Here is a 54,795-nt window from a genome sequence, read left to right on the forward strand (position 1 = left end):
CCGGTGCGTACGGGCGCCTCGCGCTCGAACGAATCGAAGTGGCGCGAATTTCTGTTAACTTAAGGTGCACGAATCGGTCGTGTCAATAGGTGCTCGTCCACGCCGGCAGCCGTTCTACGAGCGTGGATCACGTGTGACGCCCGCCGTGTCCGGGGACGAGCACGTAGTACCGGCAAGCGCGGCCCCGAGGCTCGGTTAAAATCGGCGTACTCGTCAGGGCGCGGCGGCACCGAGTGCGTCGCGGGCCAGGACGCGACCCGCTCAGGAGGTGACCAGTGGCCCCATCCGGCCGACGCGCGTCCGCGCCCACGGCTCGTCGTACGCGGCCGAAGAATCGCAAGGCCCAGATCGCCACAGTCGCCGCCGTCGCCTTCAGCGAGCGCGGCTACCACGGAGTCGGGGTCGACGACATCGCTGCGGAACTGGGCATCTCGGGGCCCGCGCTGTATCGGCACTTCCCCAACAAGTACGCGCTGTTCGTCCACGCGGCGTCCTCGGCCGCCGCGGGGCTGGCGGCCGCGGTCGCGGCCGCGGAAGAGTCGACCCCCGAAGACGATCCCGGTGCGCGACTCGACGCCGTCGTGCGTGGCCTCGTGTCCGCAAGCGTCGAGAACCGGCGTGTGGGGGGCCTGTACCGGTGGGAGCGGCGCTATCTCGTCGGCGACGATCGAGAGGCCCTGCGTGCGGTGTTCGTGTCCATCACCCGCAGTGTGGCGGCCCCGCTGCGGGCGCTGCGGCCCGAACTGTCGAACGCCGACACCACGGTGCTCGCCGCCGCGACGCTCAGCGCGATCGGCTCGGTCACGGCCCACCGCACCGCTCTCGCGCAGCGGCGACTGGCCGCGCTGATCGAGAGCATCGCGCGCGCGGTACTTTTCGCAGAACTCGGCCCGCAGCAGCCGGTTCCTCCCGAGGCTCCCAAGAACGGCCTGGGTGTCACGTCCAAGCGTGAGATGCTCGTCGCCGAAGCCGTGCGCGTGTTCGACCTGCACGGCTATCACGACGCGACGGTCGAGGAGATCGGTGCCGGAGCAGGCATCAACGCATCCAGCGTGTATCGATACTTCCCCAGCAAATCGGACCTGCTGGCGGCCGTGTTCCACCGTGCAGCCGATCGCCTTGCCGCCGCTACGGCCGACACTCTCGCGTCCTCCGACACGCCTGCGGAAGCGCTCGTCGGGCTCGTCGACTCGTACGTCGACCTGTCGTTTCGCAACCCCGAGGTGCTCTCGGTGTATTTCGCGGAGATCGGTAATCTTCCTGCGGCCGAGCAGAAGACGCTGCGTGGTATCCAACGTTTGAACGTCGAGGAGTGGGTCGCGCTGCTCGTGCAGGTCCGACCCGAACTCGATTCCGCGGAAGCGCGCTTCGTGGTGCACGCCGCGCTCGGACTGGTGCTCGACGTGGGCCGACTGGTCCACTTCGAGCCCGGCCAGTCCGAGCGCGTCGCTCAACTGATGCGCGCCGCGCTCGGCGTGGGCGCGCCCCACGACGGCGGCGGCGAGTCGGAGCCGAGATCCGAAGGGCGGTAGGACCCCGGGTACCCCGGGTACGTGCGGTTGTGCGGGTCGCGCGCCGCATTCGACACGCGACGGGGCGGTAGCAACCGCACGGCCGCCGAACGCAGTCGCAGGCCGCGTGTGGCCGCGCGGCGCACCGCCTCGGGTGCGGGCTCGAACCCGAATGCGGTCAGCATCCGGTCGTCGAGCAGGCCCCGCACGCCGATCGAGACGAGCGGTCGGAGCGGTGCGGGGAACCACGAACAGAACAGGTCGGTGGTGTACACGCCGATGCGGTGATTGGACTCGCTGTACCGGAAGTGCTCGCGTTCGTAGTTCAGCTTGAACCGGTGGAACTCCTGGAAGTCCTCCGGGATGTCCTTGATGCCCATCCGCTTTCCGACTCCCGTGTAGAAGTGGAAGGCCGCGGCCCGCTCGTGCGGGGTGAGTCGGCGCCAGCCGTAGGCGTCGATCCAGTCGAGCGGCTCGTACACGAACGTCGACAGCACGTAGAGCATGTCGTCGTTCGAGATCGTGTACTTGCCGTGCATGCGGTTGACGACCCGAAGCGAGTCCTTGCCCCGTGGCGAATCGAAACCGTGCTCGACCATCTCCGCCATGAGCAAGGCGGTGTCGTCGTAGCGCTTCTGTGGTCGGTGCTCGAATTCGCCCGTCTTGTCGAGCAACTCGGAGATCGACGGCACGCAATACGTCTTGAACAGTGCGAACTCGAGCGAGCGCTGGTAATCCCAGGGGAACTCGAAACCTGCCATGATGCGGTGTATCTCGTGACAGTCGGCGACGGGGTCGAGAGACTCGATCCGTTCGCGCCACGCACTCTTGCGCCACACCGACGGTGCCTCCGGCCGGATGCTCGTGACCTGCTTCTCCATGCTCGCTCCCCTCACCGGCCGTGACGCGTGCGCAGCAGCCAGGCTGCGATCTTGACGTCGCGAGCCTTGCGGTCGATGTTCAGCAGGTCGAGTGGTGCCGCGAATCGTTGCCGCGTCACGGATTTCGGCCGTGCGAACTCCCGCAGCCCGTCGGCGCCGTGGATGCGCCCGAAGCCCGAGTCGCCGACGCCGCCGAACGGAAGTGCGGCGACTCCCGCGAAGCCGAGCACCGAGCCGATCGTGACGACGCCGCTGCGGATGCGGTCGGCAGCCTGCATGCCCTTGGCTGCGTCCTTGGTGAACACCGACGCGCCGAGTCCGTAGGGTGTCGAGTTGGTGCGGGTGATCGCTTCGTCGAGATCGCGCACGCGGTCGACGACCAGCAGCGGCCCGAAGGTCTCGTCCTGCACCGCCGTGCTGTCGTCGGGCACGTCGGTGAGAACGATGGGCGCGATCGTCCGCCCGTCGAACGACTCGAGGCCGCCCACGACGGCGGTCGCGCCGCGTGCGAGGGCATCCTCGACCTGGGACCGGACGATGTCGACCTGACGCGGCAGCGTCATCGGGCCGTAGTCGGCGTCGTCGCCCTGCACGGACACGGCCGACACCTGCCTGCGGAGTTCGTCGAGGAAGTGGTCGTACACCGCGTCGACGACGTACACGCGCTCGACGCCCGCGCACGTCTGGCCTGCATTGCCCAGGCCGCCGAACACCGCGAACGTCACGGCCTCTTTGAGATCCGCGTCTTCCGCGACGATGAGCGCGTCCTTGCCGCCGCCCTCGACCACGAGAGGGGTGAGCGTCTCGGCGCAGGCTGCCATGACCTTCTTCGCCGTCGCCGCAGACCCGGTGAACGCCACCTTGTCGACGCCCGCGCGCACGAGCGCGGCGCCGGTTCCGCCGTCGCCCGTCACCACCTGAAGGACCGGTTCCTGCGGCACCAGGGACTGCCACGCGCGCTCGAGCCACAGTGCGACGCCGGGGGTGAGCTCGCTCGGCTTGAACACGACGGTATTGCCCGCCGCGAGTGCGTACGAGATCGAGCCCATCGGCGTGTACACCGGGTAGTTCCACGGGCCGATCACGCCCACGACGCCCATCGGTTCGTAGCCGACGCTCGACACCTGGTTTGCGCTCACGAGCCCGGACGGAACCTTGCGGCGCCGCAGCACCTTTCCTGCGTTCTTCGACGCCCAGTCGAGGTGCTCGACCGCGAGCATGATCTCGAGCAGTGCGTCTTCGCGCGGCTTGCCGGTCTCGGTCGCGATGATCTCGCCCAGTTCGTCGGCGCCCCGCGCGATGGCACGCTTCCACTCCTGCAGCCAGCGCTTGCGGCCGTCGAAGCCGATCTCACGCCACCACACCGACGCGTCGCGTGCGCGGCCGACGGCCGAGCGGACGTCGCCTTCGCCGCGCACGGGGTACTCGGCGAGCTGTCGGCCCGTGCGGGGATCGGTGGTGACGAATGTGGCCGAAGCGGCGTGTGCTTCGCCGCCCGCACCCACGTCGGCGGTCGGGGCGGTGTCCTGTGACATCGAGTTCTCCTCAGTTGCGTGCGCGGCGCGTCGGTGTGCCGGTGTGGTGAGCGATGCGGATCGGGACTCGCATCACATATATTTGATGTGATTAGCTATTGCTCAGATCACACTAGAGCCGCACCGGTCCCGGAACAAGCCCGAACCCGTCCGAGCCCGCCGACGGGCCGCGACTCGGTCCACCTTCCGCCACCGATCCACCCGGCCACGGATTCACTGCTTGCCACGAGGAGGCAACCCATGGGCGTACAGCTCACCGACGAACAGCGCGATTTCGCGAAGGCCGTCGCCGATTTCTGTCAGCGCGAGACCGGCACCCGCGAGCAGCGCGACAAGCTGACCGACGGCGGCCGCGAGAACCACTCGACCGCGCTCTACCGCAAGATGGCCGACCTCGGCTGGGCCGGCATCCTGGTGCCCGAGGAGTACGGCGGCGCGGGTGCGGGCAATGTCGAGATGTGCATCCTCCTCGAGGAGAGCCTGCGTGGCATGGCGCCCATCGGCGGAATCGGGCCCACGCTCATCACCGCGGCCGCCTACCAGAAGTTCGCGAGCGAGGAGATCAAGAAGGAAGTGCTCGCGGACGTCGTCGCGGGCGAGTCTCTGTCGATATCGATGTCCGAGCCCGAAGCAGGCTCCGACGTCGCCAATCTCACGTGCCGTGCCGAGAAGATCGACGGCGGGTGGCTGATCAACGGCCAGAAGACGTGGTGCTCGAACGCGCACTTCGCGAAGCACATCCTGCTGATCGCGCGCACCGACCGCGGCGGCAGCAAGCACGAGGGGCTCACCCAGTTCCACATTCCGGCGGGCACGCCCGGCCTCGAGATCAAGGGCATCGACACGCTCGGCGGACGCGAGGTCAACGACCTCTACTTCACGGACGTCCGCGTGCCGGACAGTGCGGTCGTCGGCGAGGTGGGCAACGGCTGGAACCAGCTCATGAGCGGTCTCAACACCGAACGTCTCATCCTCGCCGCGATGCAGCTCGGTGTCGCGGAACGCTCGTTCGCCGACACGCTGTCGTTCGTCAAGGAACGCAAGCAGTTCGGCCGTCCGATCGGCACCTTCCAGGCGTTGCGTCACCGCCTCGCCGATCACGCGACCGAGATCGAGTGCGTTCGGCAGCTCGTCTACAGCGTCGCGCGCCAGGCCGACGCCGACCCCACCAGGTTGCTGCCGCGCGAAGCGTCGATGGCCAAGCTCAAGGCCACCGAGGTCTCGAAGGCGATGACGATCGACGGCATGCAGATGATGGGCGGCTACGGCTACGCGACCGAGTTCGACGCAGAGCGGCTCATGCGTGGCGCGATCATCTCGACCGTGTACGGCGGCACGAACGAGATCCAGCGCGACATCATCGGCAAGACCTACGGGCTGTGAGACCGGCGGTGGCGCCTTCGGGACACAGGGACGTCGCTATGCTCGTCCGGCAGGCGAGCGTGGGTGCGAGGAGGTTCCGATGACGTCACCGCCCACGTCGCGGTCGGGCCGGGGGAGGCCCGATCGCGACGGACCGCTGCGGCGCAGGCCCCAGCTGTCCGACGACGTCGCCGTGCACGTGCGCAACCGCATCATGTCCGGCGACGTGCGCCCAGGCGAGTTCATCCGGCTCGACGAGACCGCGGCGGCCCTCGGCGTCAGCGTCACCCCGGTACGCGAAGCGCTGCTGACGCTGCGGGGCGAGGGGATGGTCGAACTCGTGCCGCATCGTGGCTACGTCGTCGCGCCCCTCACGCGCGCCGACGTCGCCGACCTGTTCTGGTTGCAGTCGATCATCGCGGAGGAACTCGCGCGGCGTGCCGCCCGCACCGCCGATCTCGCGACCCTTGCCGAACTCCATGCGCACAACGCCGATCTCGCGGCCGCGGTCGCTGCGGGTGACGCAGCGCGCATCGAGACCGCTGAGTTCGCCTTCCATCGGGTCGTCAACAGCGCGGCCGAATCACGCAAGCTCGCGTGGTTCCTGCACGGCGCGGTGCGTTACACGCCGGTGCACTTCTATTCGGGTGATCCGGAGTGGGGAAAGTCGGCCGTCGCGAGCCACGAACGCCTGATCGTGGCGCTCGGCGCGCACGACGAGCCGGCGGCGGGCACCGAGAACAAGGAGCACTTCGAGGACGGCGCGGTGCGATTGCTCGCCCACCTCGAGTCGATCGGTATGTGGTCCTGAGCCGAGCGGTCCGGAAGCCGGCGCGTGATCAGGCCGGTGTACCGGCGGCCCGCCGGTAGCCGCGCACTGCGGGGTACGCGAAGAGCACCAGCGCCGCGAGGGTCCACAGCACCGTCTTCGTGAGCGGCTCGGCGACCGGTCCGCCGAGCGAGAGCCCCTTCATCGCGTCCACCGCGCACGACATCGGCTGATTACCCACGACCGACTGCAGCCAGCCCGGGTAGGCCGATGTCGGCACGAACCCCGAGTTGAAGAACATCAGCAATGTCGCGAACAGCGAAAGAAGCTCGACGAGCGGCGCTTTCGCCGACAGCACGGCGAGAGCGGTCACCATCGTGGCGAAGCCGAGACCCAGCATGAGCGGCACGCACATCATGGCGATACCTGCCACGAGACCCTGGTCGAACCGGAAACCGAGAGCGAAACCGACCGCGACGATCAGTACCGTCGTGATCGCGATCCGCACGAGTTCGGCGGTGAGCCTGCTCAGCAGGCCGGACCATCGGTGCACCGGCAACACCCAGAAGCGGGCGAGCAGTCCGTCGGCCCACTCGCGGCGTAAGGTCAGGCCACTGGCGAGCGAACCGAACATCGCGCCGACGAGCGTGATGAGGGCGGTCGTGCCGTACACCGAGTCGACGCCCGTGGCCTGGGTGATCGAGATGCCCAGTACGGCCCACAGCATCACGAGCATGAACGCCGGATACACGATCGCCTGCAGCATCGTGAACGGATCCCGAGCCCACCGCAGCAGCAGCCGCCCCGTCTGCAGGGCGCTGTGTGCTACCAGCGCTCGCGGTGAGGACTCGTCGAACCGGTGCACGGTGTGCGGGAACGTCATGCGGTCCACGGGCCCGGCCTCGCGTCCGCTCGTCCGGAGATCGCCGGTCATCCACGCCTCACATTCGCCCAGATCGCCAGCGGCACGAACACCACGATCAGCCCCGCGCACCACACGAACGACGGAACGAGCTGACCGAGCGTCGCGGTGCCGTCCGCGAGCGCGCGCATCGAGCCCGCGAACTGCGAGATCGGCTGATTACGGACGAATCCCTGTGCCCAGTCGGGGAACTGGGTGACCGGCACGAAGCCCGACGAGAACATGCCCAGAATCAACTGAGGGAGAGTGAGCGCCTGGCTCGTGACCTCGGGGCTGCGGGTCGCCGTACCGAGTGCGTCCGCTCCGGCCGTGAGGGTGAATCCGACCAGCAATGCGAAGGCGCAGAAGGCGATCGCCTGGCCGACGCCGCCCGAGAACCGGAATCCGATCACGTGGCCGTAGGTCAGGGCCGCCGCGAGCGACACGGTCGAGTGCACGAGGCACCCCGTCAGCCGGGCCGCGAGCGGTACGCCCGCCGCGACGGGCATCGTCTGGAAACGCGCCTTCATGCCGTTCGACGCCTCGGTGGCGGCGCGATGCGCGGCCGAGATCGCGGTGAAGGCCATCGCCTGCAGCACGATGATCGGCATCACGAACTGCGCGTAGTCGATCCCCTGGAAGCGCATCACGAGTCGCAGCGGCAGGTAGAAGCCCACCGTGAAGATCAACGGCGCCAGCACCGCGACGAACAGCTGACCGTGCACCCACATCGTGTGCAGGCTGCGCCGCGACAGGGCGAGCCACTGCCGCGCAACCCCCGTGGTCGTGGCCGTCGCGTGCGGCAGCCTGCGGTGCCGTCCCTCGTACCGGCCGCGGGTCCGCGTGACAGCGGTCATGAGCGCACGCCGTCGACCGGTCCGGCGGCGTCGGCCGTCTCGCGCGGGCGTCCGGTGAGCGCGAGGAAGACGTCGTCGAGCGAGGGGCGCCGCAACGCGATGTCGGCGAGTTCGATGCCCGCGACGTCGATGCGCCGCAGGACCTCGGTGAGGGTGCGGGCGCCGTCGGGGGCCGGGATCGCGACACGATCGCTGCCGGACTCGACCATCCGGGTGTGGGACATTCCCGCGAGCAACTGGCGCACGCGCGGCAGGTCGTCGAGGCGGACGGGCACGACCTCGCAGTAGCTGCCGCCGGTGCGCGCCTTGAGTTCGTCCGCGGTGCCCTCCGCGACGACGGTGCCCTTGTCGATCACGACGATGTTGTCCGACAGCAGGTCCGCTTCTTCGAGGTACTGCGTCGTCAACAGGATCGTGATGTCCTCCTGCTTGAGGGTCGACACGAGCGACCACACCCCCTGCCGGCTGCGGGGGTCGAGGCCCGTGGTCGGCTCGTCGAGGAAGATGACCTCGGGCCGGGTGACGAGCCCGCACGCGATGTCCACACGCCTGCGCATTCCGCCCGAATAGCCGGACACCTTGCGATCGCCTGCGTCGAGCAGATCGAACTGTGCGAGCAACTCGTGCGCACGGGCCTTCGCGTCGCGTTTCGGCAACCCCATGAGGCGCCCGAACAGGACCAGGTTCTCGCGTGCGGTGAGTGATTCGTCGAGTGCCGCGTACTGGCCCGTCATCATGATCGAGCGCCGCACACCCGCTGGATCGGCGACGACGTCGTGGCCCGCCACGACGGCGGTGCCCGCGTCCGGACGCAACAGCGTCGAGAGCACGTTGACCGTCGTGGTCTTGCCCGCGCCGTTGGGGCCGAGGACGCCGAGGACCGAGCCGCGCGGCACCGAGAAACTGACGCCGCGCAGCGCCTTCACGTCGCCGAAGGACTTCTCGATTCCGTCGACGACGAGCGCCATGTCGGGAGCGGGCATGTCCCCGAGTATGGCACGGTGCCGGTTCGGGGTCCGGCGAGTGTCTGGATGCCCCAGACCCGGTGTCACCTGCTCGAATTCGTCGCCGCGTGGCTGTAACGCGGTCGCCTCGTCAGCCGATCGCGACGCTCACGCGGGAGTCACCCACGTCGTGATCCGAGCGCGCACGACTTCCTCGCCTGCCTTGTCGTACACGTGCACCGGCACGACCATGTCGGTGCCCGCGCGCAGGTGCGTGAAGTCGGGAATCGCCTCGAGCTCGGCCACCGCGCGCAGCGACGTGCGGCCCTTCGCCAGGTAGTCGACGCTCATCGACTTCGGTATCCACCGGTGGCTGGACGGCACGGTGGCCTCGCACAGCATGCCCATCGTCACCTCGGCGAGATTGCACGCCGCGATCGCGTGGAACGTGCCGAGGTGGTTGCGCACGCCCCACCAGTGCGGCGCGCGTGCCTCGCATCGCCCGGGCTCCATGCGCGTCACGCGCGGCAGGATCGAGGCGAAGTAGGGCACGCGCACGCACATGCCGATCGAGAACAGGAGCGAGCCGGCACGCCCGGAGGGGAGTCGGCGCCACGCGCGCAGGGTGGGGCTGAGGGTGGGGCCGGGCGAGTCCGGTGCGGAAGCTGCGGTCATGGGGTGCATCTTACTGCGGAGTAAGTTGTCGGTTGTGTCACGCGTGCGCCGAACCGCCTCGTCGCGGACGGCTACCTTCGCTACTCTCGGACAGAGCAGGCGAGCAGGATGCGTCGTGACCCCGAGTTTGAACTCGGTCCCGAGGTGCTGCATACTGTTCAGGTTGCCTTGACCGGGGCGTGGCTGCTGTGCGGCTCCCACTCCGTGTGACCCGGACGAGGTGTACGTCGTGTGGTGTCTCCGGATTGCCCACGGCCAAGCAAGACGGAAACAAGCAAGACGGAAGCAGTTCCGAGTGCCCGGCAACGGGTGCGACCGGTTCGACAATCCCCGCTGCGGTGGCGCATGCCCCGGGTCGGAGAATGAGCGGGAGGGCGACACGCCCGACCGCGTGGACCGGAGAACCATGACACATGAACAGCGGCAGCGGATCGGGTACGTCCCGGTCGCCATGCGTTCGGACAGTCGTGGGGGACTGCACAGACGAGGTAGTTCGGTCTTCGGACCGGGCTACGAAACGCGGCAAGAAAAGGACACTAAGCGTGGCGGGACAGAAGATCCGCATCAGGCTCAAGGCCTACGACCATGAGGCGATCGACGCGTCGGCGCGCAAGATCGTCGAGACGGTGACCCGCACGGGTGCCCGTGTCGTCGGACCTGTGCCGTTGCCCACCGAGAAGAACGTGTACTGCGTCATCCGCTCGCCGCACAAGTACAAGGACTCGCGCGAGCACTTCGAGATGCGTACCCACAAGCGGCTGATCGACATCCTCGACCCCACGCCGAAGACGGTGGACGCGCTCATGCGCATCGACCTTCCGGCGAGTGTCGACGTCAACATTCAGTGAGCTCGGGAAGACGCAGCGGAGATAACACATGACTAACCAGATCAAGGGAATCCTGGGCACCAAGCTCGGCATGACCCAGGTCTTCGACGAGCAGAACCGGGTCGTCCCGGTCACCGTCGTGAAGGCCGGTCCCAATGTCGTCACCCAGATCCGTACCGAGGAGCGCGACGGCTACAACGCCGTCCAGATCGCCTTCGGCGCCATCGATCCCCGCAAGGTGACCAAGCCCGTCTCGGGCCAGTTCGCCAAGGCTGGGGTCACGCCGCGTCGTCACGTCGCCGAGCTTCGCCTCGCCGACGCCGCGGCTGCCGCCGAGTACGAGGTCGGCCAGGAAATCACCGCGGAGGCCTTCGAGGACGGCGCATTCGTCGACGTCACCGGCACCTCCAAGGGCAAGGGTTTCGCGGGCACGATGAAGCGGCACGGCTTCGCCGGCCAGGGCGCGTCGCACGGCGCGCAGGCTGTGCATCGTCGCCCCGGTTCCATCGGCGGCTGCGCCACCCCCGGCCGCGTGTTCAAGGGCATGCGGATGTCGGGCCGGATGGGCAACGACCGTGTCACGACGCAGAACCTCTCGGTCCACAAGGTGGATGCCGAGAACGGTCTGCTGCTGATCAAGGGTGCGATCCCGGGCCGCACGGGCGGCATCGTGGTCGTCAAGAGCGCAGTGAAGGGTGGTGCGCGGGCATGACCAGCACCGAGACCAAGTTGACCCTCGACGTCAAGGCCGCAGGCGGCAAGAGCACGGGCACCGTCGATCTCCCCGCGGAGATCTTCGACGCGCCGGCCAACATCGCACTGATGCACCAGGTCGTCGTCGCGCAGCTCGCCGCTGCGCGTCAGGGCACGCACTCCACGAAGACGCGTGGCGAGGTCCGGGGCGGCGGCCGCAAGCCGTACCGCCAGAAGGGCACCGGCCGTGCGCGTCAGGGCTCGACCCGCGCGCCGCAGTTCGCAGGTGGTGGCACCGTCCACGGCCCGCAGCCGCGCGACTACAGCCAGCGGACCCCCAAGAAGATGAAGGTTGCTGCGCTCCGTGGCGCCCTCTCCGATCGGGTCCGTGGCGAGCGGATCCACGTGATCACCGAGCTCGTCGCCGGTCAGACGCCGTCGACCAAGTCGGCGCGCACCTTCCTGGCCGAGCTGACCGACCGCAAGAAGGTCCTGCTCGTCGTGGGTCGCGAGGACATCGCAGCGTGGAAGAGCGTGCAGAACCTCGACGGGGTGCACCCGATCGCTCCCGATCAGCTCAACACCTACGACGTGCTCGACAGCGACGATGTCGTGTTCAGCATCGAAGCGCTGAACACCTTCATTCACGGTCCTGCTGAGGCAGCACAGGAACAGAAGGAGGAGGCGAAGTGACCACCATCGCTGACCCCCGCGACATCCTGATCGCTCCGGTCATCTCCGAGAAGTCCTACGGACTGATCGAGGAAGGCACCTACACCTTCCTGGTGCACCCGGACTCGAACAAGACGCAGATCAAGATTGCCGTCGAGAAGATCTTCGGTGTCACCGTGACCAGCGTCAACACCGCCAACCGTCAGGGCAAGCGCAAGCGGACCCGCTTCGGTTACGGCAAGCGCAAGGACACCAAGCGCGCGCTCGTGACCCTCTCGGCCGACAGCAAGCCCATCGAGATCTTCGGAGGCCCGGTCGCGTAGGCGGTCGGAACCACCGAGACAAGAGGACGAGAAGACTCATGGCAATCCGTAAGTACAAGCCGACTACCCCGGGCCGTCGTGGCTCGAGTGTCTCGGACTTCGCCGAGATCACTCGGTCGACTCCCGAGAAGTCGCTGGTTCGCCCGCTGCACGGCCGCGGTGGCCGCAACGCGCACGGTCGCATCACCACCCGGCACAAGGGTGGCGGCCACAAGCGTGCGTACCGGCTGATCGACTTCCGCCGCAACGACAAGGACGGCGTGCCGGCCAAGGTCGCACACATCGAGTACGACCCCAACCGCACCGCGCGCATCGCGCTGCTGCACTACGCCGACGGCGAGAAGCGGTACATCATCGCGCCCAAGGGCCTCGTGCAGGGCAGCCGCGTCGAGTCCGGCGCAGGCGCCGACATCAAGCCCGGCAACAACCTGCCGCTGCGCAACATCCCGACGGGTACCACCATCCACGCCGTGGAACTGCGTCCCGGCGGCGGCGCCAAGATGGCCCGCTCCGCAGGCGCGAGCATCCAGCTGCTCGGCAAGGAAGGCCCCTACGCCACGCTGCGTATGCCCTCCGGCGAAATCCGTCGCGTCGACGTGCGCTGCCGCGCCACCGTCGGCGAGGTCGGCAACGCCGAGCAGAGCAACATCAACTGGGGCAAGGCCGGACGTATGCGCTGGAAGGGCGTCCGTCCGACCGTCCGTGGTGTCGTGATGAACCCGGTCGACCACCCGCACGGTGGTGGTGAGGGCAAGACCTCGGGTGGCCGCCACCCGGTCAGCCCGTGGGGCACGCCCGAGGGCCGCACCCGCAAGAACAAGCCGAGCGACAAGCTCATCGTCCGCCGCCGGCGTACCGGCAAGAAGCGTTAAGGGAGGAGTTGGAGAATGCCACGCAGCCTCAAGAAGGGCCCGTTCGTCGATGACCACCTCCTGACGAAGGTGGACGTCCAGAACGAAAAGGGCACCAAGCAGGTGATCAAGACCTGGTCTCGCCGGTCGACGATCATCCCGGACTTCATCGGGCACACGTTCGCGGTCCACGACGGCCGTAAGCACATTCCGGTGTTCGTGTCGGAGTCCATGGTCGGGCACAAGCTCGGCGAGTTCGCGCCGACCCGCACGTTCAAGGGTCACATCAAGGACGACCGGAAGAGCAAGCGTCGATGAGCACTGAAACCAAGAACCCGACAGCAAAGGCCGTTGCGCGCCACGTGCGTGTGACGCCGATGAAGGCGCGTCGCGTCGTGGACCTGGTTCGTGGGCGTTCGGTCGAGGACGCCCTGAACATCCTCAAGTTCGCGCCGCAGTCGGCGAGCGAGCCGGTCGCCAAGGTGATCGCCAGCGCGGCCGCCAACGCCGAGAACAACCTGGATCTCGACCCGAGCACGCTCGTCGTCGCCACGGCATTCGTCGACGAGGGTGTCACGCTCAAGCGGTTCCAGCCGCGCGCGCAGGGTCGTGCCTTCCGGATCCGCAAGCGGACCAGCCACATCACCGTGATCGTGGAAAGCCTGCCGAAGACCGGAACATCGACCCGCAATCGCCGGAAGGGAAGTGCTCAGTAGTGGGCCAGAAGATCAACCCGCACGGCTTCCGACTCGGCATCACGACCGACTGGAAGTCGCGCTGGTACGCAGACAAGCAGTACTCGGAGTACGTCAAGGAAGACGTCGCGATCCGCAAGCTCCTGTCCACGGGCATGGAACGCGCGGGCATCGCGAAGGTCGAGATCGAGCGCACTCGCGACCGCGTGCGTGTGGACATCCACACGGCTCGTCCGGGCATCGTCATCGGTCGCCGCGGTGCCGAGGCCGACCGCATCCGTGCGGCTCTCGAGAAGCTGACCGGCAAGCAGGTCCAGCTCAACATTCTCGAGGTCAAGAACGCGGAGTCGGAGGCTCAGTTGGTGGCGCAGGGTGTCGCCGAGCAGCTCAGCAACCGTGTCGCCTTCCGTCGCGCGATGCGCAAGGCCATCCAGTCGGCCATGCGTCAGCCGAACGTCAAGGGTATTCGTGTGCAGTGCTCCGGCCGCCTCGGCGGCGCGGAGATGAGCCGCTCCGAGTTCTACCGCGAAGGTCGGGTTCCGCTGCACACGCTGCGTGCGGACATCGACTACGGCCTGTACGAGGCCAAGACCACCTTCGGTCGCATCGGCGTGAAGGTCTGGATCTACAAGGGCGACATCGTCGGTGGCCGTCGTGAACTGGCCGCCACCGGTGCTGCGCCTGCGGGTGACCGCCCGCGCCGCGAGCGTCCGAGCCGTCCGCGTCGTTCCGGTTCGGCCGGCACCACCGCGACGAGCACCGAGGCCGGTCGCGCTGCCACCGCCACCGCCGATGCACCCGCCACGACACAGCAGAAGGAGGGCTGACGCATGTTGATCCCACGTCGGGTGAAGCACCGCAAGCAGCACCATCCGAGCCGTTCGGGTGCCGCCAAGGGTGGAACCCGGGTGACCTTCGGTGATTTCGGCATCCAGGCTCTCGAGCCGGCCTACATCACGAACCGGCAGATCGAGTCCGCTCGTATCGCCATGACGCGCCACATCAAGCGTGGCGGCAAGATCTGGATCAACATCTTCCCGGATCGCCCGCTCACGAAGAAGCCCGCCGAGACCCGCATGGGTTCGGGCAAGGGTTCGCCCGAGTGGTGGGTCGCGAACGTCAAGCCCGGTCGCGTGATGTTCGAGATGAGCTACCCGAACGAGGAGATCGCTCGCGAGGCGCTGCGCCGCGCGATGCACAAGCTCCCGTGCAAGTGCCGGATCGTGACGAGGGAGGAGCAGTTCTGATGGCTACCGGAACCCCGGCGGCAGAGCTCCGCGAGCTCACCGAAGAAGAGCTGGTCACCCGGCTTCGCGAGTCGAAGGAAGAGCTGTTCAACCTTCGTTTCCAGATGGCCACCGGTCAGATGGACAACAACCGCCGACTTCGTACGGTTCGTCACGAGATCGCGCGCATCTACACCGTCCTGCGTGAGCGCGAGCTCGGCCTCGCCGTCGGCCCGGACGCAGGTGACGCGGCATGAGTGAGGAAAAGAACGTGAGCACGACTGAACGCGCGACCCGGAAGGTCCGGACCGGCTACGTGGTGTCGGACAAGATGAACAAGACCATCGTGGTCGAGCTCGAGGACCGCAACCGGCACCCGCTGTACGGCAAGATCATCCGTACCACCAGCAAGGTGAAGGCGCACGACGAGAACGAGATCGCAGGCGTCGGCGACCGCGTGCAGCTGATGGAGACCCGTCCGCTGTCCGCCACCAAGCACTGGCGTCTCGTCGAGGTGCTCGAGAAGGCCAAGTAAGCCTTCTCCACACGCTCGACAACGGTCGAACCAGATCACCCGGGCCCGGCACCGTCTCACGGTGCCGGGCCCGGGTGCGTCCGTCGGCCGTGAGTGGTTCCTGATAGGGGGCAGCCGACCGTCCCACCAGGGGTGATTTGGTGGTGAGCTGGGCTTTCCCTTACACTGGAACGGTTGCCTCTGGTCCATCCGGAGACACGTGTGTCTCGCACGCGCTCGACCTGCTCGCTCGTCGATGCAGTCGTAGTGGTGCGCGGGACGCTGACCGCGCGCGGTCGGGTCGGAAATCTGCCGCGCACGACGAGGTTTCCTTGCGGCCGCCGCCCCAGTGGCGATGTCCCGACAGGATGCTCCGTCACACAATCCAGGTCAAGGAGAAACTCGAGTGATTCAGCAGGAGTCGCGGCTGCGCGTCGCCGACAACACGGGTGCCAAGGAGATCCTCTGCATCCGCGTTCTCGGTGGCTCGTCGCGCCGCTACGCCGGGATCGGCGATGTCATCGTCGCCACCGTCAAGGACGCGATCCCCGGCGGCAACATCAAGAAGGGTGAGGTCGTCAAGGCCGTCATCGTCCGCACCGCGAAGGAGCGTCGTCGTCCGGACGGCTCCTACATCAAGTTCGACGAGAACGCCGCGGTCCTGATCAAGGCGGATCGCGATCCGCGCGGGACCCGCATCTTCGGACCCGTCGGTCGCGAGCTGCGTGAGAAGAAGTTCATGAGGATCGTCTCGCTCGCCCCGGAGGTGCTGTGATGAAGGTGCACAAGGGTGACACCGTGCTGGTCATCGCCGGCAAGGACAAGGGAGCCAAGGGCAAGGTCATCCAGGCCTTCCCCGCGACCAGCAAGGTCCTCGTCGAAGGCGTGAACCGCATCAAGAAGCACACCGCGGTTTCCGCGAACGAGCGCGGCGCGTCGTCGGGCGGCATCGTGACGCAGGAAGCCCCGATCCACGTTTCCAACGTCGCGGTCGTCGACTCGGACGGAAACCCCACGCGCGTGGGCTACCGCATCGACGAGGAGACCGGCAAGCGCGTTCGGATTTCCCGGAAGAACGGGAAGGACATCTGACATGACCTCCACCGAGAACAAGATCCAGCCTCGGCTGAAGACCCGCTACCGGGCAGAGATCCGCGACGAGCTGAACAAGGAGTTCGGCTACGCCAACGTGATGCAGATTCCGGGTGTCGTGAAGGTCGTCGTCAACATGGGTGTCGGCGACGCTGCGCGCGACGCGAAGCTCATCAACGGCGCCGTCAGCGACCTCGCGCTCATCACGGGCCAGAAGCCGGAGATCCGCAAGGCCCGCAAGTCCATCGCACAGTTCAAGCTGCGTGAGGGCATGCCGATCGGTGCGCGCGTCACGCTGCGCGGCGACCGCATGTGGGAGTTCCTCGACCGCCTCGTGTCGATCGCTCTTCCCCGTATCCGCGACTTCCGTGGCCTGAACGGCAACCAGTTCGACGGCAACGGCAACTACACCTTCGGTCTCAACGAGCAGTCGATGTTCCACGAGATCGACGTGGACAAGATCGATCGCCCGCGCGGTATGGACATCACCGTGGTGACCACCGCGACCAACAACGAAGAAGGCCGTGCCCTGCTCAAGCACCTCGGCTTCCCGTTCAAGGAGAACTGAGCCCATGGCGAAGAAGGCATTGGTCAACAAGGCCAACAAGAAGCCGAAGTTCGCGGTTCGCGCGTACACCCGTTGCCAGAAGTGCGGTCGCCCGCACTCCGTCTACCGCAAGTTCGGCCTGTGCCGCATCTGCTTGCGCGACATGGCGCACGCCGGCGAGCTGCCCGGCGTCCACAAGAGCTCCTGGTGACCTCCTCCGCCGCCCGGTCCGCCGGGCGGCGGAGAGACCACCGGAAACAGCCCGGCCCGTATCCGCCGGCCGGGACACGCTAGACCGTCTTCGCGACAGGCCTGCGTCGGCGTCGGCAGTGCTCGGCACCGCCGATATCCGACAGAGGGAACCGTTGCGAGAAAGGTACAGGTCACTTCCATGACCATGACTGACCCCATCGCAGACTTCTTGACCCGTCTGCGCAACGCCAACACGGCGTACCACGACGAGGTGACGCTTCCGCACTCGAAGCTCAAGGCGAACATCGCCGAGATCCTCAAGCGTGAGGGCTACATCGCCGACTACCGGTCGGAGGACGCCGAGGTCGGCAAGAACCTCGTCGTGACCCTCAAGTACGGCCCGAGCCGTGAGCGGAGCCTCGCCGGCCTGCGTCGCGTCTCCAAGCCCGGCCTGCGTGTGTACGCGAAGTCCACCAACCTGCCCAAGGTCCTGGGCGGCCTCGGCGTCGCGATCATCTCGACGTCCACCGGCCTGCTCACCGATCGCCAGGCGGCCAATCAAGGAGTGGGCGGGGAAGTCCTCGCCTACGTCTGGTAAGGGAGGCCACCACAATGTCGCGTATTGGAAAGCTGCCCGTCGCCGTTCCGTCCGGAGTCGAGGTCACCCTCGACGGCCGTGACGTGAAGGTCAAGGGACCCAAGGGTGAGCTCGCGCTGACCGTTCCGGAACCCATCACCGTCACCAAGGACGAGGACGGCGCCATCGCGGTGTCGCGTCCCGACGACGAGCGCAAGAGCCGCGCCATGCACGGCCTGTCGCGCACGCTGATCGCCAACCTCATCACGGGTGTGACCGACGGTTACACCACGAAGATGGAGATCCACGGCGTCGGTTACCGCGTCGCGCTCAAGGGCAAGGACCTCGAGTTCGCGCTCGGCTACAGCCACCCGGTGCCGATCGAGGCACCCGAAGGCATCACCTTCGCCGTCGAGTCGCCCACGAAGTTCTCGGTCTCGGGCATCGACAAGCAGAAGGTCGGGCAGATCTCGGCCAACATCCGCCGCCTGCGCCGTCCGGACCCGTACAAGGGCAAGGGCGTCCGCTACGAAGGCGAGCAGATCCGCCGCAAGGTCGGAAAGACGGGTAAGTGATATGAGCCAGACCGCAAATCAGAAAGCCAAGCGGATCCCGCTGGGCAAGGACGTTGCCACCCGGCGTCGTCTGTCGAAGACGCGCCGTCACTTCCGTCTCCGCAAGAAGATCGCGGGTACCCCCGAGCGGCCCCGTCTCGTCGTCAACCGGTCGTCGCGTCACATCCACGTTCAGCTCGTGGACGATCTCGCCGGCCACACGCTCGCCGCTGCGTCGACCACGGAGGCCGACCTGCGCGCAGCCGAGGGCGACAAGAAGACGCTCAGCGCCAAGGTCGGTCAGTTGATCGCCGAGCGCGCGAAGGCTGCCGGTGTCGACACGGTCGTGTTCGACCACGGTGGACACGGGTACCACGGCCGCATCGCGGCCCTCGCGGACGCAGCTCGCGAAGGCGGGTTGAAGTTCTGATGACCAAGATCTCTCACGGAAGGACAGCCTGATGCCGGGACGTCAAAGGCGTGACGGCGGAAGCGGACCCGCCGGACAGAATGGCCCCAACAGCGGGGACAACCGCGGTGGTCGCGACCGCCGCGACAACCGTCGCGACAACGCGGCGGAGAAGTCGAACCACATCGAGCGCGTTGTCACGATCAACCGCGTGTCGAAGGTCGTGAAGGGTGGTCGTCGCTTCAGCTTCACCGCCCTCGTGATCGTCGGCGACGGCAACGGCCTCGTCGGTGTCGGCTACGGCAAGGCCAAGGAAGTTCCCTCGGCCATCCAGAAGGGCGTCGAAGAGGCTCGCAAGAACTTCTTCCGCGTGCCGATGATCGGCAGCACCATCACGCACCCTGTCCAGGGTGAGGCTGCTGCCGGTGTCGTGCTCCTGCGTCCGGCGAGCCCCGGTACGGGTGTCATCGCCGGCGGTGCGGTTCGCGCCGTGCTCGAGTGCGCGGGGATCAACGACATCCTGTCGAAGTCCCTCGGCAGCGACAACGCGATCAACGTCGTGCACGCCACCGTGGCAGCGCTCAAGCAGCTGCAGCGTCCCGAGGAAGTCGCGGCTCGCCGTGGCCTCGCGCTCGAGGACGTCGCGCCTGCCGGCATGCTGCGCGCTCGTGCCCAGGCCGGGAGCGTGAAGTAATGGCGCAACTCAAGGTCACCCAGATCAAGAGCACCATCGGCACGAAGCAGAACCAGCGGGATTCGCTGCGCACGCTCGGTCTCAAGGGCATCCGCAAGTCGGTGGTTCGCGAGGACGACGCGCAGAACCGCGGTCTGATCAACGTGGTGCGACACCTCGTCACTGTTGAGGAGGTCTAACCATGACCATCAAACTGCATCACCTGCGTCCTGCGCCCGGCTCGAAGACCGAGAAGACTCGCGTCGGCCGTGGTGAAGGGTCGAAGGGCAAGACCGCGGGCCGCGGTACCAAGGGCACCAAGGCTCGCAAGAACGTCTCCGCCGCCTTCGAGGGTGGACAGATGCCGCTGCACATGCGTCTGCCCAAGCTCAAGGGCTTCAAGAACCCGAACCGCGTCGAGTTCCAGATCGTCAACGTCGGCGACCTCGCGCGCCTGTTCCCCGAGGGTGGACAGATCACGGTTGCCGATCTCGTGGCGAAGGGTGCGGTTCGCAAGAACCAGCCCGTGAAGGTTCTCGGCGACGGCGAGCTGTCGGTGGCCGTGCAGGTCTCCGCCGACAAGTTCACCGGCTCGGCCAAGGAGAAGATCACCGCCGCGGGTGGTTCCGCCACCGAGCTGTGATCGACACGTACTGACACGACAGCCGCAGTACAGCCTCGCGCTGTACTGCGGCTGTCCGTGTTTCACGCACTCGCGCCCGGCATTTCACGCCGGTGCACACGCGCCGATCGAGGCCCCCACGACGGGCGTCCCAGCGGACGTTTCCCCGTCCACTGTTAGAGTTTGAGAGTTCACGCCGTACCCGGCGGGCTGATGGCCGCGCACCACGCCGCGACTACCTGCCCCATGCCACCCCGCCACCCGCCAGCCAGGAGGATCTTTGCTTTCCGCCTTCGTCTCGGCCCTCAGGACCCCGGACCTGAGGCGGAAGATCCTCATCGCGCTGGGTCTGGTCGCGCTCTACCGCATCGGTGCGCTCATCCCGTCGCCCGGTGTGGACTACGGCAATGTCCGGCAGTGTGTCGACCAGCTGTCCGGTGGCGACCAGGCGGGCATCTACTCGCTCATCAACCTGTTCTCGGGTGGTGCGCTGCTGCAGCTGTCGATCTTCGCGATCGGCATCATGCCGTTCATCACCGCGAGCATCATCGTCCAGCTGCTCACCGTCGTCATCCCGCGGTTCGAGCAACTGCGCAAGGAAGGCCAGGCCGGCCAGGCGAAGATGACGCAGTACACGCGTTATCTCGCGGTCGCCCTCGCGGTCCTGCAGTCGACCGGCATCGTCGCGCTCGCCGCGCGCGGCCAGCTGCTGCAGGGCTGTCAGGAAGAGATCATCGCGGACAAGTCGATCTTCGGCCTGGTGATCATCGTCCTGGTCATGACCGCCGGCGCCGCGCTCGTCATGTGGTTCGGCGAGGTCATCACCGAGAAGGGCGTCGGCAACGGTATGTCGCTGCTCATCTTCGCGGGCATCGCGTCGCGCCTGCCGTCCGAAGGCAAGAACCTTCTCGACAGCCGTGGCGGCCTCGTGTTCGCGCTCGTCATCGTCGTCGCGCTGGTCATCATCGCAGGCGTCGTGTTCGTCGAGCAGGGCCAGCGCCGGATCCCCGTGCAGTACGCCAAGCGCATGGTCGGCCGCAAGATGTACGGCGGCTCGTCGACCTACCTGCCGCTCAAGGTCAACCAGGCCGGCATCATCCCGGTCATCTTCGCGTCGTCGCTGCTGTACCTGCCGAATCTCATCGCCCAGCTGACCGGTGCCACGACCGATCCCGACCCCAGCTGGTGGCAGCGCATCGTCAACGAGTACCTGGTCAACCCGAACAATCCGGTCTACATCGCGATCTACTTCGCGCTGATCGTCTTCTTCGTGTTCTTCTACGTCGCGATCACGTTCAACCCGGAGGAACGTGCCGACGAGATGAAGAAGTTCGGCGGCTTCATCCCGGGCATCCGCCCCGGACGGCCCACCGCCGACTACCTCAACTACGTACTCAACCGCATCACGGTGCCCGGCTCGATCTACCTCGGTCTGATCGCCGTGCTCCCGCACTTCTTCCTGTCCGGTAGCCAGACGACGAGCAGCATCTTCGGCGGTGCCGCCGTCCTGATTCTCGTCAGTGTCGCGCTCGACACTGTCAAGCAAATCGAAAGTCAGCTGATGCAGCGCAACTATGAAGGGTTCCTGAAGTGAGACTTGTTCTGCTGGGTCCTCCCGGTGCCGGTAAGGGCACCCAGGCCGCTCTCCTGTCGGAGCACTTCGGTGTCCCGCACATCTCGACGGGCGATCTCTTCCGCGCCAACATCGGCCAGAAGACGGCGCTCGGCCTCGAGGCGAAGAGCTACATGGACGCGGGCGAACTCGTCCCGGCAGAAATCACCAACAAGATGGTGAAGGAACGCCTCGCGGAACCCGACGCCACCAACGGCTTCCTGCTCGACGGGTTCCCGCGCTCGGTCGGACAGGCGCAGGCGCTCGAATCGATCCTGCGCGATCTCGGCACCTCGCTCGACGCGGTCGTCTCGTTCTCGGTCGACGAGGACGTCGTCGTCGAGCGGATGCTCGCGCGCGGACGTGAGGACGACAAGGAAGACGTCATCCGCAACCGGCTCCGGGTGTACCGCGACGAGACGGCCCCGCTGCTCGACTACTACAAGGACACGGTCGTCACGATCGACGCGGTGGGTGACGTCCAGGACGTCTTCCAGCGCGTCCTCGACGCGGTCGCGAAGTAGCGGGCACATGGGCTTCGGGCGTAAGCGCAAGGTGGTGCCGTTCCGCACCGAGGGCGAGCTGGACGCGATGGCGGCTGCCGGTGCAGTCGTCGGGCGTGCGCTCGTCGCCGTGCGCGACGCCGCGAAGCCCGGTGTCAGCACTCTCGAACTCGACGAGGTGGCCGAGTCCGTGATCCGCGGTGCCGGCGCGGTGCCGTCGTTCAAGGGGTACCACGGGTTTCCCGGCTCGATCTGCTCGTCGGTCAACGACCGTGTGGTGCACGGCATCCCGTCGGCCGACGACATCCTGCGCGACGGCGACCTCGTGTCGATCGACTGCGGTGCGATCCTCGACGGCTGGCACGGCGACTCCGCGTGGACGTTCGGTGTCGGTGCGCTCGGCGAGGCCGACCAGCAGCTGAGCGCCGCCACCCGCACGTCGATGGAGGCGGGGATCGCGGCGATGCTGCCGGGCAACCGGCTCACCGATGTCTCCCACGCCATCGAACTCGGCACCCGCGCCGCGGAGAAGCAGGACGGCCGCCGTTACGGCATCGTCGACGGCTACGGCGGTCACGGCATCGGCCGCGAGATGCACATGGACCCGTTCCTCGCGAACGAGGGTGCTCCCGGCAAAGGTCCGCAACTCGTCGTCGGTTCCGTGCTCGCGATCGAACCGATGCTCACTCTCGGCACCGAGGACACCGTGGTTCTCGACGACGACTGGACCGTCGTCACCGCGGACGGCACTCGGGCAGCGCACTGGGAACACACGGTCGCCGTCACCGAGAACGGTCCGCGCATCCTCACGCTTCGGCCGGAGTAGTCGCCGGCGGCGTCGGTCACACCTCGACGAGAACCGTGAACGGTCCGTCGTTGACCGACTCGATCACCATGTGTGCGCCGAACCTCCCGGTCGCGACGGTCGCCCCTCGGTCGCGCAGTTCGGCGACGACCGCGTCGACCAGCGGCTCCGCGACCGCGCCCGGAGCGGCGTCCGACCACGACGGTCGCCTGCCCTTGGCGGTGCGTCCGTACAGCGTGAACTGGCTGACGGCGAGGATCGGCGCGTCGACATCGGAGGCGCTCTGCTCGGGAGAACCGGGTCCGGCGCCGTCGAGGATTCGTAGCGTCCAGATCTTGCGGGCCAACTCGGCGGCCTCGCCGGGGCCGTCGGTGTGTGTGACACCGACATAGGCAAGCAGGCCCTGACCGATGGGGGAGATGCTGCCGACGACCTGGCCGTCGACGGTGACCGAGGCCGACACGACTCGTTGCAGTACTGCGCGCATGCCGAGGATGATGGTGCACCGGGGTCGTCCCGCGGCGGCCGACCCCGGCTATTTGGCCTGGTCGGGCATTTGCCGTAACATGGTGAGTCGGTGCGTCCTGCGCGCCGGTTCTTTGCGTGTCGAAGGCCTTCGCAAGTAGAAGGCCTCGAAGTCGCTTGCAGGCCCTCACGGGTCGTGGGCGACCGGCGTCGGCAAGCGTGTTCCGGTCGCTGTTCGCGTCACAGTAACGGATGACATGCACCAAAGGAAGACGGGCAACCGGCCCGTCGCCGACACGGATCGCGGAGGATATGGCTAAGAAGGACGGGGCCATCGAGGTCGAGGGCCGAGTAGTCGAACCACTGCCGAATGCGATGTTTCGCATCGAGCTGGAGAACGGCCACAAGGTTCTGGCACACATCAGCGGAAAGATGCGTCAGCACTACATTCGCATCCTCCCGGAAGACCGCGTCGTCGTGGAGCTGTCGCCCTACGACCTCTCGCGCGGTCGCATCGTCTACCGGTACAAGTAAGTCTTTCCGGTCCGGTCCGGATCGGAAGTCAGTGTCCGCCGTGCTCGCGCGCGGTGGCCACCACACAACAGGAGATCAGAAGACGTGAAGGTTCAGCCGAGCGTCAAGCCGATCTGCGAGAAGTGCAAGGTGATCCGCCGGAACGGGCGGGTCATGGTGATCTGCGAGAACCTGCGTCACAAGCAGCGCCAGGGCTAGATCACTGCCTCCTCGAGGTTCAGCTTGGCAACAAGCAATGAAGACCTCCCAGCACCAGCCGATGTGAACGGCCCGCACGGGCAGCATCGGTCGACCCCCGGCACGGAGGCCGGGGCCCCACCTGAGTTGGTTGAAAGACGTTCACAGGGGACGGACTGGGAGCAGACCTCCGCACACCGAATAGGAAATGCCACATGGCACGTCTGATGGGTGTCGATCTTCCCCGCGAGAAGCGGATGGAGATCGCACTGACCTACATCTACGGCATCGGCCGTACGCGTTCGCACGAGATTCTCGCGGCGACCGGCGTCAGCCCGGACCTGCGAAGCAAGGACCTCGGCGACGAGGACCTGACGAAGCTCCGCGACTACATCGAAGAGCAGTTCCGGGTCGAGGGTGACCTGCGTCGTGAGGTGCAGGCCGACATCCGCCGCAAGATCGAGATCGGCTGCTACCAGGGCTTGCGCCACCGTCGTGGTCTGCCCGTTCGTGGACAGCGCACCAAGACCAACGCGCGCACCCGCAAGGGTCCGAAGCGCACTGTCGCCGGAAAGAAGAAGTAATGCCTCCCAAGTCACGTAGCACCGGTCCGAAGAAGACCCAGAAGGCGCGCCGCAGGGACAAGAAGAACGTCCCGCACGGCGCCGCGCACATCAAGAGCACCTTCAACAACACGATCGTCTCGATCACCGACCCCACGGGCAATGTGATCTCGTGGGCGTCGTCGGGCCACGTCGGCTTCAAGGGCTCGCGTAAGTCCACCCCGTTCGCCGCGCAGCTCGCCGCCGAGAACGCCGCCCGCAAGGCTCAGGAGCACGGCGTCAAGAAGGTCGACGTCTTCGTCAAGGGCCCGGGCTCCGGTCGCGAGACGGCGATCCGCTCGCTGCAGGCCGCCGGTCTCGAAGTGGGCACGATCTCCGATGTCACCCCGCAGCCGCACAACGGTTGCCGTCCGCCCAAGCGGCGCCGCGTCTAACGGGAAAGGAAGGTAATAGAACATGGCTCGTTACACCGGCCCCGTTACTCGCAAGTCGCGTCGTTTCCGTGTCGACCTCGTCGGAGGCGACCAGGCGTTCGAGCGTCGCCCCTACCCGCCCGGCCAGCACGGCCGCGCGCGGATCAAGGAGAGCGAGTACCTGCTCCAGCTGCAGGAGAAGCAGAAGGCTCGCTTCACCTACGGCGTCATGGAGAAGCAGTTCCGTCGCTACTACGAGGAAGCGGTCAACCGCCCGGGTAAGACCGGCGAGAACCTGCTGCGCATCCTCGAGTCGCGTCTGGACAACGTCGTCTACCGTGCCGGCCTCGCCCGCACGCGTCGCCAGGCACGCCAGATGGTCACGCACGGACACCTTCTCGTGAACAACAAGAAGGTCGACATCCCCAGCTACCGCGTCTCCCAGTACGACATCATCGATGTCAAGGAGAAGTCGCTGGCGACGCTGCCGTTCCAGATCGCCCGCGAGACCCAGGGCGACCGCCCGGTCCCCGGATGGCTGCAGGTCGTCGGCGGACGCCTCCGGATCCTGGTCCACCAGCTTCCCGAGCGCGCGCAGATCGACGTTCCGCTCCAGGAACAGCTCATCGTCGAGTACTACTCGAAGTAAGACCCTGTCGTTCGTGGGCATCGCGCCGCGGTGCCCACGGGCGGCGAAGGTCTTTCCCCATTCGTGGGCGTCAAATAGCGGGCGCCCGTACAGGAGGAAACAATGCTCATCTCGCAGCGACCCACGCTGACCGAAGAGGTCATCGCTGACAACCGTTCGAAGTTCGTCATCGAGCCCCTCGAGCCTGGCTTCGGGTACACCCTCGGCAACTCGCTTCGTCGCACCCTGCTGTCGTCGATCCCCGGCGCGGCCGTCACCAGCATCCGTATCGACGGCGTGCTGCACGAGTTCACCACCGTCCCCGGAGTGAAGGAAGACGTCACCGACATCATCCTGAACCTCAAGGGCCTCGTGGTCAGCTCGGAAGAGGACGAGCCGGTCACGATGTACGTCCGCAAGCAGGGACCGGGCGAGGTCACCGCGGGCGATATCGTGCCGCCTGCCGGTGTCGTCGTGCACAACCCGGATCTGCACATCGCCACCCTGAACGACAAGGGCAAGCTGGAGATCGAGCTCGTCGTCGAGCGCGGTCGCGGCTACGTCCCCGCCGTCCAGAACAAGGCGACCGGCGCCGAGATCGGCCGCATCCCGGTCGACTCGATCTACTCGCCGGTGCTCAAGGTGACCTACAAGGTCGAGGCCACCCGCGTCGAGCAGCGCACCGACTTCGATCGGTTGATTCTCGACGTCGAGACGAAGAACTCGATCACTGCGCGGGACGCGCTCGCTTCGGCGGGCAAGACCCTCGTCGAGCTCTTCGGCCTCGCCCGTGAGCTGAACGTCGAAGCCGAAGGCATCGAGATCGGACCCTCGCCCGCCGAGGCCGATCACATCGCCGCTTTCGGGCTGCCGATCGAGGATCTGGATCTCACGGTTCGGTCCTACAACTGCCTCAAGCGCGAGGGTGTCCACACCGTCGGCGAGCTGGTCGGTCGCACCGAGTCGGATCTGCTCGACATCCGCAACTTCGGGCAGAAGTCGATCGACGAGGTCAAGGTCAAGCTGCACTCGCTCGGCCTTTCGCTCAAGGACAGCCCCGCGTCGTTCGATCCGTCCACCGTGGCGGGTTACGACGCAGCCACCGGCACGTGGAGCGACACCGACAGCGGTTCGTTCGGCGACGCCGACGGCAACGAGGACTACGCCGAGACCGAGCAGCTCTAAAGCAGTTCACGGTCCTTTACTAGGAGAACATCATGCCCAAGCCCAAGAAGGGTGCCCGCTTCGGCGGGTCGGCTTCGCACCAGAAGGCGATCTTCGCCAATCTGGCCACCGCGCTCTTCGAGCACGGTCGCATCACCACCACGGAGGCCAAGGCCAAGGCCCTGCGTCCGTACGCCGAGAAGCTCGTCACGCACGCGAAGGCCGGCACTCTCGCCCACCGTCGTGAGGTGCTGAAGGTCATCCGCAACAAGGATGTCGTGCACACCCTGTTCGCGGAGATCGGTCCGTTCTACGCCGACCGCGACGGCGGCTACACCCGCATCGTCAAGACGGTGCCCCGCAAGGGTGACAACGCTCCGATGGCGATCATCGAGCTCGTCAAGGAGAAGACCGTCACGTCCGAGGCCGACCGCGCTCGCCGTGTGAAGGCCTCCAAGCCTGCAGCGGACGAAAACGTCGTGGAGGCTGTCGAAGCCGACGCGACCGAGGCAGAGGTCGAGAACGCCGACGCCGTCGTCGAAGGCATCGAGGAAGAGACCGCCTCGGCCGCCGACGCTGCGGATGCCGAAGCCGACAAGAAGGACTAGTTCTTCTTGAGCTCGACACACGCTGTACCGAACGAGCCCGCCGTCCACGACGGCGGGCTCGTTCGTTTGCGTCTCGACGTCGCGTACGACGGCACCGACTTCTCCGGATGGGCACGTCAGGACGGGCTACGCACCGTATGCGGCGAACTCGAGGAGAAACTCGGTGCGGTACTGCGCGTGCCGCTGCAGCTGACCGTCGCCGGCCGCACGGACGCCGGGGTCCACGCGACGGGCCAGGTGGCCCACGTCGACGTCCCGGCCGACGCGGTGCCCGAGGAGCCCGCCAGGCTGCTCCGCCGGATGGCCCGCTTCCTGTCGCCCGATGTCCGGCTGACCGGCATCGGGATCGCACCCCCCGACTTCGACGCACGCTTCTCGGCGCTGCGGCGCCACTACGAGTACCGGGTCACCACGGCGCCGTACGGCGCCGAGCCGCTCCACGCACGCGACACGGTCGCGCATCCGCGCCCGCTGGATCTCGACGTCGTCCGACAGGCGTCCGACCGGCTCATCGGCCTGCACGATTTCGCCGCATTCTGCAAGCGGCGTGAAGGCGCCACGACGATCCGTGACCTGCAAAGGTTCTCGTGGCACCAGGACGGCGACCTCTTCACCGCCGCTGTGAGCGCCGATGCATTCTGCTGGTCGATGGTGCGCAGCCTCGTCGGTGCCGTGCTCGCCGTGGGTGAGGGCCGACGCCCGGTGAGCTGGATCGACGAGCTGCTCACCGAGACATCGCGGTCCAGTGCGGTGCTCGTGGCGCCGGCCAAGGGGCTGTGCCTCGTCGGCGTCGACTACCCCGACGACCGCGACCTCGCCGCCCGCAATGCCACCACGCGCGATGTCCGCACGACCACCGGGTGCTGCGGAGACGCGTCGTGAACGGTCCCACATCGCGGGAGCCGGGGCAGACGCGGTCACCGGGGTTGGCTATGGTGTCCGGCATGCCTCGAGACGAGTGGGCCGGGTTCGTCCGCGGACAACTGCAGGCCACAGGGATGACCTATACGCAACTTGCGGGTGCGCTCGGCATCGCGCCGCAGTACGTGCTCGATTGGATCAACGACGCGCCGCGCGCCGGCGCTCAGCCCGCGCTGGTCGTGCGTGCCACGGCACGCGCGCTCGGTGTTCCGACGTCGTCGGCCTTGTCGGCGGCCGGCTACCCTGCCTGATCCGATGACCGACGACGCGCGGATCCGCCTCGCGGTCGTCGTCGCGTCGACGCGGCCACAGCGCGTCGCCCCGCGCGTTGCGGCGTGGTTCACCGATCACGCGCACGCACACGACGATGTCGAGGTCTCGACGATCGACCTCTGCGACTATCCGCTTCCGGCGGACCTCTCGCCGTCCGAAGCGGGGGAGCGTCTTCGCCGCCGCGTCGCGGAGTCCGATGCATTCGTGGTCGTCACTTCGGAGTACAACCACGGCTATCCGGCATCGCTCAAGACGGCGTTCGACACCGTGAAGCACGAATGGCGGAGCAAGCCGGTCGGTTTCGTCTCGTACGGCGGTATGGCAGGCGGCGCTCGTGCCACCGAGCAGCTGCGCCAGGTCGCGGTCGAGCTGCACATGCTGCCCGTCCAGCAGACCGTCGTCCTCGCTCGAATCCGCCGTGCGTTCGACGAGGCCGGGCGATTGCACGACGACGTCGCGGACGATCACGCACGCGACCTGCTCGCACAGCTGCACTGGTGGGCGGGGGCGGTGCGACTGCGCACCGAGCGGAGTTCGTACCCGGGCTGAGCCGGCGAATCGATTCAGTACTGGTAGTCGGCGTATTCGTCGTCGAGCGAGCGCGGGTGCCCGATGAAGGCCGTCTCGGACGAGATGGTGACCAGCATGAGCCCGATGCTGCTGCCGCCGGTGGACAGCGTGATTCGATCGCCGATCGCGTCCGGCTGCACGATAGACAGGTCGGGCGCCGCGGACGGCCACTGCGACGGATCCGCGTACAGGTAGATACCGGTGACACCGGCGCGAGGTGGAAGGGCGCTGACCCCGTCGAACACGACGGTGTTGAACATGTTCTCCGACTGAGGATGAACGCCCGCGATGCGGAGGCGGTCGGGTGTCGCGATCGAGTCGATGAGCGACGCCCACGCTTCGGGACGGTCGGTGTGGATGAGCACGCGGGCGCCGGTCGCGACGGCGCGGAACACGAGCTGCTGCGCGAGGTACAGCTCGCCCGCGACGTACACACTCGAGACGCCCGGGCCTGCGATGCGCGCCGCGATACCGTTGCCGTGGTCGTCCGACCCGATCAACTGGCCGCAGCCCGCAGGTACGAGGCCCAGCGACGACACACGGTGCGCCTCGACCGTGCCGAGCGGCATGACCGACTCGAGCTCCGGGACGGCGAGCGGGAGATTCGCGAGCAGTGCGTCGCGGTGCCGACCACTCATCGACACGAGGCCCGGCTCGCGCAGTGGCTCGGGGAGGGTGCGGCTCGTGGACCGGCTCGCAGCGCCGACCAACACCGTTCCGGGATCGGCGCCGGGCCGCAGACGCACGGTGACCGTGGTGCCGAGGCTCGCAGGCGCCCACAACTTGGCGAGGAGATCCTTGCCGAGCGCCCGCGGCTCGATGCTGTAACCGGTGTTGCACACGCCCGGCAGGGGAGCGTGCTTCCACGTCTGCGTCAGGGTGGTCGGGTCGACGCCCCGGCTGACGTGCAGCGCGGCCGTCTCGACTTCCGCAGCGGTCAGGATGCGGGATCGACAACCGGCGTCGGCGAGTGCACGGACGAGTCGCGTGGCCGCGACGGTGACGGCGCGTGCCGTGCCTTCGGCGCCGCCTCCGCGGCTCGCGACGGCCTCGGCATTGTCGGACGCGTCGAGGCGCAGCGCGAGCCACACCATGCGGGTCGCGGTCGCCGGGAGCGGGCCGATGAGGCGCTCGTACACCTCCGTGGCGGGCGTGCCCGACGCGGCACGGTAGCCGTGGCTGATGATGTCGATGCCGCTGAGCGTGATGTCGTGCTGGTGCAGGCACGACACGATCGCGTCCGTGGGGAGAAGGTGCGTCGAGACGAAGCCGTCACGGGTGATCTGGGTGAGACTGCCGACAGGAGGGAGGACTTCGACGACCGCGACGACTCCGGTACCGCTCCAGCACAGGCCCACCGACTGGCCGGTGCCGGCCTGGAAGTCGACGACCTGCGGAGGCTGGTATCCCGGTCGGGTGAGATAGCGGTAGCCGGTGGCGAGCCAGTCGAGCAGCGACCATCCGCGTACGCGGACGAGTTGAACCGCGGTGAGGACGAGCCAGCACGCCAGCGCCGCCCACCAGGGCGCCCCGGCGAGGGCGACGATGCAGGCGACGACGACACCGACGGCCTGCGCGACGACGACCTGCGACGGAACGATCCGTCGATCCGTCGGGCTGGAATGGGTGCGCGCGCGTGGTCCGGTATGCACGCGAGACTCGGCATGCGAAACAGACATCGAATACTCCCCCCGGGACTCCCACGTCGACGCACACGGCGACCCGCGCGCGGCAATGGATGTTGTGGAAACTGTACTGTGTCCCTCCGAGTGCTGTGCAGCAAGGGGGAGGGATCATGGCTTCGACGCCCACGACTCGATGGCAGGTCAGCGGGTACCGGTTCCTGGTACGCCGCATGGAACACGCGCTGGTGCGGCGCGACGTGCGCATGTTGCACGATCCGATGCGTTCGCAGTCACGGGCGCTCGTCGTCGGGGTGGTCGCCGCGAGCGTCGGTCTCGCCGGCTGTGGCGTGCTCGCCTTGTTCAAGCCGCAGGACAAGATCGGCGACGCGTCGATCGTCGTCGGAAAAGAGTCGGGCGCAATGTATGTCGCCCACCAGGACACTCTCCGGCCGGTGCTCAATCTCGCGTCCGCGCGGCTCATCCTCGGTCAGGCCGACGATGCCGCCGTCGTGAGCGACAGCGAGATCGAGTCGCGTCCGCGTGGGGCGCTGGTAGGTATCCCCGGCGCACCGTCCTCGCTGCCCGAGGGCGGCGACTCCCCGTGGACGGTGTGCGACACCGTCTCCGGAAGTGGCGCGGGTTCGGTGTCGTCGACGTCGGTGCTCGTCGGGCAGCCCACGCTGGGCAGCGGCGACCGCATGCTGGCGGGATCGCAGTCCTTCCTCGTCGAGAACCGCGGTGTCTCGTATCTCGTGCACGACGGCAAGAAGGCACGTATCGACATGAACGATTCGGTCGTCACGCGCGCGCTCGGCATCGAGGGCCACGAACCGCGCGCTGTGAGCACCGGCCTGCTCAACGCGCTGCCCGAGTCGGCGCCGATCGTGCCGCCTCAGGTCCCTGATCGGGGCGAGCACCCCGAGTTCGGTCAGTTCGGCGATCGGAAGATCGGCTCGGTCGTGCAGTCGTCGGACGGACAGGGCACGCAGTACTACGTGATTCTGCGCGACGGCATCCAGAACATCGACCGCGCCGCCGCACTCATCCTGATGAACACGGCGTCCTACGGCGAGGAGACGATTCCGAGCGTGACGCCGGACGCGACCGCCCGTGCGCCGCAGGCGTCGCAGCAGCTGGCGCTCGATTCCTTCCCGTCCGAGCTCCCCGAGATCGTGGACGCGAAGGACAGCCCGGTCGGCTGCCTGTCGTGGAAGCCGCTCGAGAAGTCCGAGTCGGAGAACGCGGATGCCGCCGAGGTGTCCCTCGTCGCCGCGCGGTCACTGCCGATCGGCACGGACGCGCACACCGTCGACCTCGCGCAGCAGGACGGTGCGGGTGACAACGCCGACAACGTGTGGGTGGCTCCCGGCTCGAGTGGTTTCGTGCAGTCGACCGGAATCGAGCCGAACAGCACCCGGCGTGCGGCTACCTTCTTCGTCGCGGATACCGGTGTGCGCTACGGCATCTCGGACGAGAACCAAGGCGAAGCGCGCAAGGCTCTCGGTGCGCCGGATTCGCCCGCACTCGCACCGTGGCCGATTCTCGACCTGCTCGCGCCTGGGCCCTATCTGTCGAAGAGTGCCGCCGAGCGCGCACACGACGGTATGAGCCTCGATCTCGATTCGGTCGGGATGGCGTCGGGAGGCTGAGAGCCGCTGACCAACGGCGAATGCCGGTGCGGCACACCGCCGCACCGGCATTCGTGTCTCGACGGTCGGAGAGAGGCGTCAGGCCCCGACCCTGGCCGGATCGGGACCTGATCGTCGCGTGGTCAGCGGTCGGCGCGACTACGAAGAATGCGCCGCAGCGGATACGACGCGAGCACTCCGATCGCGAACACCGCGGCGAGCGCGCCTGCTCCCACGAGTGCCACCGTGCGCGGCCTCGTGTCCGGCGGCACCTCGGGCGGAAGGGCGGCGATCTGGACCGAGCGCGGCGCGTCGACCCGCGCCTTGTCGGTGGGCAACTCGGCGGTCACGGCTGCGAGCGGATCGACGACGCCGTAACCGACGTACGGGTTCCATCCCTCGGCGGGCGCATGCGCCGTGGCCTTGACGCGGTCCATCACCTGCCGTGCGTTGAGCTCCGGATGCTGCTGGCGCACCAGGGCGACCGTGGCGGCCACGAGCGGCGCCGAATAACTCGTGCCACCGCCGATGGACGTCAGCCCGTCGCCGCGTGGTGCCAGGGATGTCATGTTCGAGCCCGGCGCCGCGACGTCGACCCACGGCCCACCGAGGCTGAAGGCGCTCGGTGCGCCGTTCTCGTCGACCGAACCCACAGTGAGGACGAGGTCGTCGTACCACGCAGGCGACGCGATCTGGTTGACCGAACTCCACGACTTCCCGCCCGGTGTGGTCGGATCGACGCCGGGGTTCTGGTTCTGGCACGGATTGCCGTTGCCGGTGTTGCCCGCCGCCGCCACGACCACGACGTTCTTGACCTCGACCGCGTACTGGAGCGCCGACCCCACGTAGGAATCCTGCGGCCCGATGCCCTCGGCGGCGGTCTTGCAGGCCACCTCGGAGATGTTGATGACTGTCGCGACGTCGGCGGCTTTGCGAATCGCCTCCGCCATCGTGTTGAGGTCGCCGAATCCGTTGGGCACGACCTGCGCGACGTCGTCCTGCTGCCCGCCGCGTGCCTTCGGTGCGAAATGGCTGCTCGACTGCCGGATCGAGACGATCCGGGCATCGGGTGCGCCGCCCGTGAAGCCGTTCTCGTACCTCGGCTGGGCCGCGATGAGACCTGCCACTGCGGTGCCGTGTCCGTCGCAGTCGTCGAGCCCGCTCTGGCCCGCCACGAGGTCGCCGGCGTCGGCGAGCTGGGGGAGTCGAGGATTGGGTGAGACCCCGGTGTCGATCACGGCGACGGTCTGGCCACCACCACGAGCGAACGGCCACACCGACTCGAAGTCCATCGTGCGCTGTGCCCAGGGACGGGTGCCGGAATCGGGCGATCCGCCGTCCTCGGTGCACAGCACGCGGTGTTCGCCGACGTCGCTGCGCGGCGGCATCTGGCCGGGCACCACGGGAGCGGGTTCGACCGCCCCTGCAGGCGCGGACGCGAGACCGATCGTGAGCGCGGAGAGGCCCGAAGCCACGATCGTGCGACCGGCGGCCCTCACAGCCCGCGCATGAGCAGGTAGAGGCCGGTGACCCAGCACACGAGCGGGATCACCGACGCGATGAATGCGAGATCGAGCAGCTCGGCCGCACGGCGCATGACCGGCGAGAACGACTGCTGCGGAACGACGAAACCGAGCGTGAGGGCGCCGATGACACACGCGAACGCGATCGCGTACACGCCGATCGCGTACAGCGACGACGTGAGGGCCGCGCCCGCGAGAAGCACGGTGAGCAGGACGATGCCACCGCCCACGAGCGGGGCGGCTTGCTTGACGCTGCTGTATGTGCGGCCGCGGAAGAGCAGGACCACGGTGCACGAGAGCGCGAGACACACTCCGGGCCAGTAGACCTCGCCCGCGTTCTCGCCGCGCGCCGCGAGTGCGGCGCCCGCGACCGTGAGGATCGTGCCTGCGAGGACCAAGCCGGTCAGGTAGTTGCGGGCGCGGGCCGCGCGCTCGGTGAGTGCGTCGAACGACAGGGTGCGGCGCTCGTCGTCGGGATCGTCCTCGGACGGATCGACCGATGTGCCGGGCGCAGGTACGGGCGGCAGCGGGATCTTCGCGAACAGGATCGAGATGCGGGCCGAGAGCGCGAGCACGATGAGACCGCCCGCGGCGACACCTGCCCCGACCTCATGAGTGCCCGCGGCGTCGAACAGAGTCGCGACGAGCGCCGCGATCACCGTGACCGACGCGACGACGGCGGCCGTCGTGAAGGTCGTGAGACCGACTCCCGACAACCGCACCGCGAGCACCGAGGTGACGGCCACCAGTGCCGCGCCGAGCAGCACGTGCGGGGCGCCCGGGTCGCCTGGCACGAACAGCATGCCCGCGGCGAGGGCCGGGGGAATGGCGCACGTGCCGAGCACGAGCGACGACGCCGCGTCGGCGTAGACCCGGCCGGTGACGGCGCCCGCGACGAGGAACAGCAGCGCGGTGACGAGCGTCGCGATCGCGGCGACGAAGCCGTTCTCGCCTGCCTCGGACCACACCAGCGCGAGGGAGGACATCGTGCTGAGCGCGAGTGCACCGATCGAGCCCAACCGGCGCGCCCATGCCGGCGACCATTCGCGGTCCTTGTCGGCATCCGCCAACGCGACGCTGTACATGATGTCGTCGAACAGCGGTGGTGGCGCGGTGTTGTCGGCGCTTTCGAGGACGAGGAGATCGCCGTCGCGGATGCCGTGCTCGTGCAGCGTCAGCGTCGACGACAGCGGTGCCTGGCCGATCTTCGCGAGAACCCATTCGCTCGGCTCGTACTGCTCGGCCGAGTGGTCGAAGTCGTTGTCGCGGTGGTGATTGCGGATCGTGTCGACGATGCCCGGAATCAGGATCGCCAACGGCACCGCGAACGGGACCGCCAGGTCCACCTGGGAATGTTCGGACAGAATGGTCAGCCTGCACAGGTCGGCGGCGACGCTCTTGCGTCCGGTCTGTGCGTGGCGTGACTCGTCTCGCGTGATGGTCAAAACTCGCTCCCCCGGGTATGCGACGCGTGAAACCCCACCGGCGTCCACTCGATGATCACCGGGCACGATACGTCACGGGCGGCACGAATCACTACCTGACCGGTCCGCCGGCGACGGTTGTCGGCCGCATGGGTTAGTCTCTCGGCAGCCGACATGCGCGTGCAGGGGGAGCTCCGCCTCCGGCGACGCCCACGGCGGCGCGGGGACGTCGGCAAGCAGAGACAGTTCTTGTTGGGGGGAACCATCCAGTGAGCACAATTCGCTTCGTTCGCAAGGCACGGCGCGAGGTCCCGCGCATCCCGGGCGGCGAAGTCAGCCTGCAGGCGCCGCCCGAGATCCCTCGGCTGGTGCCCGGCAACCTGCTGATGAAGCTGTTGCCGCTCGTCATGGTTGTGGCGATGGTCGGAATGATGGCGCTGATGTTCACGTCGGGCATGGCGCGCAGCCCGATGGCGATGCTGTTTCCCGTCATGATGATGGTGTCGATGCTCGGCATGCTCGCGGGCGGCGGCCGCGGCGGCCCGAAGGCGTCCGAGGCCAACGAGGACCGCAAGGACTATCTGCGCTACCTGGACCAGCTCCGCAAGGACGTGGGCGAGACAGCCGATCAACAGCGCACCTCGCTCGAGTGGAGCCATCCCGAACCCGGCCTGCTGTGGACGCTCGCGGGCACCTCCCGCATGTGGGAACGCCGCACGTCCGATCCCGACTACTGCCATGTCCGCGTGGGCAGGGGCAGTCAGCGACTGGCCACCCGGTTGATCGCTCCCGAGACCGGCCCGGTCGACGATCTCGAACCGGTCGCCGCGGTCTCGCTGCGCCGCTTCGTGCGTACCCACTCCGTGGTCCCCGACCTGCCCACCGCGGTCTCGCTGCGCGGTTTCGCCGCGATCTCGATCGACGGCGACCGTCGTACGGCGCGCTCGCTGGTGCGGTCGGTGGTGATGCAGGCGTGCACCTTCCAGGGCCCGGACAACCTGCTCGTCGCGGTCGTGTGCGGTCCGGACACCGCAGCCGAGTGGGAGTGGGCCAAGTGGCTGCCCCACGCGCAGCATCCCGATGCCGTCGACGGCGTGGGCACGTCCCGCATGATCTACGGATCGATCCTCGAACTCGAGTCCGCGCTCGGTCCGATGCTGTCGATGCGCGCACGCTTCTCCCGCAACGCCCCGGCCACGCCGGGCGTACCGCAGATCGCGATCGTCGTCGACGGCGGAATCCTCGAAGGCGAATCGGGACTGATCACCGACGGCGGCGTCGACTCGGTCACGGTGCTCGACATCAGCCACTTCTGCCCGCGCCTCACCGCGACCCGCGGACTGCAACTCGTCGCTCAGGAGACCGGCCTGGGCGCACGCAGCGCGGCGGGCGTCGAGGTCTTCGCCGAGCCCGATCTCATGAGCGCGCACCGTGCCGAAACTCTCGCGCGCAGGCTCGCGCCGTATCGGACGCCGTCGCAGACGGTCGTCGACGTCGACGACGAGGACGCGCCGGTCCAGACGTGGGGTCAGATGATCGGCGTCGGCGACCTCGCACGCCTCAACCCCCAGCATGCGTGGCTACCGCGGCACGGCCGCGACCGCCTCCGGATCCCGATCGGTGTCGGTGTCGACGGCAATCCGGTCGAGATCGACCTCAAGGAGTCGGCCGAGAACGGCATGGGTCCGCACGGCCTCTGCATCGGCGCCACCGGCTCCGGCAAGTCGGAGTTCCTGCGCACCCTCGTACTCGGTCTGATCGCGACCCACTCGCCCGACGCGCTCAACCTCGTGCTTGTCGACTTCAAGGGTGGTGCGACCTTCCTCGGCCTCGAGGATGCCCCGCACGTCGCGGCGGTCATCACCAACCTCGCCGAAGAGCTCGCGATGGTCGACCGCATGAAGGACGCACTCGCAGGCGAGATGAACCGTCGCCAGGAACTGTTGCGGGCGAGCGGCAACTTCGCGAATGTCACCGAATACGAGAAGGCTCGCCAAGCCGGGGCCGATCTCGATCCGTTGCCGGCACTGTTCATCGTCGTCGACGAGTTCTCCGAACTGCTCAGCCAGCACCCCGATTTCGCGGATCTCTTCGTGGCGATCGGCCGGCTCGGCCGCTCGCTGCACATCCACCTGCTGCTCGCGAGCCAGCGCCTCGAAGAAGGCAAGCTGCGCGGCCTCGACAGCCACCTGTCGTACCGCATCGGCCTGAAGACGTTCTCGGCGAACGAGTCCCGCACCGTGCTCGGCGTTCCCGATGCCTACCACCTGCCCGCGAGCCCGGGCGCAGGCTATCTGAAGTGCGACTCGGCCGAGATCGTGCGTTTCCAGGCGTCCTACGTGTCGGGCATCTACGAAGGCGGCGGGGGAGAGCACTTCGATCCGGCGGTGCACGAGTCGGCGGACTCGCGCCCGAAGGTGTTCACCGCAGAACCGGTGGCGCTCGACGTCGTCGAGGTGATCGAACAGCCGACGCTGCCCGCGACCGAGCCGGTCACCGAGACGCGCACCACGATCGAGGTGGTCGTCGACCGGATCCGCGGCGCGGGCAATCCGGCCCACGAGGTGTGGCTGCCTCCGCTCGAGGCCGCCCCGAGCCTCGACATCATGCTGCCGCGTTCGGTGCTCAACGAACAGCCGCCTGCACACAGCACGCTGCGCGCGCCGATCGGTATCGTCGATCGCCCCTACGATCAGCGCCGCGATCTCCTCACGGTCGACCTGTCCGGCTCCGCGGGCAACATGGCCGTCGTCGGCGGCCCACAGTCGGGCAAGTCCACGGCGCTGCGCACGCTGATCATGTCGCTCGCGCTCACCCACACGGCGCAGCAGGTCCAGGTGTACTGCCTCGACTTCGGCGGTGGCACGCTCGCGGGTCTCGAGGGTCTGCCGCACGTCGGCTCGGTCGCCAACCGGCTCGACGTCGACCGGGTTCGCCGCACCGTCGCGGAGATGACCACCATCATCCGTACGCGCGAAGAACGCTTCCGCGAACTCGGCATCGAGTCGATGGCCGAGTTCCGCAGGCTGCGCAGTGGCGACCCCCAGGCGAGCGCCGCCGCGCACGGCGCGGCGGAGGACGCGTTCGGCGACGTGTTCCTCGTGATCGACGGTTTCGCGAGTATCCGTCAGGATTTCGAGGCGCTCGAGCAGCAGATCACCAACCTCGCGGCGCAAGGCCTGTCCTACGGCGTCCACCTCGTGATCGGCATCTCTCGGTGGGGCGAAGTACGGCCCGCACTCAAGGATCAGCTGGGCACGCGCATCGAGTTGCGTCTCGGCGATCCGTCCGATTCGGATCTCGGTCGCAAGACAGCCGTACTGGTTCCGGAAGGGCGACCCGGTCGTGGCATGACCCGCGAGGGGCTGCACCTGCTGATCGGTCTGCCCCGAATCGACGGCAGCTCCGAGGTCACGGATCTTGCCGCGGGCGTCACTTCGGCCGTGGCCGCCGTCGGCGAGGTCACTGTCGGCCGGGCGCCGCGCGTGCGCATGCTGCCCGATCGGTTCGGTCGCGCAGAACTCGTCCATGCGGCCAACGGCTGGCCGAGGGGGCTCGATGCCGAGCGCAAGAGCCTGCGCTTCCCGATCGGTCTCGACGAAGCCAATCTCGCGCCTGTATTCCTCGACTTCGCCGATCAGCCGCACTTTCTCGTGTTCGGCGACAGCGAATGCGGCAAGACCACATTGCTGCGCAATATCGCCGAGGGCATCATGGCGTCCAACACGCCGCAACAGGCCAAGATCATCATCGGCGACTACCGCCGCACGATGCTCGGTGTGGTCGAGACAGACCACCTCGCGGCCTACGCGCCGTCGTCGGAGATGTTCACGACGAATATGAACGATCTCGCGCACATCCTCCGCTCGCGCATGCCGAGCCCGGACGTCAGCCAGCAGCAGTTGCGCGATCGTTCGTGGTGGTCCGGGCCCGAGATCTACGTTCTCGTCGACGATTACGATCTGGTCGTCACCTCGAGCGGCAACCCGGTCGCGGCCATCGTCGAGTACCTGCCGCATGCCAAGGACATCGGGTTCCACCTGATCGTCGCGCGGCGGTCGGGTGGCGCGGCGCGTGCGCTCTACGAGCCCGTCATTGCACGCATGCGTGACCTGGTGTCGGCCGGCCTGGTCATGAGCGGCTCACGCGACGAGGGCAACCTCATCGGTACGGTCCGCGCCAGCGCGATGCCACCGGGGCGGGGCACGCTCGTCACGCGGCGGGGTACGGGTCTCGTTCAAATCGCCGCGATCTCGGAGTGAACCGTGCTCGCTGTTCATCTCACCGACGGACATGCGTGGTGCAGTGGCCCGAACGGTGAATGGACGGGCTCGCACCGCGTCCACGTCGTGGACGGAAAGCCGGTAGCGACAACCACACTCGACGGGGATGTGGGCGTCGACCCGTTCGTACACGCCGCCGACGAGTTCTTCGTCGTCGACGGTCGCCCGGTCCCGGTGGCCGCGGGTGTCGCGGCAGTCGTGGCGGCGTTGGTCGACGGCGCCCCGGATGCGGTCGGCGGCGCGGCCCCGCGGGAGAAGGCGTCCGGTGCCCCCGCGAAAGCCGCGGACGTCGGCGGTATGTCGGTTCCGACGCACTGGGGTTCGGCGCGCCGCGAATGTCTGCTCGCTGCTCTCGCGCGGCTCGGTGCGTCCGAGGTGGTGCCGGTGCCGGTGGCCGTGGCGGCGGTGCACGCGCTCGGCGACGGGGCGAAGACCGTGCTCGGGTCGGGTATGTGGCTCGTCGTCGAGGAGAGCCGCGATCTGGTCTGCGCCGGTCTCGTGCCCGTCGGTGCAGACGCCGAGTATGTTCCTGCCTGCGTGGCGATGCCGCTCGCGCCCGGGGCAGAGCCCGGCGAGGGCGAGCTGGTCGAGTTGGTTCGTTCTGCTGCGCAGGACAATTCGATCGACGGGATCGCCATCGTCCTCACCGAGCGGCACGAGACCGTAGACGTGGACGCACTGTGGAAGCGCATCGTTCTCGCGGCGTTCTCGCCGGAGCCGGATTCTCCCGATGTCGCTCTCGTCACCGCGGGAGCCTTCGTAGGTCTGCCGCCTGCGGTCCGCGTCCGCACTCTCGCTGCGGCGAGCATCGCGCGTTCGGTGCGTGAACTCGCGCTGTCGCAGGCGGCGCCACGTCCGTCGGTGCCCCCGAATCGCGCGCCCGGGGGAGGCAGGCCCGGGCGGGCCGAATGGTCACGGAGAACCGAATGGCTCGGCGATGTGTTCGCGTCCCGTGGTGAGTCGAGACGACGGCCGATGTTCGTCGCGGCGGGTGCGTTCGCGGCCGTCTCGATCCTCGTCGGCGGTGGAGTCCTCTACGCACGCTCGGTGCAGAACGCCGGCGACGGGCCGCCGGTCGCAGCCGGTGCCGGTTCGGACGAAACCGGCTGGGGTGCGGTCGAATCGACGGCCCAACCAGCTCCCGTGGCGGTGACGGGTGGGCCGGTCGTTCTCACGATCCCCCACGACTGGGCCGAGATGTCGTCGCGCCGCACCGAGTCCGACGGGGCAGGCAGGCTCGAACTCGTGCCCTCGGACAGTTCCGACCGCCGCGTGGTCGTGACATGGAACTCACTCGCGGCCGACACCACACCGGAGGCCGTAGCATCAGCGCTCGAAACCGAGATGGCGGGCTCGGCGGGGGAGTTCAGCGACTTCGACGCGGATGCGACGTTCGCGGGCCGCGACGCGCTCACGTACACCGAGCACGCGGGTGACGGATCGCAGGTCAAGTGGATAGTGTTGCTCGACGGCCCGGTCCAGGTGAGCGTCGGCTGCCAGGTCACGCAGACACGCTGGATCGAGTTGCAGTCCGACTGTCAGGACATCGTGTCCTCCGTGGAGGTACGCGTATGAGCTGCGGTCGGCGCACCGAAAACTTCCTCTCGGCACACACGTGCATTGGGGGGGAACCGATTGGACGCAGCGTGCGTCCAATTTTGTGTACGGGTGAAACGGTGGCCTTCGCATGGCCCGCCGCACCGAATGACAAGGAGGGGTAATGGGAGATCTCGTAGCAAGTCCCGAAGCCATCGCGGCTGCGAGCGGTCATGTGACCAACGTTCGCGACCAGTTGGACGGTGAGATCAGGAACGTGCGCGACGCATGCGAGTCTTCGCGTGCCTTCTGGGAGGGTGAGGCAGCAGCTGCGTTCACCAGCCTGATGGAGCGCTACGACAATGCGTCGCGCAAGCAGCACGAGGCATTGAGCGAAATCGCGGAAAAGATCAAGGACAGCGGTCGCGGATACAGCGACGCCGACCAGCAGAACCTCACGTCGATCCATCAGGCCGGCAACTCCGGCTCGCTGAGCGGCCTGTTCTGACCCGACTCCGGCGACGTCGCCGACCAGCAGCCCTTCGAAGGGAGCACCATCCATGAAGTACAACTTCGGCAGCCTCGAGCAGCTCGCGGCTGACCTCCGCGCCCGTACCGCGGGTCTGAACGAGACGCACGACGAGCTGAAGAGCTACGTCGAGCGTCTGTTCGGCGAGTGGGACAGTGATGCCCAGCGGGCCTACCAGGCTGCGCAGCAGCAGTGGGACCAGGCGCACCTCGAGCTCACCGACACCCTCGAGCGTATCGCCAAGGTCGTCGAGGACGGCAGCATCGACATGGCTGCGCGTGAGGCGCAGAACGCTGCAATGTTCTGATCTTGTCGTATCGGTGATGCCCCGCGGCCCTGAGGGCGCGGGGCATCGTCGTCTCGGCGTTTTGACCGGCAGCCCTCGTCGCCGGTATTGTCGATCGCTGGCGTGTCATACGCCGTTGGTCTGTCGTGCCGGGTGACCGCGCGGCGGAGCAGCGTGCAGCCGCCTCCGGGTCCCAACTGGCCGTCGGAGTGTTCGGAGTGTGACTCGCAGGCCAGCAGCGATCGAACAAAGACGAGGAAGTTCCTGTGTCTACGTACACTCCGAAAGCCGGAGATGTCACCCGTCAGTGGTACGTCATCGACGCCACCGACGTGGTGCTCGGCCGGCTCGCAGTTCAGGCAGCCAACCTGCTCCGCGGCAAGCACAAGCCCACCTTCGCTCCGCACGTGGACGGCGGCGACTTCGTCGTCATCGTGAACGCGGACAAGATTGCCCTCAGCGGCAACAAGCGCGACGACAAGTACGTCTACCACCACTCCGGCCATCCGGGTGGCCTCAAGGCGCGCTCGGTCGGCGAGGTTCTCGAGAAGAACCCCGATCGCCTCGTGGAGAAGGCCGTCGTCGGCATGCTCCCGAAGAACAAGCTCGGTCGCGCCATCAGCAGCAAGCTGAAGGTCTACGCGGGCCCGAACCATCCCCACGCCGCGCAGCAGCCGGTGCCGTTCGAGATCAAGCAGGTGGCCCAGTGACGGCGCCGGAGGAGCAGAACGTGTCCAACGAAGAGATCAACGCGGTCCCCGAAGAGGTCACCGAGGGCGTCGAGATCGCTGCCGACGAGTACGTGTCGGTCGAGGAGCCCGGTGTGGCGGACGAGATCGAGGCCGCCGCGGCGCCGATCGTCGTCGAGCGTCCGGTCCAGACCGTCGGTCGTCGCAAGGAAGCGATCGTGCGCGTCCGACTGACCGCCGGTTCGGGCAACTTCACGCTCAACGGCCGTCCCCTCGAGAACTACTTCCCGAACAAGGTGCACCAGCAGCTCGTGAAGGCTCCGTTGGTCACGGTCGAGCGCGAGAACTCGTTCGACATCGCCGCGATCCTCGGCGGCGGCGGACCGTCCGGCCAGGCCGGCGCGCTCCGTCTGGCCATCGCGCGTGCGCTCGTCGAGGTCACGCCCGAGGATCGCCCCGCGCTCAAGCGCGCCGGGTTCCTCACGCGAGACGCTCGCGCGGTCGAGCGCAAGAAGTACGGCCTGAAGAAGGCCCGTAAGGCATCGCAGTACTCGAAGCGCTGATACAACGCCGGTTCCGGCCGTACCGTCGGAACCGGCACCTGCGTACTTCGGTACATCCCGAGAGCAGGCGTCCATCCACATCGGACGCCTGCTCTCGGTGTTCTGTCGCGAGGCACCTCTCCGAGGTGCGAGAGGGGTCTTGTTCATGGGTCGGTTGTTCGGAACAGACGGTGTCCGCGGTCTCGCGAACGCCGAACTGACGGCCGAGTTCGCGGTGCAGGTCGCGCAGGCGGCTGCCGCGACGCTCGCGCGTCCCGCAGCGGAGAAGCCCACGGCCGTCGTGGGCCGCGACCCGCGGGCGAGCGGCGAGATGCTCGAAGCGGCCGTCGTGGCCGGCCTCGCATCCGCGGGCGTCGACGTGCTGCGCGTCGGTGTGCTTCCCACACCCGCGGTCGCGTACCTCACGGGGGCGCTGGACGCGTGTCTCGGCGTGATGATCTCCGCATCGCACAACCCGATGCCCGACAACGGCATCAAGATCTTCGCCGCAGGCGGCAGGAAACTCGGCGACGACGCCGAGGACCGCATCGAAGCGGCCGTCGGTGCGACAGGGGCGCGTCCGACCGGTGCCTCGATCGGCCGTATCCGCACCGTCGACGACGCGGCCGAGCGCTACCTCGCTCATGTCGCGTCGGCTCAGGTGCATCCGCTCACCGGCCTCAAGGTTGTCGTCGACTGCGCGAACGGTGCGGCCTCGGACGTCGCGCCCCGCGCGTATGCGGCGGCGGGTGCGGAAGTGCTCGCGATCCACGCGGACCCCGACGGCCTCAACATCAACGACGACTGCGGATCCACTCACCTCGAGAGCCTGCGCAAGGCGGTTGTCGACAACGACGCCGATCTCGGTCTCGCCCACGACGGCGACGCCGACCGTTGCCTTGCGATCGACGCGGGCGGCTCGGTGGTCGACGGCGACGCGATCATGAGCGTCCTCGCGATCGCGATGGCCGAGTCGGGAGAACTGGTGGACCGGACCCTCGTCGCCACCGTGATGAGCAATCTCGGCCTGCACCTCGCGATGCGTGACGCGGGCATCACGGTGCGTACCACCGCGGTCGGCGACCGGTATGTCCTCGAAGGCCTCGCGGAAGGCGGCTTCAGCCTCGGCGGCGAACAGTCGGGACATATCGTGCTGCCCGGGTTCGCGACCACCGGGGACGGCATCCTGACCGGGCTCAGGCTCATGGGCCGCGTCGCGGAAACCGGCACACCGCTCGCCGAGCTGGCGTCGGCGATGACCACGCTGCCGCAGATCCTCGTGAACGTCCGCGTGACCGACAAGGCCGCGGTCGCGGCCGCGCCCGCGGTCCTGGACGCTGTTCGCGCGGTCGAGGACGAGCTGGGCGACAGTGGCAGGGTACTGCTGCGCCCGTCGGGCACCGAGCAACTCGTCCGGGTCATGGTCGAAGCCTCCGATGTCGCGGAGGCCCGTCGCCTCGCCGACGAGCTGGCCGAGGTCGTCGCCGCGGTCTAGAGTCACGAACGGTCGGCACGGGAACCGATCGAGCCCGCGCTGCGTCGTAGTGGTAGGGCGTCCGGTGCAGCCGGATGCCGGGGTGGCCGGCGTTACCGGCGTTCCGCGTGCAGGGGGAGACACGTGAAGGGGGACTCATGAGTGTGGACATCGACGCCGCCGCGACGGCACAGGCTGCGCGGCGGTTGCTGGCGTCGGCCGACGAGATCGACGAGCAGGTCGACGCGTTGCGTGCCGGAGGCTTCGGCGCGGACACGGCAGGCCGTGGGTACCGGCAGGATGGCGCCGCGCTGTCGTCCGCGCTGCTGGGTATCGCCGATGCGCTCGGCCAGTGGTCGGCCGAAACGCGCTCGTACGGGCGGGCACTCGACACGTCCGCACGCGAGTACGCCGACCAGGACGCCGCTGTCGGAGACCGACTCGGGAGCATGGGATGACGGGCGACCGGATCGAGCCGGGCGCGCTGCTCGCCGACCCGACACTCGACGAGACACTACGTCGACAACTCGCCGTCGCCTGGTCGGGCGCCGAGCCCGATGCGGAGGAGCAGTGGCGGCCGTTCCTCGACGCCGCCGGTGTGTCCGCCGACCCGTTCGCCGCGGCATGGTTTCCCAGCCTGGTGTCGGCGGCACGCGATCAGGCGCACGCTACGACGCAGCAGCACGAACTGCTCGACGCGCTCGACACGACCGTCGATGTCGGAGCCGCATTGGACCAGGGCAGTTGCGGACTGTTGTTCTTCGAGAAGTTCCTCCCGTTCGCGAAAGCACTGGGGTACACGGACGACGACCTCGACGAGTACTACCGGCGTTACGACCTCGAACGCGATATGGATCTGCGCATGTTCGACGCCCATGTCGACACGGTACGCGGCGCGGGCGTGGTCGCCGATACCGAGTTCGAGGTGCATCGCGACGGCGCCGCGACCGTGCGCGCCGCGTGGCGCGACGACCTCGGCGCGACTGCGTCGGCCGAAGCCGACGCACGCAACCAGCGGGCCGGAGGGCTCACCGAACGTCTGACGGCGCTCACGGACGTGCTGTCGGAGACGCGGCTCACCCTCGGCAAGGCCGTGGCGCACAAGGCACTCGCGGTGGCGGCGTTGCACTCCGGCGACATCGCCGGGTACGTCCCGGAGCAGATCCGCGTGCTCACCGACATCCGACTCGACGGCGTCACGGGCGACGCCCGCGCACGGGTCGCGGAGGCCGCGCGCTGGTTCGCTCCGCTGCGCGCTGCGCAGACCGACCCCACCCAGGTGGCTGGACACGCCGCGAGCGGCGGGCCTGCTTCGGTCGGCTCCCTCGAGGCGCTCGGGTCGGTGCTCGCGACCGGTGCCGATCCGGTCGGCTCGGACGATCTCGTGCGCGAAGCGGTCGAGATCGTCGGCGGGTGGCTCGACGGCACCTTCGCGCCACTGTTCGCCGAGCGGCGCACCGCATTCGACGACGCCTGCAGGGCGTGCGAACGGGACGTCCACGAGGCCTATCGCATCGCCACGGACGAGGCCGACGCCGTGTTCGCCGGATCGGGTTGGGGGCCCGGCGAGACCGCCCCCGGTCGTGCCGCCGGCGAGGTAGCGAGCGCGCCGTTGCCGGCCGGCGGAGGGCCTGCTCAGCCTGTGCAGTCGGAGTCTCCTGCGGCGCACTCGTCCCCGGCTCAGCCGCTCACCGGGCCTGTTCCGCCGGACACGGACCGACCCGTCTCGGTGCCGCCGGTCTCCGCGCAGTCGGCAGGCGACCCTGCGGCCGCACCACGGCAGCCCGCGGCGACGTACGGCACGGGCGGAGAGTCCTCCCCCGCGTCGAGCGGCGGCTACGCTGCTGCGCCGGAGTTCCGCGCCGCCCCTGCCACCGTTGCCTCTCCGCAGCCGACGTCCGCGTGGCCGAACAGCCTGCAGGGTTTCGACGCCCCGGGCTCAGGTGGTCAGGGGTTCGGTGGGCAGGGCTTCGGTGGGCAGGGCGTCGGGGGTCAGGCATTTCCGTCGGCAGGTGCCGGAGAAGGCCGGTCCCTGTTCGGGGACCTCGCCGACCTGCTCGGCGAGGTGCGTGACTCGTTGCAGCCCGCGGTCGACGAGGCGGTATCGGCGCTCACCGAGCATCTCGACGCCGACGACAACGGCGATCTCGGGCGTGACCCTACGCACGACGACCCCGCGCACGACGACGCCGGGAGCGAGCACGCCGAGGACGCACTGATCGAGTCCGAGTCGGCGGGTGCCGGCGACGACGATTCGAGCGTCGAACTCGATGGCACGACGTGGACCCTCGACATCCGAGGAGAGGGTGGCGAGGACGGTGCGACGGTGCTCGAGATGCGCGGCGAGAACGACGAAAGCGCCCGCTTCTCGCTGAGTCTCGGTGCCGACGGCCTGCCGCGCATCGTGCCGGCGACCGACACCGAACATGTTCCTACCGTGTACGGCGACGGCGCGACCGCGGACGCCGACGGAGATCGGCCCGGCGAAGCCGCGGTGTACCGCGACGGTCCGGAATCCCCGAGCACGCCGGAATCCCCGAGCACGTCGGAATCCCCGAGCACGCCGGATGCCCCGAGTGCCACCGGGGCCGTGCCCGCCGAGCCGCCGTCGAGCGCGTCCGCCGGGCCCGCTCAGCCGGCAGGCGAGGGCGCGGCGGGAGCGCAGGAGGGCGGCTCGGGCACAGGTGCGCGACTCTCCGAAGCCGGGCCCCTGTGACGCACGGGTCGGATGCGGCGCGGCGGCTGCGGCAGATGCGTGCGCGCATGGACGACGAGATCGCCGACGTGGTCGAACGGCTGTCGGCGGCACCGCGTGGTGGACGAGACGATCGGGCCGCTGATCCCCTGAGCCCCGATGTCGACAGTGACGATCGCTACCGGGACGATGGCTACTTCCGGGACGATCGCTACTTCCGGCCGAGCAGCTGGCTCGAGTGAGCGAGGAGGCTCTTGGCGTCGGTGGACCCCGAGTCCTGCTCGGCGTCGGGGTCGACCACGGTGGTGCCGGGAAGCTCGGAGTCGTCCGCGAAAGGCTCGTACGCGTTGTCGCCCGCGAGGTGGTAGAGCAGGAAACCGGTGAGCAGTGCGCGGGTGGTGCGCTGCACGGCGCGGTCCTTGCCGGGCACGCCCAACGCCGAGACGACGCGCAGGCCCTCGACGAACTGGCTCGACGTGCCGCCGTCCACCTGCCGCAGCACGACGTCGCCGTGCCACGCACGCGCGATCGCACGCGGCTCGGAGTCGCCCGCGTCCTCGCCCATGCCTGAGACGACGAGACCGGGCGCGTCGAGCTGTGCGGCAACGGACTCGGCGGGCGGCGCAGTACGGGCCGGGAACAGTGCGGCGACGGCCCCGACGTCGCGGCTGCGGGCGGCGAGCACGGCGGCGCTCGCGCCCATGCCGTGTCCCGCGAACGCGACCTTGGAGGGCTGGACGCTGATGTTGCCGGGGCCGAGGCGCACTCCGACGCAGATGTCGAGGGTGGCGCGCAGGTCTGCAGCGAGCCCGCGGTGTGACGGCACCAGGCCGCGCTCGCTGTCGGGTGCGGCGACGACGATTCCCCACGACGCGAGGTGCTCGAATGTCTTGCTGTAGCGGGCGACGCTCGTCATCCAGTCGTGCCCGAACGCGACGGCCGGGAGGTTGTAGCCCGACTCCGGCGTGTACACGACACCGGGCTGCCCGGCGAGAGCGAGATCACCACGGAGCACGCGATGCGGCCCCCGCTTGCCGAGGGTCTTGGCCAGTTTCTTCGGATTCGCCGACACGGGAGAGACGTTAGCGGATAGGTGCGGTGTGGGAAGTGCCACTCGCGCGGGTCGGCGGGCCCGAGCGCGGATCCCGTCTGGTGCTGTGGAGTGGCCGGACCCAAGTACCCTGGGGAACCATGTGCGGAATTGTGGGATACGTCGGCCATCGGGCGGCACTTCCCGTCGTGGTCGAGGCCCTGCGACGGATGGAGTACCGCGGTTACGACTCGGCGGGTATCGCGATCCTCGACGGCGAGGGCGGTATCGCGGTCGAGAAGAAGGCCGGGCGCCTCGCGAATCTCGAAGCCGAACTCGGCGAGGCGGGCGAGGACACCTTCGCGGGCGCGTCGGGCATCGGGCACACGCGGTGGGCGACGCACGGCCGTCCCACCGACCGCAATGCGCACCCGCATCTCGATGCGAGCGGAAAGGTCGCGGTGGTGCACAACGGCATCATCGAGAACTTCGCCCCGCTACGCCGTGAGCTCGAGCACGAGGGCGTCGACCTGCACAGCGACACCGACACCGAGGTGGCGGTCCACCTGGTCGCGCGGGCCTACGAAACGGGCGAGACGGCAGGCGATTTCGTGGCGAGCGCCCTGAAGGTGCTGCAGCGCCTCGACGGTGCGTTCACGCTGGTGTTCACGCATGCCGACCACCCCGACACGATCGTGGCGGCCCGCCGCTCGACGCCACTCGTGGTGGGCGTCGGCGAGGGCGAGATGTTCGTCGGTTCGGATGTCGCGGCGTTCATCGAGCACACGCGCGACGCCGTCGAGCTCGGTCAGGACCAGGTGGTCGTGATCACGCCGGATTCGTACACGGTGATGGACTTCGACGGAGCCGAGGCGACCGGAAGCCCGTTCCGTATCGACTGGGATCTCGCGGCCGCCGAGAAGGGCGGGCACGACTACTTCATGCTCAAGGAGATCGAGGAGCAGCCTGCCGCGGTCGCCGAGACGCTGCTGGGGCACTTCGCGGACGGCAAGATCGTGCTCGACGAGCAGCGGTTGTCGGACCAGGAACTGCGCGACATCGACAAGGTGTTCGTGGTCGCGTGCGGCAGTGCCTACCACTCGGGCCTGCTCGCGAAGTACGCGATCGAGCACTGGACGCGGCTGCCCGTGGAGGTCGAACTCGCGAGCGAGTTCCGTTATCGCGACCCGGTTCTCGATCGATCGACGCTCGTCGTGGCCATCTCGCAGTCCGGCGAGACCGCGGACACGCTCGAGGCGGTGCGCCACGCGAAGGATCAGAAGGCACGTGTACTCGCGGTGTGCAACACCAACGGCGCCCAGATCCCGCGCGAAGCAGACGCCGTGCTCTACACGCGGGCCGGCCCGGAGATCGGTGTCGCGTCGACGAAGGCGTTCCTCGCGCAGGTCACGGCCAACTTCCTCGTCGGGTTGGCGTTGGCGCAGGCGCGCGGCACGAAGTATCCCGACGAGGTGGCTCGCGAGTACGAGGGCCTCGAGTCGATGCCCGACCTGGTCGCGCGGGTGCTCGAGACGGTCGAGCCGGTGCGTGCGCTGGCACGCGAACTCGCCGATTCGCCTACCGTGCTGTTCCTGGGTCGCCATGTCGGCTACCCGGTGGCGCTCGAGGGTGCGCTCAAACTCAAGGAACTCGCGTACATGCACGCCGAGGGCTTCGCGGCAGGCGAGCTCAAGCACGGCCCGATCGCACTGATCGAGGACGAGCTTCCGGTCATCGTGGTGATGCCGTCGCCGAAGGGCCGCGCGGTACTGCACTCGAAGCTGCTCAGCAACATTCGTGAGATCCAGGCGCGTGGCGCACGCACCGTCGTGATCGCCGAGGAGGGCGACGAGGCGGTGCGGCCGTTCGCGGATCATCTGGTCGAGATCCCCGCGGCGCCGACGCTGTTCCAGCCGTTGCTGTCTACGGTGCCGCTGCAGGTGTTCGCGGCAGAGGTGGCGCAGACCCGCGGCTACGACGTCGACAAGCCGCGCAACCTGGCGAAGTCGGTCACGGTCGAGTAGCTGTCACGGCGTGACGATCACGGCACCCTGCATCTCGGGATGCAGGGTGCACGTGTATTCGTAGGTGCCCGGTTCGGTGAACGTGTAGGTGAACGTGCCGCTCGCCTGGATCGGGCTGCGCAGGACGCCTTCGGCCGTGCCCGTGCCGCTCACGTCGTGCGGAGTGCCGCGGTCGTCGAACGTCCACGTGACGGTCTCGCCGACGCGCACGGTGAGTGACGCCGGCTGGTAGGCCATGTCGGCGACCGTGACCGACGGCCCGGCCGGTTCGGTACCGCCGGTGTCGGTGCCGCCGCACGCGACCGCGGTGCCGAGGACGGCAAGCGCGACGAGCGCGGTGAGGGACCTGCGAAGAGCGGACGCGCGGACGCGGGACTGGCCGGGTGTCATGTGTGCGAGCGTAGCGACCGGCGCGCGCGGAAACGCGTAACGTGCGATCCGCACGGGATCCCGGCACGGAGGGAGCGCAATGCGGGGCTACTTCACGACGGCGCGGACACGCGAGGCCGAGGCCCCGCTCATGGATTCGCTCCCCGACGGCACCCTGATGAGGCGGGCTGCGTACGGGCTGGCGCGCATCGCGGCCCGTGAACTCGAGAGGCACACCGGCGCGGTCGCGGGCCGACGGGTCGGGCTGCTCGTCGGTTCGGGTGACAACGGTGGCGACGCGCTGTGGGCCGGCACGTTCCTGCGCCGCCGCGGCGTCGCCGTCACGGCGCTCCTGCTCTCGCCGGGCAAGGAGCACGCGGCGGGTGCGTCGGCCTTGCGCCGCGCCGGGGCCCGGTTCGTCGATGCGACCGACCCGGGCGCGCCGGACGAGTTCGATCTGGTGCTCGACGGCATCGTCGGTATCTCGGGTCGCGGGCCGCTGCGCCCCCGCGCCGCCGAACTCGTCGCAGGCCTGCGGGCTCCGATCGTCGCGGTGGATCTGCCGAGCGGTGTCGACGCGGACACCGGCGCGGTCGACGGGCCGAGTGTCGACGCCGACGTCACGGTCGCGTTCGGCGTCCTCAAACCCGTCCATGCGCTTGCGGCAGCTCGGTGCGGGCGGGTCGAGCTCGTCGACATCGGGCTCGACCCGGGCGAGCCGTCGTTCGCCGCGTACGAGCCGGCCGAGGTAGGCGCCCTCTGGCCGGTTCCCGGCCCGGGCGACGACAAGTACAGCCAGGGTGTCGTGGGCGTCGTCGCAGGCAGCGAGGGGTATCCCGGTGCCGGTGTGCTGTGCACCGGTGGTGCGGTGACGGCCACGTCGGGCATGGTGCGATACGCGGGCCCCGACGCGAAGTCGATCGTCGCGGCGTGGCCGGAGGTGATCGCGACCCCCGATCTCGAGTCGGCGGGGCGCGTCCAGGCTTGGGTCGTCGGGCCCGGTGCGGGCACCGACGACGCCGCGGCGGATCGGCTGCGGGCCGTGCTCGCCACGGATATGCCGGTCGTCGTGGACGCGGACGGTCTGACCTTGCTCGCGCGGGAACCGGCGCTCGTGACGCGCCGCGCCGCGCCGACCCTGCTGACCCCGCACGCAGGGGAGTTCGCACGACTCACCGGCGAGGACGTCGGGGCGGACCGGGTGGCGGCGGTGACCGAACTCGCCCGGGCGTGGGGTGTCACGGTGCTGCTCAAGGGTCGTGCGACGGTTGTGTCCGACGGCGAGCAGGCCCTGGTCAACGACGCGGGAGCGTCGTGGTCGTCGACTGCGGGATCGGGCGACGTGCTCTCCGGCATCCTCGGTGCGCTCGTCGCGTCCGGTCTGCGCCCGCTCACTGCGGCGGGCCTGGGAACGCGTGCGCACGCTCTGGCCGCCAACCTCGCGGCGCACGGCGAGAGCGACGAGGCGTCCGGCGGCCTGGGCGCGGCGCCGGTCGCGGCGGGGGCGATGCTCGCTCGGCTGCGCGATGCGGTGCGGGTGCTGCGGGCCTCCGCGGGAGCGCGCGGAGACCTCGCATGAGTGCGCGTGACCGGCATCTCGTGTGGCCGAGCTGCACCGGGCGACCGCGAAACCCGCTCACGGTGGCAGTATCGGAGGCATGACTGTGCTCGATTCCGGAGACCGGTCGACCGGCGACGACCCGCTCGTCACGTCCGGCCGCCCGCAGCTCGAGGCGATCGTCGATCTCGACGCGATCGCCCACAACGTCGGGGTTCTCCGCGAGCACGCGGGCGACGCCGCGCTCATGACGGTCGTCAAGGCCGACGCGTACAACCACGGCGTGGTCGCGGTCGCGCGCACGGCGCTCGCCGCGGGCGCGGATCAACTCGGCGTCACCACGGTCGCCGAGGGGCTCGAGCTGCGTGCCGCGGGCATCGACGCGCCCGTGCTCGCGTGGCTGCACACCGTCGACGCCGACTACGCGGCGGCGATCGTGGCGGGCATCGAGATCGGGGTGTCCTCGCCGAGGCATCTCGCCGCGGTGGTCGCGGCCGCCCAGGCGGTGGGCAGTCCCGCGGTCGTGACGGTCAAGATCGACACCGGCCTGAACCGCAACGGTGTCGCGCCGGACGAGTGGGACACGATGGTCGACGCGCTGGCCGCCGCGGTCGCGGACGGCGCGATCCGACTGCACGGGGCGTTCACGCATCTCGCGCACGCCGACGAGCCCCACCATCCGGTCATCGACCGGCAGAAACAGCGCTTCGACGACGCGCTCGCCCAGCTGCGCCGACGGGGGCTCGAGCCCGACGTCGTGCATGCGGCGAACTCGGCGGCCACACTCACCCGGCCCGACCTGCGCTACGACATGGTGCGTCCCGGGATCGCGCTCTACGGCCTCACTCCTGTGCCCGAGCTCGGTGACTTCGGGCTGCGGCCCGCGATGAACCTGCGGGCGCGGGTCGCGCTCGTCAAACACGTTGCCGAGGGCGAGGGCGTGTCGTACGGGCACATCTGGGTCGCGCCGAAGGACACGACCGTCGCGCTGCTGCCGATGGGCTATGCCGACGGGCTGCCACGGCTGCTGAGCCAGAAGTTCGAGGTCCAGCTCGGCGGCAAGCGTCGGCGGGCGATCGGCCGCGTGTGCATGGACCAGGTGGTCGTCGAGCTCGGTCCCGATGCGGACGGTGTCGTCGAGGGCGACACCGCCTACGTGTTCGGCAACGGCGACCACGGCGAACCCAATGCGCTCGCGTGGGCCGAGGAACTCGGCACGATCCACTACGAGATCGTGTGTGGCATCCGGGGCCGCACGACGCGCACGTACGCAGGCGGCGGGCAATGAGCAAGCGCACTCGGCTCGGCGTTCCCGCGGTCGTGGGCAGCGCCCTCGCGATCGGCTCGCTCGTGGGTGCCGATCTCGTGCGTTCGGTCGTCCGCCGCGACCTCGACCCGATGGCGGGCGAGGACTTCGCGCTCATGGACGCCGACCGGGCACGCACGGTGTGCACCGACGACGGCGTCGAACTCGTGGTGCGCGAGGTGGGCCCGGCCGACGCGCCCGTCACGGTGGTGTTCGTGCACGGATTCTGCCTCGACATGACGTCGTGGCACTTCCAGCGGCGCGCACTCGCGCAGCGGTGGGGCGACGGCGTCCGCATGGTGTTCTACGACCAGCGCGGTCACGGCGCGTCGGAGTCCGGGACGAGCCAGTCGTGCACCATCGCGCAACTCGGCGACGACCTCTCGGCCGTCGTGGAGCAGACTGCGCCCACCGGACCGGTCGTGCTCGTCGGCCACTCGATGGGCGGCATGACGATCCTGGGGTTCGCGTCCCGGCATGCCGATGTCGTCGCCGACCGGGTGCGCGGCGTGGTGCTGCTGTCGACCACGACCGTCGGCCTCAGCCGTACCGGTCTGACGGCAAGTCTCGACAATCCCGTGATCGACGCCTTGCGGTTCGCGGTGCGCACCTCACCCGGCACGGTGCAGCGGGCGCGGGGCGCGGCGCGGCGCATCATCACGCCGATCCTGCGGGCCGCGTCGTACGGCACCGCCGTGAGTCCGAGCGTCCAGCGCTTCAGCAACGGCATCCTCGACCGCACGTCGGTCGTCACGATCGTCGACTTCCTGCGCACCCTCGAAGTGCACGACGAGACGGCGGCGCTCGACGTGCTCCGCGACGTACCGGCCGTGGTCCTGAGCGGCGACGCCGACATGGTCATTCCGTTCCGTGCCTCGCGCACACTTGCCGATGCGCTCACCGACGCCGAACTGGTGCGGGTGCGGCGGGCGGGGCATCTCGTGCAACTCGAATTCCCGCACGTGGTCACCGAGGCGATCGACCGCTGCGTGCGGCGCGTGCCGGCGAAGCAGGAGCAGGCCCATGTCGGTTGATCCCGTGCCCGACCCCCTGCCCGCCTCCGGCCGCGTCGTCCTGACGGAGACCTCCGACACCGAAGAGTTCGGCAAGCGCCTCGCGGCGGGCCTCGTCGCGGG

Annotated in this window: 65 protein-coding genes (1 of these 65 only partly in view); 53 read left to right on the plus strand and 12 right to left on the minus strand. The window is 68.4% G+C overall.

The genetic code is table 11. From position 1 onward, the window contains the following. Window positions 1–275: 275 nt before the first annotated feature. Entirely contained in the window at window positions 276–1,532 is a 1,257-nt protein-coding gene (locus HCA44_RS21230; RefSeq protein WP_169647030.1) for a TetR/AcrR family transcriptional regulator, read from the plus strand. Here HCA44_RS21230 and HCA44_RS02845 read toward each other — a convergent pair. Continuing rightward, the gene (locus HCA44_RS02845; protein WP_240945266.1) at window positions 1,451–2,392 is read right to left on the minus strand and encodes an oxygenase MpaB family protein; all 942 of its coding nucleotides are present in this window, start codon (window positions 2,390–2,392) and stop codon (window positions 1,451–1,453) included. The genes HCA44_RS21230 and HCA44_RS02845 overlap by 82 nt on opposite strands. Before the next feature lie 11 nt (window positions 2,393–2,403). Beyond that, complete coding sequence (locus HCA44_RS02850) at window positions 2,404–3,927, minus strand: aldehyde dehydrogenase family protein (RefSeq protein ID WP_169647031.1); 1,524 nt, start codon at window positions 3,925–3,927, stop codon at window positions 2,404–2,406. 240 nt (window positions 3,928–4,167) lie between these two features. Here HCA44_RS02850 and HCA44_RS02855 point away from each other — a divergent pair, with 240 nt between their 5' ends. Both HCA44_RS02855 and HCA44_RS02860 read left to right on the plus strand, forming a co-directional pair. Beyond that, window positions 4,168–5,310, plus strand: coding sequence for an acyl-CoA dehydrogenase family protein (locus HCA44_RS02855; RefSeq protein WP_169647032.1), 1,143 nt, complete (start codon window positions 4,168–4,170; stop codon window positions 5,308–5,310). Window positions 5,311–5,389: 79 nt separating this feature from the next. Further along, on the plus strand, window positions 5,390–6,100 hold the full coding sequence (locus tag HCA44_RS02860; RefSeq protein ID WP_169647033.1) for a GntR family transcriptional regulator: 711 nt from the start codon (window positions 5,390–5,392) through the stop codon (window positions 6,098–6,100). Window positions 6,101–6,128: 28 nt separating this feature from the next. Here HCA44_RS02860 and HCA44_RS02865 read toward each other — a convergent pair whose 3' ends face one another. From HCA44_RS02865 to HCA44_RS02880, 4 genes are all read right to left on the minus strand, one after another. Continuing rightward, window positions 6,129–6,941: an ABC transporter permease gene (locus tag HCA44_RS02865; RefSeq protein ID WP_169647340.1), complete on the minus strand. Its 813-nt coding sequence runs from the start codon at window positions 6,939–6,941 to the stop codon at window positions 6,129–6,131. A gap of 47 nt (window positions 6,942–6,988) precedes the next feature. Next, on the minus strand, window positions 6,989–7,816 hold the full coding sequence (locus tag HCA44_RS02870) for an ABC transporter permease (protein WP_169647034.1): 828 nt from the start codon (window positions 7,814–7,816) through the stop codon (window positions 6,989–6,991). After that, window positions 7,813–8,799 (minus strand): ATP-binding cassette domain-containing protein, encoded by a 987-nt coding sequence (locus tag HCA44_RS02875; protein ID WP_169647035.1) that lies wholly within the window; start codon window positions 8,797–8,799, stop codon window positions 7,813–7,815. Before HCA44_RS02875 ends, HCA44_RS02870 begins: the two co-directional genes overlap by 4 nt. 129 nt (window positions 8,800–8,928) lie before the next feature. Next, on the minus strand, window positions 8,929–9,435 hold the full coding sequence (locus HCA44_RS02880) for a hotdog fold domain-containing protein (RefSeq protein ID WP_169647036.1): 507 nt from the start codon (window positions 9,433–9,435) through the stop codon (window positions 8,929–8,931). Window positions 9,436–9,977: 542 nt separating this feature from the next. Between HCA44_RS02880 and rpsJ the strand changes: the two genes are divergently transcribed. The 24 genes from rpsJ (at window position 9,978) to map (ending at window position 22,843) form a co-directional block, all read left to right on the plus strand. After that, window positions 9,978–10,283, plus strand: coding sequence for a 30S ribosomal protein S10 (gene rpsJ, locus HCA44_RS02885; protein WP_003938093.1), 306 nt, complete (start codon window positions 9,978–9,980; stop codon window positions 10,281–10,283). A gap of 28 nt (window positions 10,284–10,311) precedes the next feature. After that, a complete protein-coding gene (gene rplC / locus HCA44_RS02890) occupies window positions 10,312–10,974 on the plus strand; it encodes a 50S ribosomal protein L3 (protein WP_169647037.1) in 663 nt (220 codons plus the stop codon). Next, entirely contained in the window at window positions 10,971–11,648 is a 678-nt protein-coding gene (gene rplD / locus HCA44_RS02895; RefSeq protein ID WP_169647038.1) for a 50S ribosomal protein L4, read from the plus strand. Before rplC ends, rplD begins: the two co-directional genes overlap by 4 nt. Continuing rightward, complete coding sequence (gene rplW / locus HCA44_RS02900) at window positions 11,645–11,950, plus strand: 50S ribosomal protein L23 (protein WP_169647039.1); 306 nt, start codon at window positions 11,645–11,647, stop codon at window positions 11,948–11,950. The genes rplD and rplW overlap by 4 nt, the downstream gene beginning before the upstream one ends. A gap of 38 nt (window positions 11,951–11,988) precedes the next feature. After that, window positions 11,989–12,822 carry a 50S ribosomal protein L2 gene (gene rplB, locus HCA44_RS02905; protein ID WP_169647040.1) on the plus strand — a complete coding sequence of 278 codons (834 nt, stop codon included), beginning with the start codon at window positions 11,989–11,991 and terminating at the stop codon, window positions 12,820–12,822. A gap of 15 nt (window positions 12,823–12,837) precedes the next feature. Then, on the plus strand, window positions 12,838–13,119 hold the full coding sequence (gene rpsS, locus HCA44_RS02910; RefSeq protein WP_169647041.1) for a 30S ribosomal protein S19: 282 nt from the start codon (window positions 12,838–12,840) through the stop codon (window positions 13,117–13,119). Continuing rightward, complete coding sequence (rplV, locus tag HCA44_RS02915; protein WP_169647042.1) at window positions 13,116–13,517, plus strand: 50S ribosomal protein L22; 402 nt, start codon at window positions 13,116–13,118, stop codon at window positions 13,515–13,517. The genes rpsS and rplV overlap by 4 nt, the downstream gene beginning before the upstream one ends. Further along, window positions 13,517–14,323, plus strand: coding sequence for a 30S ribosomal protein S3 (gene rpsC / locus HCA44_RS02920; protein ID WP_169647043.1), 807 nt, complete (start codon window positions 13,517–13,519; stop codon window positions 14,321–14,323). The genes rplV and rpsC overlap by 1 nt, the downstream gene beginning before the upstream one ends. A 3-nt stretch (window positions 14,324–14,326) precedes the next feature. Further along, window positions 14,327–14,743 (plus strand): 50S ribosomal protein L16, encoded by a 417-nt coding sequence (gene rplP, locus HCA44_RS02925; RefSeq protein WP_169647044.1) that lies wholly within the window; start codon window positions 14,327–14,329, stop codon window positions 14,741–14,743. Then, complete coding sequence (rpmC, locus tag HCA44_RS02930) at window positions 14,743–14,979, plus strand: 50S ribosomal protein L29 (RefSeq protein WP_005239637.1); 237 nt, start codon at window positions 14,743–14,745, stop codon at window positions 14,977–14,979. Before rplP ends, rpmC begins: the two co-directional genes overlap by 1 nt. Continuing rightward, complete coding sequence (rpsQ, locus tag HCA44_RS02935; RefSeq protein WP_169647045.1) at window positions 14,976–15,257, plus strand: 30S ribosomal protein S17; 282 nt, start codon at window positions 14,976–14,978, stop codon at window positions 15,255–15,257. Before rpmC ends, rpsQ begins: the two co-directional genes overlap by 4 nt. A 385-nt stretch (window positions 15,258–15,642) precedes the next feature. Further along, window positions 15,643–16,011, plus strand: coding sequence for a 50S ribosomal protein L14 (rplN, locus tag HCA44_RS02940; RefSeq protein WP_169647046.1), 369 nt, complete (start codon window positions 15,643–15,645; stop codon window positions 16,009–16,011). After that, window positions 16,011–16,328 (plus strand): 50S ribosomal protein L24, encoded by a 318-nt coding sequence (gene rplX, locus HCA44_RS02945; protein WP_169647047.1) that lies wholly within the window; start codon window positions 16,011–16,013, stop codon window positions 16,326–16,328. Before rplN ends, rplX begins: the two co-directional genes overlap by 1 nt. Window position 16,329: 1 nt before the next feature. Then, complete coding sequence (gene rplE, locus HCA44_RS02950) at window positions 16,330–16,896, plus strand: 50S ribosomal protein L5 (RefSeq protein WP_169647048.1); 567 nt, start codon at window positions 16,330–16,332, stop codon at window positions 16,894–16,896. A gap of 4 nt (window positions 16,897–16,900) precedes the next feature. After that, window positions 16,901–17,086 (plus strand): type Z 30S ribosomal protein S14, encoded by a 186-nt coding sequence (locus tag HCA44_RS02955; protein ID WP_010840033.1) that lies wholly within the window; start codon window positions 16,901–16,903, stop codon window positions 17,084–17,086. A 180-nt stretch (window positions 17,087–17,266) separates the two neighbouring features. Further along, window positions 17,267–17,665 (plus strand): 30S ribosomal protein S8, encoded by a 399-nt coding sequence (gene rpsH, locus HCA44_RS02960; RefSeq protein ID WP_169647049.1) that lies wholly within the window; start codon window positions 17,267–17,269, stop codon window positions 17,663–17,665. Between the two features lie 14 nt (window positions 17,666–17,679). Next, window positions 17,680–18,219 carry a 50S ribosomal protein L6 gene (gene rplF / locus HCA44_RS02965; RefSeq protein ID WP_169647050.1) on the plus strand — a complete coding sequence of 180 codons (540 nt, stop codon included), beginning with the start codon at window positions 17,680–17,682 and terminating at the stop codon, window positions 18,217–18,219. Window position 18,220: 1 nt separating this feature from the next. Continuing rightward, window positions 18,221–18,628 (plus strand): 50S ribosomal protein L18, encoded by a 408-nt coding sequence (rplR, locus tag HCA44_RS02970; protein WP_169647051.1) that lies wholly within the window; start codon window positions 18,221–18,223, stop codon window positions 18,626–18,628. Window positions 18,629–18,659: 31 nt separating this feature from the next. Continuing rightward, window positions 18,660–19,301 (plus strand): 30S ribosomal protein S5, encoded by a 642-nt coding sequence (gene rpsE, locus HCA44_RS02975; protein ID WP_169647052.1) that lies wholly within the window; start codon window positions 18,660–18,662, stop codon window positions 19,299–19,301. After that, window positions 19,301–19,480, plus strand: a complete 180-nt coding sequence (gene rpmD / locus HCA44_RS02980) for a 50S ribosomal protein L30 (protein WP_169647053.1) — start codon at window positions 19,301–19,303, stop codon at window positions 19,478–19,480. The genes rpsE and rpmD overlap by 1 nt, the downstream gene beginning before the upstream one ends. 2 nt (window positions 19,481–19,482) lie before the next feature. Further along, window positions 19,483–19,923 (plus strand): 50S ribosomal protein L15, encoded by a 441-nt coding sequence (gene rplO / locus HCA44_RS02985; protein WP_169647054.1) that lies wholly within the window; start codon window positions 19,483–19,485, stop codon window positions 19,921–19,923. 259 nt (window positions 19,924–20,182) lie between these two features. Next, a complete protein-coding gene (secY, locus tag HCA44_RS02990; RefSeq protein WP_169647055.1) occupies window positions 20,183–21,496 on the plus strand; it encodes a preprotein translocase subunit SecY in 1,314 nt (437 codons plus the stop codon). After that, the gene (locus HCA44_RS02995) at window positions 21,493–22,038 is read left to right on the plus strand and encodes an adenylate kinase (protein ID WP_169647056.1); all 546 of its coding nucleotides are present in this window, start codon (window positions 21,493–21,495) and stop codon (window positions 22,036–22,038) included. The genes secY and HCA44_RS02995 overlap by 4 nt, the downstream gene beginning before the upstream one ends. 7 nt (window positions 22,039–22,045) lie before the next feature. Next, window positions 22,046–22,843, plus strand: coding sequence for a type I methionyl aminopeptidase (gene map, locus HCA44_RS03000; protein ID WP_169647057.1), 798 nt, complete (start codon window positions 22,046–22,048; stop codon window positions 22,841–22,843). A 16-nt stretch (window positions 22,844–22,859) separates the two neighbouring features. On the opposite strand, the gene dtd is transcribed toward map, so the two are convergent. Next, window positions 22,860–23,309, minus strand: coding sequence for a D-aminoacyl-tRNA deacylase (gene dtd / locus HCA44_RS03005; protein ID WP_169647058.1), 450 nt, complete (start codon window positions 23,307–23,309; stop codon window positions 22,860–22,862). Window positions 23,310–23,599: 290 nt separating this feature from the next. Here dtd and infA point away from each other — a divergent pair, with 290 nt between their 5' ends. The 10 genes from infA to HCA44_RS03055 all read left to right on the plus strand — a co-directional run bounded on the left by infA (window position 23,600) and on the right by HCA44_RS03055 (window position 29,117). Further along, the gene (infA, locus tag HCA44_RS03010) at window positions 23,600–23,821 is read left to right on the plus strand and encodes a translation initiation factor IF-1 (RefSeq protein ID WP_003418601.1); all 222 of its coding nucleotides are present in this window, start codon (window positions 23,600–23,602) and stop codon (window positions 23,819–23,821) included. 84 nt (window positions 23,822–23,905) lie between these two features. Then, window positions 23,906–24,019 (plus strand): 50S ribosomal protein L36, encoded by a 114-nt coding sequence (rpmJ, locus tag HCA44_RS03015; protein WP_005207978.1) that lies wholly within the window; start codon window positions 23,906–23,908, stop codon window positions 24,017–24,019. A 194-nt stretch (window positions 24,020–24,213) separates the two neighbouring features. Continuing rightward, on the plus strand, window positions 24,214–24,582 hold the full coding sequence (rpsM, locus tag HCA44_RS03020; protein WP_169647059.1) for a 30S ribosomal protein S13: 369 nt from the start codon (window positions 24,214–24,216) through the stop codon (window positions 24,580–24,582). Next, the gene (gene rpsK, locus HCA44_RS03025; RefSeq protein WP_169647060.1) at window positions 24,582–24,995 is read left to right on the plus strand and encodes a 30S ribosomal protein S11; all 414 of its coding nucleotides are present in this window, start codon (window positions 24,582–24,584) and stop codon (window positions 24,993–24,995) included. The genes rpsM and rpsK overlap by 1 nt, the downstream gene beginning before the upstream one ends. A gap of 22 nt (window positions 24,996–25,017) precedes the next feature. Next, window positions 25,018–25,623, plus strand: coding sequence for a 30S ribosomal protein S4 (gene rpsD, locus HCA44_RS03030; protein ID WP_169647061.1), 606 nt, complete (start codon window positions 25,018–25,020; stop codon window positions 25,621–25,623). Between the two features lie 102 nt (window positions 25,624–25,725). Next, entirely contained in the window at window positions 25,726–26,787 is a 1,062-nt protein-coding gene (locus HCA44_RS03035; protein WP_169647062.1) for a DNA-directed RNA polymerase subunit alpha, read from the plus strand. A 32-nt stretch (window positions 26,788–26,819) separates the two neighbouring features. Beyond that, window positions 26,820–27,374, plus strand: coding sequence for a 50S ribosomal protein L17 (gene rplQ, locus HCA44_RS03040; protein WP_169647063.1), 555 nt, complete (start codon window positions 26,820–26,822; stop codon window positions 27,372–27,374). A gap of 66 nt (window positions 27,375–27,440) precedes the next feature. Then, the gene (gene truA, locus HCA44_RS03045; RefSeq protein ID WP_169647341.1) at window positions 27,441–28,256 is read left to right on the plus strand and encodes a tRNA pseudouridine(38-40) synthase TruA; all 816 of its coding nucleotides are present in this window, start codon (window positions 27,441–27,443) and stop codon (window positions 28,254–28,256) included. Between the two features lie 62 nt (window positions 28,257–28,318). After that, the gene (locus HCA44_RS03050) at window positions 28,319–28,546 is read left to right on the plus strand and encodes a helix-turn-helix transcriptional regulator (RefSeq protein ID WP_169647064.1); all 228 of its coding nucleotides are present in this window, start codon (window positions 28,319–28,321) and stop codon (window positions 28,544–28,546) included. A gap of 4 nt (window positions 28,547–28,550) precedes the next feature. Then, window positions 28,551–29,117, plus strand: coding sequence for an NAD(P)H-dependent oxidoreductase (locus tag HCA44_RS03055; RefSeq protein ID WP_169647065.1), 567 nt, complete (start codon window positions 28,551–28,553; stop codon window positions 29,115–29,117). A gap of 14 nt (window positions 29,118–29,131) precedes the next feature. On the opposite strand, the gene eccE is transcribed toward HCA44_RS03055, so the two are convergent. After that, window positions 29,132–30,817: a type VII secretion protein EccE gene (gene eccE / locus HCA44_RS03060; protein ID WP_169647066.1), complete on the minus strand. Its 1,686-nt coding sequence runs from the start codon at window positions 30,815–30,817 to the stop codon at window positions 29,132–29,134. Window positions 30,818–30,933: 116 nt separating this feature from the next. Between eccE and eccB the strand changes: the two genes are divergently transcribed. Beyond that, window positions 30,934–32,412 carry a type VII secretion protein EccB gene (gene eccB / locus HCA44_RS03065; protein ID WP_169647067.1) on the plus strand — a complete coding sequence of 493 codons (1,479 nt, stop codon included), beginning with the start codon at window positions 30,934–30,936 and terminating at the stop codon, window positions 32,410–32,412. 122 nt (window positions 32,413–32,534) lie between these two features. Here the strand turns inward: eccB and mycP are convergent, their stop codons facing one another. After that, window positions 32,535–33,866 carry a type VII secretion-associated serine protease mycosin gene (gene mycP / locus HCA44_RS03070; protein ID WP_346764552.1) on the minus strand — a complete coding sequence of 444 codons (1,332 nt, stop codon included), beginning with the start codon at window positions 33,864–33,866 and terminating at the stop codon, window positions 32,535–32,537. Between the two features lie 20 nt (window positions 33,867–33,886). Next, window positions 33,887–35,359 (minus strand): type VII secretion integral membrane protein EccD, encoded by a 1,473-nt coding sequence (eccD, locus tag HCA44_RS03075; protein ID WP_169647069.1) that lies wholly within the window; start codon window positions 35,357–35,359, stop codon window positions 33,887–33,889. A gap of 248 nt (window positions 35,360–35,607) precedes the next feature. Between eccD and eccCa the strand changes: the two genes are divergently transcribed. From eccCa to HCA44_RS03125, 10 genes are all read left to right on the plus strand, one after another. Beyond that, on the plus strand, window positions 35,608–39,600 hold the full coding sequence (gene eccCa, locus HCA44_RS03080; RefSeq protein ID WP_169647070.1) for a type VII secretion protein EccCa: 3,993 nt from the start codon (window positions 35,608–35,610) through the stop codon (window positions 39,598–39,600). Window positions 39,601–39,603: 3 nt separating this feature from the next. Then, window positions 39,604–41,196 (plus strand): type VII secretion-associated protein, encoded by a 1,593-nt coding sequence (locus HCA44_RS21235; RefSeq protein WP_169647071.1) that lies wholly within the window; start codon window positions 39,604–39,606, stop codon window positions 41,194–41,196. Between the two features lie 145 nt (window positions 41,197–41,341). Continuing rightward, entirely contained in the window at window positions 41,342–41,665 is a 324-nt protein-coding gene (locus HCA44_RS03090) for a WXG100 family type VII secretion target (RefSeq protein WP_169647072.1), read from the plus strand. 52 nt (window positions 41,666–41,717) lie between these two features. After that, window positions 41,718–41,993, plus strand: a complete 276-nt coding sequence (locus tag HCA44_RS03095) for a WXG100 family type VII secretion target (protein ID WP_169647073.1) — start codon at window positions 41,718–41,720, stop codon at window positions 41,991–41,993. 245 nt (window positions 41,994–42,238) lie between these two features. Further along, window positions 42,239–42,682 (plus strand): 50S ribosomal protein L13, encoded by a 444-nt coding sequence (rplM, locus tag HCA44_RS03100; RefSeq protein WP_169647074.1) that lies wholly within the window; start codon window positions 42,239–42,241, stop codon window positions 42,680–42,682. Continuing rightward, window positions 42,679–43,224 carry a 30S ribosomal protein S9 gene (rpsI, locus tag HCA44_RS20900; protein ID WP_169647075.1) on the plus strand — a complete coding sequence of 182 codons (546 nt, stop codon included), beginning with the start codon at window positions 42,679–42,681 and terminating at the stop codon, window positions 43,222–43,224. Before rplM ends, rpsI begins: the two co-directional genes overlap by 4 nt. Before the next feature lie 145 nt (window positions 43,225–43,369). After that, on the plus strand, window positions 43,370–44,698 hold the full coding sequence (gene glmM / locus HCA44_RS03110) for a phosphoglucosamine mutase (protein WP_169647076.1): 1,329 nt from the start codon (window positions 43,370–43,372) through the stop codon (window positions 44,696–44,698). A gap of 137 nt (window positions 44,699–44,835) precedes the next feature. After that, window positions 44,836–45,135, plus strand: a complete 300-nt coding sequence (locus tag HCA44_RS03115) for a hypothetical protein (RefSeq protein WP_169647077.1) — start codon at window positions 44,836–44,838, stop codon at window positions 45,133–45,135. Then, window positions 45,132–47,393 carry a hypothetical protein gene (locus HCA44_RS03120; protein ID WP_169647078.1) on the plus strand — a complete coding sequence of 754 codons (2,262 nt, stop codon included), beginning with the start codon at window positions 45,132–45,134 and terminating at the stop codon, window positions 47,391–47,393. Before HCA44_RS03115 ends, HCA44_RS03120 begins: the two co-directional genes overlap by 4 nt. Window positions 47,394–47,440: 47 nt before the next feature. Beyond that, window positions 47,441–47,614 (plus strand): hypothetical protein, encoded by a 174-nt coding sequence (locus HCA44_RS03125; protein WP_169647079.1) that lies wholly within the window; start codon window positions 47,441–47,443, stop codon window positions 47,612–47,614. Here HCA44_RS03125 and HCA44_RS03130 read toward each other — a convergent pair. Continuing rightward, window positions 47,584–48,444, minus strand: a complete 861-nt coding sequence (locus HCA44_RS03130; RefSeq protein ID WP_169647080.1) for a hypothetical protein — start codon at window positions 48,442–48,444, stop codon at window positions 47,584–47,586. The two genes, HCA44_RS03125 and HCA44_RS03130, sit on opposite strands and share 31 nt — an antisense overlap. A 119-nt stretch (window positions 48,445–48,563) precedes the next feature. Here HCA44_RS03130 and glmS point away from each other — a divergent pair, with 119 nt between their 5' ends. Then, the gene (gene glmS, locus HCA44_RS03135; RefSeq protein ID WP_169647081.1) at window positions 48,564–50,426 is read left to right on the plus strand and encodes a glutamine--fructose-6-phosphate transaminase (isomerizing); all 1,863 of its coding nucleotides are present in this window, start codon (window positions 48,564–48,566) and stop codon (window positions 50,424–50,426) included. Between the two features lie 3 nt (window positions 50,427–50,429). Here glmS and HCA44_RS03140 read toward each other — a convergent pair whose 3' ends face one another. Then, a complete protein-coding gene (locus HCA44_RS03140) occupies window positions 50,430–50,816 on the minus strand; it encodes a plastocyanin/azurin family copper-binding protein (protein ID WP_169647082.1) in 387 nt (128 codons plus the stop codon). Window positions 50,817–50,895: 79 nt separating this feature from the next. On the opposite strand from HCA44_RS03140, the gene HCA44_RS03145 reads away from it, so the two are divergent. From HCA44_RS03145 to tsaE, 4 genes are all read left to right on the plus strand, one after another. Next, the gene (locus HCA44_RS03145) at window positions 50,896–52,374 is read left to right on the plus strand and encodes an NAD(P)H-hydrate dehydratase (RefSeq protein WP_169647083.1); all 1,479 of its coding nucleotides are present in this window, start codon (window positions 50,896–50,898) and stop codon (window positions 52,372–52,374) included. 79 nt (window positions 52,375–52,453) lie between these two features. Then, window positions 52,454–53,641 carry an alanine racemase gene (alr, locus tag HCA44_RS03150; RefSeq protein ID WP_169647084.1) on the plus strand — a complete coding sequence of 396 codons (1,188 nt, stop codon included), beginning with the start codon at window positions 52,454–52,456 and terminating at the stop codon, window positions 53,639–53,641. Continuing rightward, a complete protein-coding gene (locus tag HCA44_RS03155; protein WP_169647085.1) occupies window positions 53,638–54,693 on the plus strand; it encodes an alpha/beta hydrolase in 1,056 nt (351 codons plus the stop codon). The genes alr and HCA44_RS03155 overlap by 4 nt, the downstream gene beginning before the upstream one ends. Beyond that, window positions 54,683–54,795 carry the 5' end (the start) of a tRNA (adenosine(37)-N6)-threonylcarbamoyltransferase complex ATPase subunit type 1 TsaE gene (gene tsaE / locus HCA44_RS03160; RefSeq protein WP_169647086.1) on the plus strand. The gene runs 382 nt beyond the window's last position, so the window shows 113 of its 495 coding nt (coding positions 1–113); it begins with the start codon at window positions 54,683–54,685; its stop codon lies beyond the right edge, outside the window. The genes HCA44_RS03155 and tsaE overlap by 11 nt, the downstream gene beginning before the upstream one ends.

Source organism: Rhodococcus sp. HNM0569, assembly GCF_012726205.1.
Lineage (GTDB): Bacteria > Actinomycetota > Actinomycetes > Mycobacteriales > Mycobacteriaceae > Rhodococcus_F.

Bases quoted from the DNA above. Each gene is read 5' to 3' on its own strand.
- HCA44_RS02845 (WP_240945266.1), bottom strand. From the start codon at position 2,392: ATGGAGAAGCAGGTCACGAGCATCCGGCCGGAGGCACCGTCGGTGTGG.
- HCA44_RS02850 (WP_169647031.1), bottom strand. From the start codon at position 3,927: ATGTCACAGGACACCGCCCCGACCGCCGACGTGGGTGCGGGCGGCGAA.
- HCA44_RS02855 (WP_169647032.1), top strand. From the start codon at position 4,168: ATGGGCGTACAGCTCACCGACGAACAGCGCGATTTCGCGAAGGCCGTC.
- HCA44_RS02860 (WP_169647033.1), top strand. From the start codon at position 5,390: ATGACGTCACCGCCCACGTCGCGGTCGGGCCGGGGGAGGCCCGATCGC.
- HCA44_RS02865 (WP_169647340.1), bottom strand. From the start codon at position 6,941: ATGACGTTCCCGCACACCGTGCACCGGTTCGACGAGTCCTCACCGCGA.
- HCA44_RS02870 (WP_169647034.1), bottom strand. From the start codon at position 7,816: ATGACCGCTGTCACGCGGACCCGCGGCCGGTACGAGGGACGGCACCGC.
- HCA44_RS02875 (WP_169647035.1), bottom strand. From the start codon at position 8,799: ATGCCCGCTCCCGACATGGCGCTCGTCGTCGACGGAATCGAGAAGTCC.
- HCA44_RS02880 (WP_169647036.1), bottom strand. From the start codon at position 9,435: ATGACCGCAGCTTCCGCACCGGACTCGCCCGGCCCCACCCTCAGCCCC.
- rplC (WP_169647037.1), top strand. From the start codon at position 10,312: ATGACTAACCAGATCAAGGGAATCCTGGGCACCAAGCTCGGCATGACC.
- rplD (WP_169647038.1), top strand. From the start codon at position 10,971: ATGACCAGCACCGAGACCAAGTTGACCCTCGACGTCAAGGCCGCAGGC.
- rplB (WP_169647040.1), top strand. From the start codon at position 11,989: ATGGCAATCCGTAAGTACAAGCCGACTACCCCGGGCCGTCGTGGCTCG.
- rpsS (WP_169647041.1), top strand. From the start codon at position 12,838: ATGCCACGCAGCCTCAAGAAGGGCCCGTTCGTCGATGACCACCTCCTG.
- rplV (WP_169647042.1), top strand. From the start codon at position 13,116: ATGAGCACTGAAACCAAGAACCCGACAGCAAAGGCCGTTGCGCGCCAC.
- rplP (WP_169647044.1), top strand. From the start codon at position 14,327: ATGTTGATCCCACGTCGGGTGAAGCACCGCAAGCAGCACCATCCGAGC.
- rpmC (WP_005239637.1), top strand. From the start codon at position 14,743: ATGGCTACCGGAACCCCGGCGGCAGAGCTCCGCGAGCTCACCGAAGAA.
- rpsQ (WP_169647045.1), top strand. From the start codon at position 14,976: ATGAGTGAGGAAAAGAACGTGAGCACGACTGAACGCGCGACCCGGAAG.
- rplX (WP_169647047.1), top strand. From the start codon at position 16,011: ATGAAGGTGCACAAGGGTGACACCGTGCTGGTCATCGCCGGCAAGGAC.
- rplE (WP_169647048.1), top strand. From the start codon at position 16,330: ATGACCTCCACCGAGAACAAGATCCAGCCTCGGCTGAAGACCCGCTAC.
- HCA44_RS02955 (WP_010840033.1), top strand. From the start codon at position 16,901: ATGGCGAAGAAGGCATTGGTCAACAAGGCCAACAAGAAGCCGAAGTTC.
- rpsH (WP_169647049.1), top strand. From the start codon at position 17,267: ATGACCATGACTGACCCCATCGCAGACTTCTTGACCCGTCTGCGCAAC.
- rplF (WP_169647050.1), top strand. From the start codon at position 17,680: ATGTCGCGTATTGGAAAGCTGCCCGTCGCCGTTCCGTCCGGAGTCGAG.
- rplR (WP_169647051.1), top strand. From the start codon at position 18,221: ATGAGCCAGACCGCAAATCAGAAAGCCAAGCGGATCCCGCTGGGCAAG.
- rpsE (WP_169647052.1), top strand. From the start codon at position 18,660: ATGCCGGGACGTCAAAGGCGTGACGGCGGAAGCGGACCCGCCGGACAG.
- rpmD (WP_169647053.1), top strand. From the start codon at position 19,301: ATGGCGCAACTCAAGGTCACCCAGATCAAGAGCACCATCGGCACGAAG.
- rplO (WP_169647054.1), top strand. From the start codon at position 19,483: ATGACCATCAAACTGCATCACCTGCGTCCTGCGCCCGGCTCGAAGACC.
- map (WP_169647057.1), top strand. From the start codon at position 22,046: ATGGGCTTCGGGCGTAAGCGCAAGGTGGTGCCGTTCCGCACCGAGGGC.
- dtd (WP_169647058.1), bottom strand. From the start codon at position 23,309: ATGCGCGCAGTACTGCAACGAGTCGTGTCGGCCTCGGTCACCGTCGAC.
- infA (WP_003418601.1), top strand. From the start codon at position 23,600: ATGGCTAAGAAGGACGGGGCCATCGAGGTCGAGGGCCGAGTAGTCGAA.
- rpsM (WP_169647059.1), top strand. From the start codon at position 24,214: ATGGCACGTCTGATGGGTGTCGATCTTCCCCGCGAGAAGCGGATGGAG.
- rpsK (WP_169647060.1), top strand. From the start codon at position 24,582: ATGCCTCCCAAGTCACGTAGCACCGGTCCGAAGAAGACCCAGAAGGCG.
- rpsD (WP_169647061.1), top strand. From the start codon at position 25,018: ATGGCTCGTTACACCGGCCCCGTTACTCGCAAGTCGCGTCGTTTCCGT.
- HCA44_RS03035 (WP_169647062.1), top strand. From the start codon at position 25,726: ATGCTCATCTCGCAGCGACCCACGCTGACCGAAGAGGTCATCGCTGAC.
- rplQ (WP_169647063.1), top strand. From the start codon at position 26,820: ATGCCCAAGCCCAAGAAGGGTGCCCGCTTCGGCGGGTCGGCTTCGCAC.
- HCA44_RS03050 (WP_169647064.1), top strand. From the start codon at position 28,319: ATGCCTCGAGACGAGTGGGCCGGGTTCGTCCGCGGACAACTGCAGGCC.
- HCA44_RS03055 (WP_169647065.1), top strand. From the start codon at position 28,551: ATGACCGACGACGCGCGGATCCGCCTCGCGGTCGTCGTCGCGTCGACG.
- eccE (WP_169647066.1), bottom strand. From the start codon at position 30,817: ATGTCTGTTTCGCATGCCGAGTCTCGCGTGCATACCGGACCACGCGCG.
- eccB (WP_169647067.1), top strand. From the start codon at position 30,934: ATGGCTTCGACGCCCACGACTCGATGGCAGGTCAGCGGGTACCGGTTC.
- HCA44_RS03090 (WP_169647072.1), top strand. From the start codon at position 41,342: ATGGGAGATCTCGTAGCAAGTCCCGAAGCCATCGCGGCTGCGAGCGGT.
- HCA44_RS03095 (WP_169647073.1), top strand. From the start codon at position 41,718: ATGAAGTACAACTTCGGCAGCCTCGAGCAGCTCGCGGCTGACCTCCGC.
- glmM (WP_169647076.1), top strand. From the start codon at position 43,370: ATGGGTCGGTTGTTCGGAACAGACGGTGTCCGCGGTCTCGCGAACGCC.
- HCA44_RS03115 (WP_169647077.1), top strand. From the start codon at position 44,836: ATGAGTGTGGACATCGACGCCGCCGCGACGGCACAGGCTGCGCGGCGG.
- HCA44_RS03120 (WP_169647078.1), top strand. From the start codon at position 45,132: ATGACGGGCGACCGGATCGAGCCGGGCGCGCTGCTCGCCGACCCGACA.
- HCA44_RS03125 (WP_169647079.1), top strand. From the start codon at position 47,441: ATGGACGACGAGATCGCCGACGTGGTCGAACGGCTGTCGGCGGCACCG.
- glmS (WP_169647081.1), top strand. From the start codon at position 48,564: ATGTGCGGAATTGTGGGATACGTCGGCCATCGGGCGGCACTTCCCGTC.
- HCA44_RS03140 (WP_169647082.1), bottom strand. From the start codon at position 50,816: ATGACACCCGGCCAGTCCCGCGTCCGCGCGTCCGCTCTTCGCAGGTCC.
- HCA44_RS03145 (WP_169647083.1), top strand. From the start codon at position 50,896: ATGCGGGGCTACTTCACGACGGCGCGGACACGCGAGGCCGAGGCCCCG.
- alr (WP_169647084.1), top strand. From the start codon at position 52,454: ATGACTGTGCTCGATTCCGGAGACCGGTCGACCGGCGACGACCCGCTC.
- HCA44_RS03155 (WP_169647085.1), top strand. From the start codon at position 53,638: ATGAGCAAGCGCACTCGGCTCGGCGTTCCCGCGGTCGTGGGCAGCGCC.